Below are 57,671 nucleotides of genomic sequence, written 5' to 3'. Positions count from 1 at the left end.
AACGGGCCCCGGATCCAGATGCCTTCCACGCCGGTGCGGCGGATCTGGTCGGCGGTGACCAGCGCACCGGAATCGACGTAGCGGATGTCGGTCAGGCCGGCTTCCGGGCGCGCGCGCAGGCGGGCGCTGGCCTCGTGATGCACGTCGCGGCCATCGCTGTAGCCACGCGGGTTTTCCTGCGAGTAGGCCAGGCCCAGGTGGATCACATCGCCCGGTGCCTTCACCGGCGTCCACACCGCACGCACCGCCTGGGTGGTGCCGGGGTTGTCGCCCTGCAGGTCCTTGCCGCCATAGGCCCCGGCCTGCAGCAGGTACTGCGGGCGCTCCAGCACCCACTCCACGCCGGTGCGGCGGCCTTCGTAGAAGGCCTGCACCGGCAGCGAGGTTTCCAGGAAGCTGCCGGCACGCGAAGAGGTGTTCGCATCCAGGCCGACCGGGGTCTTCATGTAGCCGAAGCGGAAGCGGCCGACGTCACGGCCGAAGAAGGCCTTGCTCTCGAAGCGCACGAACACGTCCAGCCAGGTATCGGCCTGGAAGTCGTAGTAGACCATCGCATCGTAGACGCCCTTCTTTTTCAGCGTCGCGCCGAATTCCTTGCGGCGCACGGCATCGTCGTCCTCGAGGCCACTGGCCGAGGAGAAGTCGTTGTAGTCGTAGGCGATGTTGGCGGTGGCCGCCAGCTCGGTGCCATCACCGAAGGTGTACTTGGTCGGCCAGTTGTCGAAATCGGCGGCCGAGGCGAAGGCGGGAAGGGCGGCCAGCGACAGGGCCAGCAAGGTGGGATTCGGGCGCATGTTGGGTGCGGCTCTCTCAGATTGCGTGTGGACAGGACATCAACGGCCGGAAGGGCCGGAACTTTCGCAAAGACTCACCCAGCCGTTCAGCCCGGGCCACCAGCCTCCCCAGGATCGGGCGGTGCGGCGCCAGTGTAGGCACCTGTGCCACCTGAACCGGGAGGCTAGTACCAATAGGTTATCTGCGCTGGCGTGCCTGGCGCGTACAAAGGCGTCCATTGGTCGCACCTCCTGTGCGTGCTGCACAGGGCCTGCGATCAGTTTCCACGGTAACGGTTCCCGTGCAGCTCCGGGGCCGTACGTGCCTGAAAACGCCCCTTCCGGAGTCCGCCATGCACATCCCGACCGCAGCACCGGTGCCTGCAAAGCCGTTGCCGATCTATCGCCAGCTGTACTTCCAGGTGATCGTGGCGATCGTCCTGGGCGCCATCCTCGGCCATTACGAGCCGTTGATCGGCGAGAAGATGAAGCCGCTCGGTGATGCCTTCATCAACCTGGTGAAGATGATCATCGCGCCGGTGATCTTCCTCACCATCGTCACCGGCATCGCCAGCATGACCCACCTGCGTACGGTGGGCCGGGTCTTTGCCAAGGCGATGGCGTACTTCCTGTTCTTCTCCACGCTGGCGCTGATCGTCGGCATGATCGTGGCGCACGTGGTGCAGCCCGGCGCCGGCATGAACATCAACCCGGCCGAGCTGGACCAGACCGCGGTGCACAGCTACGTCGAGAAGTCGCACGACCTGACCCTGGTCGGCTTCCTGATGGACATCATCCCGAAGACGCTGCTCAGCGCCTTCGTCGACGGCAACATCCTGCAGGTGCTGTTCGTGGCCGTGCTGTTCGGCATCGCGCTGGCGATGGTGGGCGAGAAGGGCAAGCCGGTGCTGAACTTCCTGGAGGCGCTGGTCGCTCCGGTGTTCAAGCTGGTGCACATCCTGATGAAGGCCGCCCCGATCGGCGCCTTCGGTGCGATCGCCTTCACCATCGGCAAGTACGGCGTCGGCTCGCTGATCAACCTGGCCTGGCTGGTGGGCTCGTTCTACCTCACCGCCTTCCTGTTCGTGGCGGTGATCCTCGGCGTGGTCTGCCGCCTGTGCGGCTTCTCGGTGTTCAAGCTGGCGCGCTACCTGAAGGCCGAACTGCTGCTGGTGCTCGGCACCTCGTCGTCGGAGTCGGCGCTGCCGTCGCTGATGGAGAAGATGGAACGCGCCGGCTGCAGCAAATCGGTGGTGGGCCTGGTGGTCCCGACCGGCTACTCGTTCAACCTGGACGGCACCAACATCTACATGACCTTGGCGGCGCTGTTCATCGCCCAGGCCACCAACACCGAACTGACCCTGGGCCACCAGATCGCCCTGCTGCTGGTCGCCATGCTCAGCTCCAAGGGCGCGGCCGGCGTCACCGGCGCGGGCTTCATCACCCTGGCCGCCACCCTGGCCGTCGTGCCGGAAGTGCCGGTTGCCGGCATGGCGCTGATCCTGGGCGTGGACCGCTTCATGAGCGAATGCCGCTCGCTGACCAACTTCATCGGCAATGCCGTGGCCACCGTGGTGGTCTCGCGCTGGGAAGGCGCGCTGGACCGCAACCGCCTGAAGCTGGCGCTGGATGGCCGCGAAAGCGAACTGCCGCCGCCGGTCGATGCGCTGCCCGAGGCACTGCCGGCCAAGGGCTGATCCAGGTGTGTGGTACCGCGGGGCCGGTCACGACAGTGGTACGGCCCCGCGGCGTTTCAGGGCGTCCCATGGCTGTCATGGGCAACGCCGAAGCTGACATCGCGGTACCGTCGCATACGGCACGGAATTGTGCGGTCGCAGCATGCTTGCGACAGGATAGCGACAGGTCCAGACGCTCCAACGGGGGTATCATCCCCTGTCCCTTCTGCCCATTCATGTAACCCACATCGATGTCCAACGAAGATTTCAAACAGGCCGCCCTCGATTACCACCGGATGTCCCCGCCGGGAAAGATCAAGGTTTCCGCTACCAAGCCCATGCTGACCCAGCGCGACCTGTCGCTGGCGTATTCGCCGGGCGTGGCGTACGCCTGTGAAGCGATCAAGGCCGACCCGCAGCAGGCCAGCGAGCTGACTGCCCGCGGCAACCTGGTGGCGGTGATCTCCAACGGCACCGCGGTGCTGGGCCTGGGCAACATCGGCGCGCTGGCCGGCAAGCCGGTGATGGAAGGCAAGGGCGTGCTGTTCCAGAAGTTCGCCGGCATCGATGTGTTCGACATCGAAGTCGACGAGACCGACCCGGACAAGCTGGTCGACATCATCGCCTCGCTGGAACCGACCTTCGGCGGCATCAACCTGGAAGACATCAAGGCGCCGGAATGCTTCGTGGTCGAGCGCAAGCTGCGCGAGCGCATGAAGATCCCGGTGTTCCATGACGACCAGCACGGCACGGCGATCATCGTCGGCGCGGCGGTGCTCAACGCCATGGCGATCACCGGCAAGAAGATCGAGGACGTGAAGCTGGCCACCACGGGCATGGGCGCAGCCGGCATTTCCTGCGTGAACATGCTGGTGCAGCTGGGCCTGAAGCCGGAAAACATCCTGGCCTTCGACCGCGAGGGCGTGATCCACACCGGCCGTACCGACCTGGACCCGGAAAAGCAGCGCTATGCGCGCGACACCGACAAGCGCACCCTGGCCGAGATCGTCGACGGCGCGGACATCTTCCTGGGCCTGTCGGCGCCGGGCATCCTGACCGCCGACATGGTCAAGACCATGGCGCCGGATCCGGTGATCTTCGCACTGGCCAACCCGACCCCGGAAATCATGCCGGAACTGGCGCGCGCCGCCCGTCCGGACGCGATCATCGGCACCGGCCGTTCGGACTACCCGAACCAGGTCAACAACGTGCTGTGCTTCCCGTACCTGTTCCGTGGTGCGCTGGACGTGGGCGCCACCGCGATCAACGAGGAAATGAAGATCGCCTGCGTGCGTGCCATCGCTGCACTGGCACGCCGCGCCGCCACCGACATGGGCTCGGCCTATGGCGGTGACACCCCGAGCTTCGGCCGTGAATACCTGATCCCGCGTCCGTTCGACCGCCGCCTGCTGGTGGAGCTGTCGGCCGCCGTGGCCCAGGCCGCGATGGACTCGGGCGTGGCCTCGCGCCCGATCGACGACATGGGCGCCTACCGCGACAAGCTGGCCCAGTTCGTCTACCGCACCAGCCTGATGATGAAGCCGGTCTACGACCGCGCGCGCAGCGACAAGCAGCGCGTGGTGTACGCCGAAGGCGAAGAGGAAGTGGTGCTGCAGGCGGTGCAGAACGTGGTCGATGACGGCCTGGCGCACCCGATCCTGATCGGCCGCCCGGAAGTGATCGAATCGCGCATCGAGCGCCTCGGCCTGCGCCTGAAGATCGGCGAGAACGTTGAAGTCACCAACATCAACGATGACCCGCGCTTCAACGAATACTGGCAGTACTACCACGGCCTGACCGGCCGTCGTGGCGTGACCGTGGCCGCGGCGAAGAACCTGATGCGTTCGCGCCCGACCCTGATCGCAGCAGTGATGGTGGCGCGCGGCGAAGCCGATGCGATGCTGACCGGCATCGTCGGCCGCTTCCACAAGAAGCTGGGCTACGTGCGCAGCGTGCTGCCGCTGGAGCCGAAGGTCACCTCGACCTCGGCGATGACCGGCGTGATCAACCAGCAGGGCGTGTTCTTCTTCGTCGATACCCACGTGCAGGAAGACCCGACCGCCGAGCAGCTGTGCGAAGCGACCCTGCAGGCGGCCTACCGCATGAAGTTGTTCGGCATCGAGCCGAAGGTCGCGCTGCTGTCGCATTCCAACTTCGGCAGCCACGATTCCAAGGACGCGCTGAAGATGCGCCAGGTGCGCGAGCTGCTGCTCAAGCGCAACCCGCGCCTGAACGTGGACGGCGAAATGCAGGGCGACACCGCATGGGATGAAGCGCTGCGCCAGAAGCTGCTGCCTGGCTCGACCCTGCAGGGCCGCGCCAACCTGTTCGTGCTGCCGAACCTGGAAGCGGCCAACATCGCCTACAACCTGGTGCGCGTGTTCACCGATGGCGTGGCGATCGGCCCGATCCTGATGGGCGTGAACAAGCCGGTGCACATCCTGACCACCAGCGCCACTTCGCGCCGGATCCTGAACATGACCGCGATCGCGGCGGTCGATGCGCAGATCCGCAAGCAGCTGGAAGCGGAAAAGAAGGCATAAGCCTTCTTTCCCACTTCCGCTGCCCACGCATTCTTCCTCTACCCCCGCCTTCGGCGCGCCCCTTCAACAAGAAGGGGCTCCTGGTCGGAAGAATGATGGCGCTGGCGCGGCTGGACGTCGGCGCAAGTGAAAACACCGGGCATTGCCCGGTGTTTTCACTTGCCGCAACGGCCGCAGAACCTGCCACACGCGCTACGCCGCCCGGTCATTTCCCTGCAACGCCGTTGCAGCCCAATACGCCCACGCGGCCCGGCCGTGGGAAGGGACCGGACCGGCCTTCCCACCCTGGGCCCGACCAACTTTCATGGGCGAGGGTGTCATGCGTAATCGAGTCACGCGGCGATATTTCCAGCAGCTGTTCGCGCTGTACGCCGGTTTCGTGCAGTCGCGCTGAGGCGTAGAAAGCAGCGAGGTAGAGTCGACCGTTGGTCGACTATCGCGCGAAGCGCGGGGTTTTCGGGGGCTGTACGAAAGTCAGTCGACTAACAGTCGACTCTACCCAGTCGCCCCAATTCCCAGTTGACCAGCCAGTCAGCGCCGCTTGCCGCGGCGTGCAGGGGCCGGCGGCGGTGCATCCGAACGCGGCTTGGCGTACTGGGCCCACAGTGCGGGCAGTGCCTTGCCGGTGTGCTTCTGCCACAGCGCCGGTGCATAGCGGCCATCGCGCAGGGCCGTGTCCAGTGCCAGCACCAGGCCGGGGTGTTCGGCGTCGGCCCATTTCAGGAACGCACCGGTGACCCGGTAGCCGCTGTCGAAGTTCTGGCCCTTCTCGACCTTGCCCGGCAGCGACCAGCCCGCGGCGGCATTGTCCATGCCGTAGCGGTCGCGTGCGTAGTCGGCGATGCCCTCCACCAGCCAACCCGGCACCCGTGCGTCGCCATGGCCCGGATAGCCCTGCACGATGTGCATGGCCTCATGGGTGACCAGGTCGATGTCGTTGGGGTGCTGCGCCAGCCAACCCGGATTGATGGTGATCGTTGCCGCCTGGTCCTTGTCACCGACGAAGGCGATCCCGGTGTAGGCCGGATCGATCACGATGCGCACCATCGATGGCGCGGCCGGGTGGAAGTCCGCACGTTCGCGCAGGTAGGCGAAGTAGAACGTATCGATCACCCGCTTGCGCTGCGGCGCGGCCAGGGCGCCACGGGCGTCCTGGTAGTTCAGCGTCACGCCGTCGCGGGTCAGCTGCGCATCAAAGGCCTGGGTCTGGCCGAAGCTGGAGAAGGAAAGGGCAACAAGGGCCAGAGGCAACAGACGGTAGCGCATAGGGCTCATTGTACGGCGCTGGGCGCCAACAGTTCGATCTCCGCCAGCGGCAGCCGGCCCGGCGCGGCCAGGCGCAGCCGGTACTCGCTGTAACGACCGGGTCTGGCGATGCGGAACGGACGGGTCTGGCGGGCAGACTCGAAGGCTTCGCCGCTGCGCTGGTCGAGCACGATCCAGTGGCCGTTGCCATTGCGCGCTTCCAGCGTCCATTCGCCGCCCTGGATGCGGCCGTCACCGCTGGTCAGCGTATACATCGTCGGCGTGCCATTGCTCAGGCCGGTCAGTGCGATGGTCGCGCCGCCACCCAGGCCGACGGTGGTGGCCGCATCGTCATCGACCAGCGCCGGCAGGGCGCGGCCATCGGCCAGCGTCGCCTTCGCGCCGCTGCCGAGCAGGTCGCGCAGCAGCTGCGGGCGCTGGCCACGGGCGGTCAGCGAGCGCGGCACGTCATCCACGCCGCTGCCCCAGCGCGACGGCTGCGGGCCCATCACGAAGTCCAGCGTCGCGCCCCTGGCGATCAGCTCGTGCGGCACCCAGGTCTTCGTCCAGGGCGTGCCGTTGATCTTCAGCGACTGCACGTAGACGTTCTCTCGCGAATTGTTGGCCGCGTTCACGGTCAGCACCGCGCCGCCCTGCAGTTCCACCCGCGCGTGGCGGAAGGCCGGCGAACCGATCACATACTCCGGGGCGCCCATGCGCAGCGGGTACAGGCCCAGCGAGGCCAGCACGTACCACGCCGAGGTCTCGCCATTGTCCTCGTCGCCCGGATAGCCCTGGCCGATCTCGCTGCCGACGTACAGCCGCGACAGGATCTCGCGCACGTGCTGCTGGGTCTTCCACGGCTGCCCGGCGTACAGGTACATCCACGGGATGTGGTGCGCCGGCTGGTTGCTGTGCGCGTACATGCCCATGCGCACGTCGCGCGCCTCGGTCATCTCGTGGATGGTGCCGCCGTAGGAACCGGCCAGTGCCGGGTCTGCGGTTTCCGGCGTGGCGAAGAAGGCATCCAGTTTCGCCGCCAGCTTGTCGCGGCCACCGTACAGCGCGGCCAGGCCCTCGCCATCGTGGGCGGCGGTGAAGGCGAAGGTCCAGCCATTGGACTCGGTGTAGTCGTGGCCCCACACGCGCGGGTCGTAGTCCTTCGCGTCCACGCGCCACTGGCCATCGGCAGTGCGGCCCTGGAAGAAGCCGGCGGCCGGATCGAACATCGTCGTGTAGCTGGCGGCGCGATAGCGGAAGTAGTCGGCCTCGGTGCTGTAGCGCTCGCGTGCGGCCGGCGTGGTCGCACGCTTGGCCAGCGCGTCGGCCATGTTGGCGATGCCGAAATCATTGAGTGCGCCTTCCATCGTCCACGACATGCCTTCATGCACGTCCGCGCTGGCGTAGCCACGGAAGGTCGAACGGTCCATGCCCTTGCGGCCGACATGGCGGTCGGGCGGGACCACGGTCGCGTTCTTCAGCGCGGCGGCGTAGGCCTCGGCCGGATCGAAACCGCCGATGCCCTTCAGCCACGCATCGGCGAAGGCCACGTCCGAGCTGGTACCGACCATCAGGTCCGCATAGCCCGGCGACGACCAGCGTGCGATCCAGCCGCCGGCGCGGTACTGCTCGATGAAGCCCTGCACTAGCTGGCCGGCATCGTCGGGCGTGAACAGTGCATAGGCCGGCCAGGTGGTGCGGAAGGTGTCCCAGAAGCCGTTGTTGACGAACACCTTGCCATCGCGCACGCCGGCGTAACTGCGGGTCGCGCTGCCTTCGGTGTTGTCATCGCTGGCGCTGGCCTGGTTGGCGTAGCGCCACTCCGGTGCGGCGGCGCTGCCCACGTTCTCGTGGCCGGAATTCGGGTACAGGAACAGCCGGTACAGGCTGGAATACAGCGTGGTCTTCTGGTCGTCGCTGGCATCGCCGATGTCGAAGCGGGCCAGGCGCGCGTCCCACGCGTCCTGTGCGCGGCCGGCCACGCTCTCCAGCGTATCGGCGGCGGCGATTTCCAGCGCGAGGTTGTGCCGCGCCTGCTCCACCGAGATCAGCGAGGTGGCGATGCGCATCGTCACCCGCCGCTCGCTGCCGGCATCGAACTTGATGTAGCCGGTCGGGCGCCCGGTGTCGAGGCGGCCGCTGCTGCGCCAGGGCTTGTCGAAGCTGGCCACCACGTACATGCGGCTGGCGCCGTTGGAGAGGCCGCTGCGCGTATCGGTGTAGCCCGACAGCGTCTGTGTGGCGGCATCCAGAGTCAGGCCACCACGCGCATCGACGTTGTCGAACAGCAGGTTGGCGTCACCGCCTTCGGGGAAGTCGAAGCGGAACAACGCGGCATGATCGGTCGGCGCGATGGCGGCAGCGATGCCGTTGTCGAAGCGCACGTCGTAGCGGTAGGGGCGCGCGCTTTCATGGCGGCGATCGAACGACAGCGCGCGCTTGCGGCGGTCGGCCTCCGGCACGCCACGGCTGGCCGAGGGCATCACCTGGAAGGTCTGGCGGTCACCCATCCACGGGCTGGGCTGGTGGCTCAGCGCAAGCGCCTGCAGCTGCGGGCGGTTCTGTGCGTCGTTCTGTTCGTTCCAGCGGTACAGCCAGTTCAGTGCGCCGGCATCGGTCACCGGGGTCCAGAAGTTGAAGCCGTTCGGCACCGCCGTGGTCGGGAAATTGTTGCCGCGCGAGAAGGTGCCGTTGGCCTGGGTGCCGCGGGTGGTCAGCACCCAGTCGGAGACGCGCTGTGGCTGCTGCCGCGGCTGTGCGTCCAGGCGCACGTCATCAATCCAGCCAGAGACCGGCGCGCCCTCCGCACTGGCCACCTCCAGCTCGATCGCCACCACGCGGCGGCCCTTCAGCGTCGGTACGTCGCCCAGCCGCACTGCCTTGCGCGCCCACTGCTGCGGATACTGCGTCTTCGATTCGCCCTGCGCGCGTGCGCCGATCGCCATCCCATGCTGGTCGCGCGCCGCACCGGCCGACACGCGGCTGCCATCGTCCAGCAGCAGGTCCAGCGAGACATAGGTCGAAGCGACGGTGTCCTTGCCGACGATCTCCGGCAGCACCAGCCACGACAGCGTGGTATCGGCCTCGATGGGCAGGTCGGCCTTGAACAGTTCGCGCCGCGCGCTGCCGCCTTCGCTGCTGTAGCGCAGTGCATGCAGGCCGCTGTAGCCGGCGTTGCGCTTGGCCGCGTAAGGCGCCGCAGGGCCGTTGCCGATCGTGACCTGAAGTGCACCCGCGGCCTGCGACGGGGCAGGTTCGCCGGGCTCGAACGAGGTCTGCAGTCCCTGTGCCAGCACCGGCATCGCGGTAGTCGCACAGGCCAGGGCCAGGGCTAGCGGAAGCAGGGCGCGGCGTGGATCGGACAGGGTCATGCAAGGGTCTCCCGGAAGGGCTGGCGGCGGGCAGAACCCGCATCGGCGGACACCACGGACAGCATCGCTCCGCCCGCCAGGCTGGCAGTGGAAGAGGCGATGCCGGTCCGGTGGGGGCGGGCCATGCGATCGGGTTGGATTGGGTGGGTCGGGGTGCGACCTGGCCCGATCCTGCAACAGCCGTCGCGCGCTGGCAAGTGCCATTTAGTTCGATCCAAATGCGGGAAATATCGCTGGAGTCGATTCTGGCGAGCGAACCTGCCGGATCTGCCGCAGAATCCCCATGGGTGCCATCGCCCGGCGTGCCGCGCGCAGCTGCGTGACATTCGCGGGAGCGCGCAAAGGCCCGTTGTGGCGCAATGTCGGTGCGGCCCAGATGCTAGAATCACAGGCCTCGCAACCCGTTTACCGACATCCGCCATGAGCCATACCGCCACCGCGCCCGCCAACGCCGAGAAGCGCTACACCGTGCACCGCAGCGATCTGCCGTTGAGCTGCCCGACCCCGGAAATGGCGCTGTGGAACTCGCATCCGCGCGTGTACCTGCCGATCGAAGACGAGCCCAACGGTGAAGCGCAGTGCCCGTACTGCGGTTCCGTGTTCGTGCTGGCCGACTAAACGGCGGCCCCTTCGATGCGCCGATTGACCGTGGTGCAGTTGCTGCCGGCGCTGCACTCCGGCGGTGTCGAGCGCTCGACCCTGGAAATCGCTGCTGCCCTGGTCGCGGCTGGCCATCGTGCGCTGGTGGTGTCCGCCGGTGGCCGCCTGGTGCAGCCGCTGCTGGACAGCGGTGCCGAGCACCTCACCCTGGACATCGGCCGCAAGTCGCTGCTGACCCTACGCCATCTGCCGACCCTGCGCCGCCTGTTTGCCGAGGTCGGTGCGGACATCGTGCACGCCCGTTCGCGGCTGCCGGCCTGGCTGGGCCTGTACGCGATCCGCGCCATGCCCGCCGCACAGCGCCCGCACTGGGTGACCACCGTGCACGGGTTGAATTCGCCCAGCCGCTACAGTGCGGTGATGACCAGTGGCGAACGCGTGATCTGCGTGTCCAACACCGTGCGCGCCTTCGTGCAACGCCACTACCCGACGGTGCCGGAAGAAAAACTGCAGATCATTCCCCGCGGTGTCGATGTCGGCCAGTTCCCGCGCGTAGCACGTGCCGACCGTCGCCCGCGGCTGGCCCTGGCCGCCGATTACCCCTGGCTGGCGCAGGTTGATGGCCCGCTGCTGCTGTTGCCCGGGCGCGGCACCCGGTTGAAGGGCCACGCCCACGCGCTGCAGCTGCTGGCCGACGTGCGTGCCGCCGGCGTGCCTGCGCAGCTGTGGATGCTGGGCACCGAGGAACCCGGGCGCGAGGCCTACGTGGCCGATCTGCGCCGCCAGGCTGCGGCACTGGGCGTGGCCGAGGCCGTACAGATCAGTACGCCTACCGCACGCATCGCCCTGGCCTACGCCGCCAGCGATCTGGTGCTGCAGCTGTCGGACAAGCCGGAAGCCTTTGGCCGCACCGTGGTCGAGGCGCTGTCGGTCGGCCGCCCGGTGCTGGGCTGGGACCACGGTGGCGTCGGCGAACTGCTGCAGCAGCTGCAGCCCAGCGGCGCGGTGCCGCTCGGCGACGCGCGCGCGCTGGGTGAACGTGCGCTGGCCCTGCTGGCGCAGCCGCCATCCTTGCCGACCCGCATCCCGTTTACCCTGCAGGCCATGCAGCGCGATACCCTCCGCCTCTATGCCGATCTCGCCGGCTGACCCCGCTGCCATCGTGCGCGACGACCGCGCTGGGCGCTGGGCGCCCTGGTGGGTGCTGGCGTACGTGGCGATGTGGCCGTTGCCAGGCATCGCCGAAACCGTGCTCGGCCTTGGCGCGCTCTATGCTGCCGCGCGCATGGTCATGCGCCGGCTGCAGCGCCGCCCGCACCTGTTGAGCACGGCGGCGTGGGCCCTGACCTCGATCCTGTTCCTCGGCTACTGGCTGCCACAGGCGTTCTCGGCCATCGATGCGATCGATCCGGCGGCCTCGTGGACCAAGGCTGCCGCCGGACTGCGCTACCTGCCCTTCATGTGGCTGGTGGCGATCGCGGTAGCCACGCCGGAACGGCGGCGGCTGACCTTCGGTGGCCTGGCGCTGATCACCGGCGCGTGGACGCTGGACGCGTTGGTACAGGCGCTGGCCGGCACCAGCCCATGGTTCTGGTCGCTGGAGCACCTGAAGCTGGCCGTAAGTGGCCACGCGCTGTGCCCGGCCGACGAAGCCGCACTGGCCGACCGCCTCAGTGGCGCGCTCGGGCCCTGCAACCTGAAATTCGGCCAGGTGCTGGCCAGCCTGTCACCCTTCCTGCTGCTGCCGATGGCGCGGCGTTTCGGCAGTGCGGGGTGGTTGCTGGCCGCCGCCGCACTGGGAGGCGTGCTGCTGCTGGCCGGTTCGCGCGCCTCGTGGATCACCTTTGTGCTGGTGCTGGGCTACAGCGGCCTGCGCCAGTTCGGCTGGAAGCGGCTGCTGCTGCTGGCCCTTGTGGCAGCGCTGGGTACGGCCGCACTGACAGCGGGCGTGCCGCAGCTGCGCGAGCGTGTTGCGCGCACGGCACAGGCATGGAACGAAGACGGGCAGGGCGTTGACGAGGCGCTTTCGGGGCGCGCGCGCATCTGGACGGCGGCGGTGTGCATGATCGAGGAACATCCGGTCAACGGTGTCGGTGCGCGCGGCTTCCGCGATGCGTATCCGGCCTGCGTGTCAGACGAGGGCCCCGCCGTGTGGGGCAATCAACCGGCATTGCACGCCCACCAGATCGTGCTGGAAATCCTGGCCGAGACCGGCGTGCTGGGCCTGCTGCTGTGGCTGGCGGCGGTGGCGCAGGCCTGGCGGGCCTGGCGCTATGCACCGCCGGCGGCGCGTGACCGCGCCCGCCCGGCGATGCTGGCGCTGGCGGTTACCGTGTTCCCGCTCAATACGCACCTGGCGTTCTATTCTGCGTTCTGGGGCGGCCTGACCGTGCTGCTGGCGGCCCTGTTCGCCGGCAGTCTGCTGGCCCGCGAATCGGACGAATCTCCGCCGATGCAGTAGTTGCCAACCTTGGTGGGCTCCCCGGGACCGGCCTCGGTTCATCCGGCGCCAACCAAGGTTGGCGCCACGAGGACGCCGGCCCTTCCACCGCATCCGATTATTTGTAGAAATCACTCCGGCCGCCGGGCTGGCGCTTGAAGCGGCGGTGGATCCACAGGTACTGGTCGGGGGCTTCGCGCACCATCTCTTCGATGGCCTGGTTGACCCGCGTGGTATCGGCTTCCACGTCCTCGCTGGGGAAATTCTCCAGCGGTGCGCCGATCTTCAGCACGTACTTCCCGCCTTCCCGGCGGTGGAAGTACGGGATCACTGCACAACCGGTCATCCTTGCCAGCTGGTGGGTGGCGGTGATGGTCGAAGCGGTGTGGCCGAAGAACGGCACGAACACGGTGTCCTTGCCACGCATGTCCTGGTCCGGCGCGTACCAGAGGAAGCCGCCCTTCTTCAGGTGGCGCACGGTCGCGCGGATGTCCTCGTTGGCGAACATCGCCTTGGCATAGCGCAGGCGGCCGAACTTCACCGCCCACTCGTACACCGGGTTCTTGTGCTTGCGGTACATGCCGGACAGGTCGACGTAGTCGCACAGCAGGCGTCCGCACATTTCCAGGGTCATGAAGTGGCCGGAGACCAGCAGCACGCCGCGGCCTTCAGCCTCCATCTGCCGCAGGTGTTCCAGGCCTTCGATCCGTACCTGCGGGCGGATGCGGTCGATGCTGCCCCACCAGGCGCGGATGCACTCGAACACGCCCACGCCCAGCGCATCGAAACTGTCGCGCACCAGGCGCTGGCGCCAGGCTTCGTCCTTCTCGGGGAAGCAGAGCTGCAGGTTGACTTCGGCGGCGCGGCGGCGGCTGCCGAGCATGCGCCAGGTGATCCAGCCGACGCCCCGGCCCAGCGCGCGCTGCAGCATCCACGGCAGGCGAGCGATGGCGAAGGCGCCGAACATGGCGGCGAACATCGGCCAGTTGCGCGGATCGCGCAGCGATGGGCGGACGGCGGTGGAGGCATCTGACATGGGGCCATTCTACCAAGGCGGCCGCGTGTCTTTCCCCGGGGGCTCCCGTATCCTTGCCGCATGCGCAAAGACCCTGTCGAATGGATCCTGCGCGGCCTGTATTCGGTCGTGCTCTACATCCTGCTGCCGATCACCGTGTACCACCTGGTCTGGCGCGGTTTCCGGGTTCGTGAATACTTCCGGCGCTGGGATGAACGCTATGCCTCCTATCCGCAGCCGACCGGGCAGCCGCGGGTCTGGCTGCACGCGGTCTCGGTGGGCGAGGTCAATGCCGCCGCGCCGCTGGTCAATGCCCTGCGCCAGCAGCGCCCGGACATCCGCTGGGTGATCACCACCATCACCCCGACCGGCTCCGAGCGCGTACGCGCGCTGTGGGGCGACGCCCTGGACCATGTCTACCTGCCGTACGACGTGCCGGGCAGCGTCAACCGTTTCCTCGGCCATTTCCAGCCCAGCCTGGCGCTGATCCTGGAAACCGAGCTGTGGCCGAACATGCTGTTCGGCTGCCGTGACCGCGGCATTCCGGTGTACATCCTCAACGCCCGGTTGTCGGCGCGTTCGCTGCGCGGCTACCGGTTGCTGGCGGCACTGATCCGCCGCGCGCTGCGCACCGTCACCTGCGTGGCCGCGCAGTCGCAGGACGATGCCGAGCGCTTCGTGCAGCTGGGGGCGGATCCCGGCCAGGTGCAGGCGCTGGGCAACCTGAAATTCGACATCGCCACGCCGGATGTGCAGGGTTTCGTCGAACAGTTCCACGCGCGGGTACCGGCCGCTCGTCCGGTATGGATCGCCGCCAGTACCCATGATGGCGAGGAGCAGGCGGTGATCGATCTGCACCGGCGCCTGCGCCAGCGGCATCCGGAGCTGCTGCTGCTGTGGGCACCGCGACATCCCGAGCGTTTCCCGAAGGTGGAAGCGCTGGCGCGCGAACAGGGCTGGAGCGTGGCGACCCGCCGCGTGGACCAGTGGCCACACGCGGCCACAGACGTGTTCGTCATCGACACCCTTGGCGAGCTGATGCCGTTCTATGCCTGCGCCCAGGTCGCCTTCGTCGGCGGCAGCCTGCAGGCCATCGGTGGTCACAACCTGCTGGAGCCGGCCGCGATGGGAACGGCGGCGGTGACCGGCCCGCACCTGCACAACTTCGCGGAAATTTCCCGGCGCATGCGCGAGGCCGGAGCGCTGCTGATCGGCGAGGACGCGCAGGCGGTGGGCGATCTGCTGCAGCACCTGCTCGACGATGCCCAGGCCCGCGAAGACATGGCGCGGGCGGGATGCACGCTGGTCAGCAATGGCCGCGGCGCGCTGCAACGCACGCTTGCCCTGGTGGCGCCGCACCTGCCACCACCGCGCGAGTGATCGCGGCAGCGCGGAGTCAGCGGCGCTGACGAGCATTGTCGTGATCAACTTCATCAATTCTGCTTAGCGACGATTTTTCTGTCGTTGCTGGACCGACCCTGCCGCTGGCAGCGTGCCTGCCATCACATCGTTGCGCACATTCCACCGATTCTGATTCCGCAGGACGACGCAGGCTGCCAGCCTGCTGTCGACCGCGCTTGGGCGGATATCAAGGGAACTTGCGATGGACGGCGACAGGGGCGGGGACGGCACGGGTGGGGCCGGCACGGGTGGGGCCGGACTGGGGACGGACCATCTGGCGGTGGTGGCGTTGACACTGTTGGTGGGCGGCAGCGTGATCGCACTGGTGGGCCAGCACACGGCGGCACAGGCAGGCCCCGCCATCGTGCTCAGCCTGTTGCTGGCTGCACTGGGGGCCGGCCTGGTGCTGTGCTGCCTGCAGGATCTGGTGCTGCGGTTGCCGGCGGGCGAGGGCCTGCACGGGCTGCTGGCTGCCAGCTGGGGGCCGCGGGTGGCGGGCGTGTTGGGCATGGCCCTGCTGCTGGAGCTGGTGGCGACCACGGCGGGCGTGGCGCAGTCCATGGCCCTCCATCTGCACGCCGTGCTGGCCGCCGAAGGCCTCCAGCCCTGCGACTGGCTGCCGGAACAGGTCACGGCGGCGGTGGGCCTGCTGATGCTGGGCGCACTGGCATTGCTGCCGCCACGGCGTGTGGTGTTGGTGGCCTGCGCCCTGTTGACGGTGAAGATCGGTGCGGGGGTGTTGCTGCTGGCGCTGGCGGCACGTCATGTGCATTACGCGCACTGGATCCCCTGGCTGCCACCGGCGACCGCGCCGTATCGCTTCGGGCTGGGCGGGGTGCTGGCGGCTGCGGTGCCGCTGCTGGGGGTATTTGCCAGCGTCGGCTTGGCACTGGGCTTTCCTGCGTTGCGCCGCCAGGGCGCGATGTGGCAACCGGCAGTGCTGGCGCTGGTCTCGTTGCTGGCGATGCTGCTGCTGATCGTGCTGGCAGCACTGCAGGCAGGGCTGGTCGAGTTTTCCGCGCTTGCCAGTACCCGGCCACTGTCGGTGGCGCTGCAGATGCATCCGCAATTGGAGTGGATGCTGCCGTTGTTGCCGCTGGCGGGGGCTACGGGCCTGGCCGCCCTGCAGCTGGTGCTGCTGATGCTGGCCTTGCGGCTGGCAACATCGCTGTGGCCAGGGGCGGGTGATGCAGTGGGACGCTCCCGCGGTGTGATCGTGGCGGCGGTCGGACTGCCGGCGGTGATGCTGGTGCTGTGGCTGCCGTTGGGCACCCTGCCGGCGCTGCCGGGTCCGGCAACCCTGCTGGTGATGGCGGCGCTATGCCTGGCGGTGCTGCGGCGGCGGAATGACATGAGGCAGGGCGCAACCGGTCGCGAACTGGTGCTGCCGATGCTGGCGCCCTTGGCGGCCGCGCTGTGCGTCCTTGCGGCGTTGGAACGCCTGCGGGCATGGCCGGGCTGAGGGTTCGCGGGGCCACGCAACGGGTAGCTGCGGGCGGATGCACCGCCTGCAAAAAAGCCACCCTTGCGGGTGGCTTCTTTGTTGCCGGCAGGGCGACGGATCAGTGCGTGGTCGTTGCCGGATTGCCCGCGTCCTGGGTCAGCAGGCGGTTGACGTCCTGCAGCTCTGCCACGTCCAGCGCACCCAGCGACTGGCTCAGCAGCAGGCGGTTCTGCAGGAAGGTGTAGCGGGCCTGGGCGTAGTCCAGCTGCGCCGAGAACAGGATGCGCTGGTTCTGGATCACGTCCAGCACGGTACGGGTACCGACTTCCAGGCCGACCTGCGAGGCGTCGTACGCGCTCTGTGCCGAGACCACGGCCAGGCGACGGGCCTCCACTTCGCTGATGCCCTGTACCAGGGTCTGGTAGGCATTGCGGGTGTTGCGGTCCAGGGCGCGCTTCTGCTGCTCGTAGCCGTCCTGGGCGATGTCACGCTGGGCCAGCGCCTGGCGCACGCCGGACTGGGTGGCACCACCGGAGAAGATCGGCACGCTCAGGGTCAGGCCGATGCTGTTGGTGCGGGCGTCCGGCGACAGCGAACCGGAACCAGTGCTGTCACCCCAGGTCGCGCTCTTGCCCCAGCTGCCGCCCAGCGACAGGGTCGGGTAATGGCCGCCACGGGCGGCCTGCACGCCAGCCTCGGCGGCGCTGACCTTCAGTTCCTGCGCCTTCAGCGCCGGATTCTGGGTGGTGGCCTGCTGCACCAGCTCATCGATGTTGCCACGGTTGGCCGGCACTTCCGGGCGGAAGTCGGCCGGCAGCCCACGCAGGTTGGTCACCGGCTGGCCGGTCAGTTCGGTCAGGGCCTGGTAGTTATCGGCCAGGGTGTTCTGCGCAACGATGGTGTTGGCACGCGCCTGGTCGTACTGGGCGCGTGCTTCGTGCACGTCGGTGATAGGCGCCAGGCCCACTTCCAGGCGCTTGTCGGCGAAGTCGAACTGCTTCTTCGCGGCCGCTTCATTGGTCTGTGCGGCATTCAGCGATTCGATCGCCACCAGCACGTTGAAGTAGGCCGCCGAGGTGCGAACGATCAGGCTGTCGTTGGCCGAATCGAGGGTGAAGTCCGCCGCCTTGCTCAGCTCGCGCTGCGAACGCAGGTTGTTGATCTGGGTCCAGTTGAACAGCGTCTGGCTGCCGTCGATCGTGTAGGTGCGGCGCTTGTTGGTGAACGAGCCGGAGTTGGCGTCGGCGTTCGGCTCACTGCGCGTGCGGTTCAGCTGGGCCTGGCCGTTGATCTGCGGCAGCAGGGCGGCGCGCGCCTGCACGGCGCCTTCCTTGTCATACAGCCGGGTCGATTCGGCGGCGGACAGCTGCGGATCGCCATTGCGCGCCATTTCGTAGACCTGCAGCAGGTCGGCGGCATGGGCGGACAACGGCAGCAGGGCAGTGGCCAGCGCAACAGCGAGGGATCGGCGGATCATTGCGGCTTCCTTGGACTCAGAGGTGGAACTGGGGGGCCGGGGCGGCACCACGCAGGTAATCGATATCGGTCTCGAACAGGGACTCGCTGCTGCCGTCGGCCTTGACCAGCAGGGCCTCCATCGCCGGCGAGCGGCCGTGGATCACGAACAGGCGACCACCCGGACGCAGCCACGAAGCGAACTGTGACGGCACCACGTCGACCGCACCAGTGACACAGATCACGTCAAAGCGGCGTTCGGTCTGCCAGGACAGGGCGTCGGCCACTTCCACGCGGACGTTGGTGCCCAGGCCGGACGCGTCCAGACGGGCGCGCGCGGCGGCGGCCAGCTCCGGGTCGATTTCCAGGCTCAGCACGTCGCGCGCCAGCGCGCCGATGCAGGCCGACAGGAAGCCGCTGCCGGTGCCGATTTCCAGCACTTCGTCACCCGGCTGCAGGTCCAGCGCCTGCAGGGTACGACCCTCGATGACCGGCTTCATCATCTTCTGGCCATGGCCGATCGGCAGTTCGACATCGGCGTAGGCCAGTGCCCGGTGTGCATCGGCGACAAAAGCCTCGCGCGGCAGGCGGGCCAGGACGTCGAGCACCTTGATGTCCAGCACGTCCCAGGGACGGATCTGCTGTTCCACCATCAGTTCGCGGGCGTGGGCGTAATCAATCGTCATGAGGTTCAAATCCAGCGCAGTGGGCCGGCCATTTTACCGGTGCCGGAGGCCGGCGGCGCGCCCAGAGCATCAGCTGCCGGGTGGCCGGGGTCGCAGTGCCGGAAGTCATCGCGACCTCCGGTTCGTTCAGTTTTGGTTATTCAGCCGTCCCGACCCCTCGCGGCGCATAGGCGCGCAGGAAGAAGTCGATGCTGGCAGTCACGTGGGCAAGAGGGTCGCACTCCACCGGTGACAGTGGCATGCCGCACATCATATGCATGTGCACTTCACCCTTGACCAGGGTCAGGAACTGCTCGCCAGCCAGCGAACAGTCGGTGATTTCCAGCTCGCCGCGCTCGGCGCGTGCCCGCAGGAAGTCAGCCAGGGCCTCGCAGGTACGTTCCGGTCCTGCCTTCCAGAACAGCTCGCGCAGGCGTTCGTCGGTCTCCGGCGCCATCATCATGCGCTGGATCGAGATCGCCGCATCGGACGTGATCAGTTCGAAGAAGGCCAGACCGATCCCGATCAGCTGGTCGCGCAGCGGGCCGTCCGCGTCGGCCACGAACAGGGCATCGGGCAGCATTTCAATGCACTTCGACTGCACGGCCTCGGAGAACAGGGTCTCCTTGTCGCCGAAGTGGCTGTACACAGTCAGTTTCGAGACGCCGGCCTGAGCGGCGATGGTGTCCATGCTCACGCCGGTATAGCCCTGTTCGATGAACAGTGTCTTGGCTGCTTCAAGGATCGCCGCGCGCTTGCCGAGGTCCTTGGGGCGCCCGGGTCCGGCGGCCTTGGCAGCGGGCTTGGCCGACGGCTTGCGGGAAGTGTGAGAACTCATCACGACAATACTAGACCAAGCGGTTCGATATTTATACTATACCGGCCGGTTTATTAAATTGGGCCGGCAGTCGCGGCTCCTCCCTTAGTTGCAACCCTGCGTTTTCAGGACGTTGACCGATGAAGATCGTGCGCTGGATGGGCGGTATGGTGTGGATGGCTGCGCTGGCAGCCTGTTCGGGACAGGAACAGGCGCCCCAGGCGGCCGTTCCGGTGCTGGTGGTTCACCCTGGCGAGCAGGCCGGGCAGGCGCCGGCGGCGTTCCCGGGCACGGTGCGTGCGCGGCAGGAAAGTCCACTGTCGTTCCGCGTTGGCGGCAATCTGGTCAAGCGCCACGTCGATGCCGGGCAACGGGTGAAGAAGGGCGACGTGCTGGCCGAGCTGGACGTGGCCGACTTCGCGCTGCAGGCCCGCGCCTCGCAGGCGCAGCTTGCTGCGGCCGAAGCCGATCTGGTGCGTGCCCGTGATGACCTCAAGCGCTACCAGGTGCTGGCCGACCAGCAGCTGGTCAGCCGCTCGCAGCTGGACCAGCAGTCCGCCGCCTTCAAGGCCGCGCAGGGCCAGGCCAACGCCGCCCGCGCCAACCTCGATGTGCTGCGCAACCAGGCCGACTACGCACAGCTGCGCGCGCCGTCCGATGGCGTGATCGCCAGCCGCGAGGCCGAAGCCGGGCAGGTGGTGTCGGCCGGCCAGACCATCTTCAACCTGGCCGCCGATGGCGGGCGCGAAGTGCTGATCGACCTGCCCGAGGCCACCATCCGCGACTATGCGGTGGGCCAGCCGGTCGAGGTGGAGCTGTGGAACCGTCCTGGCCAGCGCCTGCCAGGCACGATCCGCGAGATCGCCGCTGCCGCCGATCCACAGGCACGCACCTATGCAACCCGGGTCAGCCTGCCCGCCGATGCGCTGGCCGATGTCGAACTGGGCCAAAGCGCGCGCGTCTACAGCAGCGCCGGCCGCCACGGCACCCTGCAGCTGCCGCTCGGTGCGCTGCAGCGCGGTGCCAACGGTGCCGCCAGCGTGTGGGTGGTCGATCCGGCCAACAGCACGCTGAAGGCCGCGTCGGTCACCACCGGTGCCTATGGCAGCGAATCGGTGCCGGTGCTGTCCGGCGTGAATGCGGGTGACTGGGTGGTCGCTGCCGGCGGACACCTGTTGCGTGCCGGCCAGCCGGTGATCGCCGTGGACCGCCAGAATCGCCCGGTGCTGAAGCCGGCCACGCCGACCGCTGCCGCCAAGGCCAAGGAGTAAGCCGGTGCGCCGCTTCAATCTTTCCGAGTGGGCGTTGTCCAACCGCCCGCTGGTGCTGTTCGCGATGCTTGCCTTCGCGCTGATCGGCGCATGGTCGTACAAGCATCTGGGCCAGTCCGAGGATCCACCATTCACCTTCAAGGCGATGGTGGTGCGCACGCTTTGGCCGGGCGCCACCGCCGAACAGGTCTCGCGGCAGGTGACCGAGCCGATCGAGAAGGCGCTGATGAACACCGGCGAGTACGAGTTCATCCGCTCCTATTCGCGCCCCGGCGAATCGCAGGTCATCTTCATGGCGCGCGACAGCCTGCGTTCCAGGCAGATCCCGGACCTGTGGTACCAGGTTCGCAAGCGCGTGGGCGACATCCGTGCGACGCTGCCGCGCGAGATTGTCGGCCCGTTCTTCAACGATGAGTTCGGCGACACCTACGGGAACATCTATGCGTTGACCGGCAAGGGCTTCGACTACGCGGTGATGCGCGACTACGCCGACCGCATCCAGCTGGAACTGCAGCGCGTGCCCGATGTCGGCAAGATCGACCTGGTCGGCCTGCAGGACGAGAAGGTGTGGATCGAACTGTCCAACACCCGGCTGGCAACGCTGGGTGTGTCGATGCAGCAGGTGCAGCAGGCGCTGGCCGACCAGAATGCGATCACCGGCACCAGCTTCTTCGAGACCGCCACCGATCGCGTGCAGCTGCGCGTGACGGGCCAGTTCAACGACATCGACGCCATCCGCCAGTTCCCGATCCGTGCTGGCGACCGCACCGTGCACCTGGGCGACATCGCCGAGGTCAAGCGTGGCTTCGCCGATCCGGCGTCGCCGAAGATGCGCTTCATGGGCGAAGAGGCGATCGGCCTGGCGGTGGCGATGAAGGATGGCGGTGACATCCTCAAGCTGGGCGCCAACCTCGACGCCGAGTTCGAGCGGCTGCAGAAGACCCTGCCGGCCGGCATGCAGCTGCGCAAGGTGTCCGACCAGCCGCAGTCGGTGGAGGAGTCGGTTGGCGAGTTCGTGCAGGTGCTGACCGAAGCGGTGGTGATCGTGCTGCTGGTCAGTTTCTTCTCGCTGGGCCTGCGCACCGGCCTGGTGGTGGGCGTGACCATTCCGCTGGTGCTGGCGATGACCTTCTTCGTCATGCATTACTTCGACATCGGCCTGCACAAGATTTCGTTGGGCGCACTGGTGCTGGCGCTGGGTCTGCTGGTGGACGATGCGATCATCGCGGTGGAGATGATGGCCACCAAGATGGAGCAGGGCTTCGATCGCCTGCGCGCGGCCAGCTTCGCCTGGGAATCGACCGCGTTCCCGATGCTGACCGGCACATTGATCACGGCAGCCGGCTTCCTGCCGATCGCCACGGCGGCATCGAGCACCGGTGAATACACCCGTTCGCTGTTCCAGGTGGTGACCATCGCACTGGTGGTGTCATGGATCGCAGCGGTGCTGTTCATCCCGTACCTGGGCGACAAGATGCTGCCGGACCTGTTCAATCCGCAGCCGCCGAAGCCCGGCAGCCTGTCCGCGCGTTGGCTGGCCAAGCGCCAGCAGTGGGCCGACCGCTATCCGGCGCTGGCCAACCTGATCGCACCGCCGCAGCATGGGCACGACCACGATCCCTACCAGCGCCCGTTCTACCGCAGCTTCCGGCGCTTCCTCGACGCCTGCCTGCGCCGCCGCTGGTGGGTGATCGCCGCGACCGTCGCCCTGTTCGTGTTCTCACTGATGATGTTCCGCTTCGTGCCGCAGCAGTTCTTCCCGGACTCGACCCGGCCGGAACTGATGGTGGACATCGAGCTGGCCGAGGGGGCGTCGCTGCGCTCGACCCAGGCCCAGGCCGAGAAGCTGGAGAAGCTGCTGTCCAGCCGCGAGGGCATCGCCAACTATGTGTCCTATGTGGGTACCGGTTCGCCGCGCTTCTACCTGCCGCTGGACCAGCAGCTGCCGGCGACCAACTTCGCCCAGTTCGTGGTGCTGGCCAAGGACATCAAATCGCGCGAAAGCACCCGTGACTGGCTGCTGCACGAGGTGATTCCGAAGTTCCCGGACGTGCAGATGCGCGTGACCCGCCTGGAGAACGGCCCGCCGGTCGGTTATCCGGTGCAGATGCGCATCTCCGGCGAGCACATCGAGAAGGTGCAGGCGATCGCGCGCCAGGTCGAGGCCAAGGTGCGTGAGAACCCGCACGTGATGAACGTCAACCTGGACTGGAGCGAGCCGAGCAAGGTGGTGAGGCTGGTGATCGACCAGGAGCGTGCCCGCGCGCTGGGCGTGAGCAGCGCCCAGGTCAGCCAGTTCCTGGCCAGTTCGCTGGCCGGCCAGTCGGTGAGCGTGTATCGCGAAGGCAACCGCCAGATCGAGATGCTGCTGCGCGGGCCGGCCGATGAGCGCAACCAGCTGGAGCTGCTGTCCAGCCTGTCGATGCCGACCGCCAACGGCGGCAGCATCACGCTGTCGCAGGTGGCGACGATGGAGTACGGCTTCGAGGACGGCATCATCTGGCACCGCAACCGGTTGCCGACCGTGACCGTGCGCGCCGACATCAGCGATGGCATGCAGGCGCTGGACGTGGTGCACCAGATCGTGCCCACGCTGGATGGCATCCGTGCCGAGCTGCCCAGCGGCTACCTGCTGGAAACCGGCGGCACCGTGGAGGACTCGGCGCGCGGGCAGAACTCGATCAAGGCCGGCATGCCGCTGTTCCTGGTGGTGGTGGCGACGCTGCTGATGCTGCAGCTGCGCAGCTTCTCGCGTGCGGCGATGGTGCTGGTGACCGCGCCGCTGGGCATCATCGGTGCGACCCTGTTCCTGCTGCTGTTCCGTGCGCCGTTCGGCTTCGTCGCGCTGCTGGGCACGATCGCACTGGCCGGCATGATCATGCGCAACTCGGTGATCCTGATCGACCAGATCCAGCAGGACATCGATGCCGGGCATGACCGCTGGCATTCGATCATCGATGCCACGGTGCGCCGCTTCCGCCCGATCGTGCTGACCGCGCTGGCGGCCGTGCTGGCGATGATTCCGCTGTCGCGCAGCGCGTTCTATGGCTCGATGGCGATCTCGATCATGGGTGGTCTGATCGTGGGTACGGTGCTGACGCTGGTGTTCCTGCCGGCGTTGTACGCGGCGTGGTTCCGGGTGAAGCCGGACGAATCCGGGGCGTAATGCCCCGGTTCTGCGGCTGCACCCATCCACGCATGGCGTGGATGGATCTGCTCGCGGAATCTGCCTTCTGTAGAGCCGAGCCATGCTCGGCTGCGCTTTGCGCGATGATGGGATGAGTCGAGCATGGCTCGACTCTACAGGAACATCCCCGTAGGGCGTGGATCTACCGCAGCGGGTCGTTGCCCTGGTAGGTGCCAACCTTGGTTGGCACTGACGCATGCATCCACGCATGGCGTGGATCTACTGCAGCGGGTCTTTGCCCTGGTAGGTGCCAACCTTGGTTGGCACTGGAGCATGCACCCGCGCATGACGTGGATCTACTGCAGCTGCAGGCCGATCCGCAGTACTGGCAGCAGCCACTCGACGAACACCTGTACGCGCAGTGCACGGTGTTGCCGATGCGGTTGCAGCAGGGTCACCGGCAGCGGCTGCGCCGCGTACTGCGGCATCACCTCCACCAATGCGCCTGACTGCAGCTCGGCCTGCACGTCGTAGCGCGGAATCTGCAACAGCCCCAATCCCGCCACGCAGCACGCGATCGAGGCCTCGGCGCTGTTCACGCGTACCCAGCCGGGCATCGGCAGCGTGCGCAGCTGGCCGCCATCCTGCCATTCCCACGGTTCCACCCGTGCCGTGGTCGGCGACGCATAGTTCACCGCGCGGTGCTGCGGCAGGTCGGCAGGATGCTGCGGAACACCGTGCTCGCGCAGGTAGGCCGGCGCGGCCACGTTGACGAAGTCGAGCTGGCCCAGCGTGCGCGCCACCAGGCTGGAATCGCCCAGCTGGCCGACCCGCAGCACGGCATCGCAGCCGTCTTCGATCAGGTTCACCGCGCGATCGGTCATGCCGAGGTCCACTTCCACCTGCGGATAGCGCGCGAAGAAATCCGGCAACGCCGGGGCGATGACGCGACGGCCGATGCGGCTGGGTACGTCGATCTTCAGCAAACCGGCCGGTTGCGCGTCGTCCTGCCGGAACAGCGACTCGGCGTCTTCAACCTCCGCGATCAGGCGCAGGCAGCGGGCATGGAACACGTCGCCGTCATGGGTGGTGGATACCCGTCGGGTCGAGCGCTGCAGCAGGCGGGTGCCAAGCCGCTGTTCCAGCTCGGCAATCGCCGCCGAGACGGTCGAGCGGGGCAGGCCGAGCTGGTCGGCGGCGCGGGTGAAGCTCGCGCACTCCACGACCCGGGTGAAGATGCGGAAGCGATCGATCCGGTCCATTGTTCGCTGGCTCTGGAAAGTTAAGTCAATGTGGCGGGCTTTATCCGCTTTTTCTGCACGATATCGTCGTCAGGGCAGGGTTGCCACCCCGGGCAGCCCCCTCCCGAGACCGAAGCCATGACCGAGCATTCCCTCAAGGGCAAGACCGTGTTGATCGCCGGTGGCGCCAAGAACCTGGGCGGCCTGATCGCCCGCGACTTCGCCGCACAGGGCGCCAAAGCCATCGTCATCCACTACAACAGTGCCGCTACCCAGGCCGATGCAGAAGCAACCGTTGCCGCCGTGCAGGCGGCCGGCAGCAGGGCGGTGGCCCTGCAGGGCGACCTGACGTCGGCGGCAGCGATGGAGCGCTTGTTCGCCGATGCTGTAGCCGCAGTCGGCCGTCCCGACATCGCCATCAATACGGTCGGCAAGGTGCTGAAGAAGCCGCTGCTGGAGATCAGCGAAGCGGAGTACGACGAGATGAGCGCGGTCAACGCCAAGGCGGCGTTCTTCTTCCTCAAGGAAGCAGGCCGCCACGTCAATGACGGCGGTCGCATCTGCACCCTGGTCACCTCACTGCTGGGTGCGTTCACGCCGTTCTATTCCAGCTATGCCGGCACCAAGGCGCCGGTCGAGCATTTCACCCGCGCGGCGTCAAAGGAGTTCGGTGAGCGCGGCGTCTCGGTGACTGCGATCGGGCCGGGCCCGATGGACACGCCGTTCTTCTACCCGGCCGAGAGTGCCGATGCGCAGGCGTACCACAAGACCGCGGCTGCGCTCTCGGCGTTCACCCGTACCGGCCTGACCGACATCGCCGACATCGTGCCGTGGATCCGCTTCCTGGTCACCGATGGCTGGTGGATGACCGGGCAGACCATCCTGGTCAATGGTGGGTACACCACCAAATAATGCAGCCGCGCATGGCGTGGATCTGCTGCGCGACATTCGAACGATCCACGCATGGCGTGGATCTACAGTAGAGCCACCCCATGGGTGGCTGCGCACAATGACCAAAGGCAGAGGCGCCACGCATGGAGTGGCGCCATCGGATCAGTTGAGTTTGGCCAGCACCGCATCCGTGGCGGCGGCGGTACTCACGGCCTGGCCCTTGGCGGCCAGGTCGGCAGTGAACACCCCATCATCCAGCACCGCGTGCACCGCCGCTTCCACTGCTGCGGCTTCGTCTTCCAGCCCCAGCGAATGGCGCAGCAGCATCGCCGCACTGAAGATCGTTGCGTAGGGATTGGCGATGCCCTTGCCGGCGATGTCCGGGGCCGAACCGTGGATCGGTTCGTAGATGCCGACCGCACCCGGCTCACCCAGCGAGGCCGACGGCAGCAGGCCGAGCGAACCGGCCAGCATCGAGGCTTCGTCGGTGAGGATGTCGCCGAACATGTTCTCGGTGACGATCACGTCGTACTCGCGCGGCTTGGCCAGCAGGTGCATGGCCATCGAATCGACCAGCTGGTGCTCCAGCGCCACCTCCGGGAACTCCTCGCGGCCGATGCGCGCGGCCACGTCGCGCCACAGGCGCGAGGTTTCCAGCACGTTGGCCTTGTCCACCGAGGTGACCTTGCCACGCCGCTGCCGGGCCAGGCGGAAGGCACTGCGCAGCACGCGCTCGATCTCGGCCACTGTGTAGCGGCACAGGTCGCTGGCACTGTCGGCATCGCGGGTCTTGTCGCCGAAGTAGATGCCGCCGGTCAGCTCGCGCACCACCAGGAAGTCCACACCCTGCAGCAGCTCGGCCTTGATCGGCGAGGCGTGCAGTGCGGCCTCATGGGTGCGCACCGGGCGCAGGTTGGCGTACAGGCCCAGCGCCTTGCGGATCGCCAGCAGGCCCTGTTCCGGACGCACCTTGGCGTTCGGGTCGGACCACTTCGGGCCACCGACTGCGCCCAGCAGCACCGCGCTGGCGGCCTGGCAGGCGGCCAGGGTCGACGCCGGCAGCGGTTCGCCGTGGCGGTCGATGGCGATGCCACCGATGTCGTGCTCGCTGAAGGTGAAGCTGTGGTTGAAGCGTTCGGCGACGGCCTTCAGGACGGCGACTGCCGCGGCGGCCACTTCCGGGCCGATGCCATCACCGGGCAGGACAACAATTTCAGCGTGCATGCTCACTCTCGTAACGTTCGATTTCAGGGACACGGCCCAACAGATACCCCAACTGGTCGACACCTTCCAGCAGGCAGGTCTGCGAGAAGCCGTCCAGCGGGAAGGAATAGACGCGGCCGTCCGGCGTGCGCAGTTCGCGCGCGGCCACGTCGATGGTCAGCTCATCATCCGGGCGCTGCATCAGCGCCTGCACGTCGGCCTCGTCCAGCACGATCGGCAGCAGGCCGTTCTTCAGCGAGTTGCCACGGAAGATGTCGGCGATCTCGCTGCTGACGATGGCGCGCAGGCCCAGGTCGGTCAGCGCCCACGGTGCATGTTCGCGCGACGAGCCGCAGCCGAAGTTGCGACCCGCCAGCAGGATGCTGCGGCCGGCGTTGTGCGGCTGGTTGAAGGCGAAGTCGGCCACCGGTGAACCGTCGGCCTGCCAGCGCCAGTCATTGAAGGCGTTGCGGCCCAGGCCGGCGCGTTCGGTGGTGGACAGGAACCGCGCCGGGATGATCTGGTCGGTGTCGATGTTGGTCTGGCGCAGCACCACGCTGGCCGAGATCAAGGTGCGGAAACCGGCCATCACGCCACCTCCTGTGCGAACAGCTCGCGGGTGTCGGCGACATGCCCGTTCACCGCGGCCCACGCCGCGCTCATCGGTGAGGCCAGCAGGGTGCGCGAACCGGGACCCTGGCGGCCTTCGAAATTACGGTTGCTGGTACTCACGGCCAGTTGCCCGGGCGCGACCAGATCACCATTCATGGCGATGCACATCGAGCAGCCCGGCTCGCGCCATTCGGCACCGGCCGCGCGCACGATCTCATGGATGCCTTCGGCCTCGGCCTCTCGCTTGACGATCTCCGAGCCCGGCACCACCAGCATGCGCACCCGGTCGGCGACGCGACGACCGCGCAGCACCTGCGCCACCTCACGCATGTCACTCAGGCGGCCGTTGGTGCAGGAACCGACGAACACCACGTCCACCGGTGTTCCGGCCAGCGCCTTGCCGGCCTGGAAATGCATGTAGTCCAGGCCCTTCTGTGCGGCGGCATCGTTGGCGGCTGGGATCGGCGCATCCACCGCGATGGCGGTACCCGGGTGGGTGCCCCAGGTCAGGGTCGGGCGGATATCGGCGGCGTCGATGTGCACTTCGCTGTCGAAACGCGCGCCCTCATCGCTGCGCAGCTGCTGCCAGCGCGCCACGGCGGCGTCGAAATCGGCGCCCTTCGGCCCGCGCGGCGTAGCGGCGACGAAGTTGAAGGTGACCTGGTCCGGCGCCACCATACCGGCACGCGCACCCGCTTCGATCGACATGTTGCACAGGGTCATGCGCTGTTCCATGTCCATCGCTTCGATGGTGCTGCCGCGGAACTCGATCACGTGGCCGGTGCCGCCATTGACGCCGATCACGCCGATGATGTGCAGGACCACGTCCTTGGCGCCGACACCCGGCGCCAGCGGCCCATCGACGGTGATCGCCAGCGTCTTCGCCTTGCGCTGCAGCAGGCATTGCGTGGCCAGCACGTGGCCGACCTCGCTGGTGCCAATGCCGAACGCCAGCGAACCGAAGGCACCGTGGGTGGAGGTGTGGCTGTCGCCGCAGACGATGGTCATGCCGGGCTGGGTGAAGCCCTGTTCCGGCGCGATCACGTGGACGATGCCGCGGTTGTCCGACGCCATGTCGAACAGCTCGATGCCGTGCTCGGCGCAGTTGCGCGCCAGCGTGGCGACCTGTGCCTCGGAGGCGGCGCTGGCATAGGGCAGCGTGCCGTCCGCGGCGGCCGGCAGGGTCGGCGTGGAGTGGTCCATCGTCGCCTTGGTGCGGTCCGGCCGGCGCGGCGACAAGCCGCGTTCGCGCAGTTCGGTGAAGGCCTGCGGCGAGGTCACCTCGTGGATCAGGTGCAGGTCGATGTACAGCACGGCGGGCGCGCTGTCGGATTCGGGAACCACCACGTGGGCGTCCCACAGTTTGTCGTACAGGGTGCGGGGTGCGGAAGTCATGCGTATGCCTGGCAGAAGTACGAAATAGCGAACATCAGTAAGGAAAGCGGAACGGTCAAGTCAGCGACGGCGGGCGAGCACACGCAGGCGCACGTAGTCGGCCAGTGGCTGGCCAGATGCGTCACGTGGCAGCTCGGCCAGCAGTGCGGTGGCCGCCTCGCGCACGGTGGCGCGGGCCTCGGCCGGCAGGTCGTCCAGCAGCGGTGCGGCGAATACCCGCAGCCAGCCGGCCACGCCGGTCGGCAGTGCGGTCGGGCGCGGCGTGCACTCGATCAGTTGCACCTGGAAGCCATGCTGGCGCAGGCGATCGGCGTAGGCGTCGGCCGTCGGGAAGTACCACCGGAAGGTGCTGGCGCCATGCCCGTGGGCCACGCGCGCGGCCTGCACGGCCGCGACGATCGTGGCCACGTTGCCGTGGCCGCCGAACTCGGCGACGAAGCGGCCACCGGGGCGCAGGGCGCGGCGCACGCCTTCCAGCACGCGGTCCGGAGTCGTCATCCAATGCAGTGCCGCATTGCTGAACACCGCATCGAACTCGCTGTCGAACGACAGTGCGTGGCCGTCCATCAGCTGGGCGTCGACGCCGCGCGCACGGGCGGCGATCACCAGTTCCGGCGAGGCATCCACGCCGTGGATGCGCGCACCGCTCAGGGCCAGTTCGGTGCTGAGTACGCCATCGCCACAGCCCAGGTCGAGGATGCGCTCACCGGCGCGCGGGTCGAGCAGGCGCGATACCGCACCGCCGAGCAGCGGCACGAAGCCGGCATCGATCGCATAGTCCTGGGCGTTCCACTGCTGGCCAGCGGCGCTGGCCGGGGTGGGGGTGTCGAAGGCGCTCATGGTGGGATCCTCAGGCGGTGGCGGAAGCGGGAACGTCGGTGCTGCTGTGGACGGCGGCCTGACGCTGGCGCAGCAGGCGGTTGGCCACATCCAGCCAGGCCAGCGCGGAGGCTTCGATGATGTCCTTGCTGGTGCCGGTGCCGTCGTACTCCACGCCGTCATGGCGCACACTCAGGTTGGCTTCGCCACGCGCATCGGCACCGATGCCGACGCTGTGCACGTGATAGCTGTCCAGCATCAGCTGCACGCCGGTGGCGGCCGACAGCGCGCTGAACAGCGCATCGACCGGGCCGTCGCCCTGCGCGGTCTCGGCCACGCGGTTGCCATCCGGGTCGGACAGTTCGACCAGCGCGTTGGCGCGGCTGCCGACGTCGCTGATGGTCATCGAGGCCAGGCGGTAGCCCTGCGCGCTGGAGCCGCCCTGCATCAACGTCTGCAGGTCGGCATCGGTGACCACGCGCTGCTGTTCGCACAGGCCCTTGAACTGCTCGAACACCAGCTTCAGTTCGTCTTCGTCCAGCCAGAAGCCCAACGCACGCAGGCGCGCTTCGACGGCGGCGCGGCCACTGTGGCGGCCCAGCACCATCTGCGAATCTTCCCAGCCCACGTCTTCCGGACGCATGATTTCGTAGGTGCCGCGATGGCGCAGCATGCCGTGCTGGTGGATGCCCGATTCATGGGCGAACGCGTTGGCACCGACGATGGCCTTGTTGCGCTGTACCGGCATGCCGACCAGACGCTGCAGCAGCTGCGAAGTGCCGACGATGCGTGGGGTGTTGATCGAACTGTCCTGTTCGTAGAAGGCCTGGCGGACCTTCAGCACCATCGCGATCTCTTCCAGCGAACAGTTGCCGGCGCGCTCGCCGATGCCGTTGATGGTGCACTCGACCTGGCGTGCACCGCCTTCGATGGCGGCCAGCGAGTTGGCCACCGCCAGGCCCAGGTCGTTGTGGCAGTGCGCGCTGAAGATCACGTTGGCCGCGTTCGGCACGTCGGCGACGCCGGCGATGACCTGCTGGAACATCGCGCGGATTTCTTCCGGCGTGGTGAAGCCGACGGTGTCGGGCAGGTTGATGGTGGTGGCGCCGGCGGCAATGGCCACGCGCGAAACCTCGATCAGGTAGTCCAGCTCGGTGCGGGTGGCATCCTCGGCCGAGAACTCGACGTCGTCGATGTAGGAACGGGCCAACGAGACGTGCTTGCGTACCGACTCCAGCACCTGCTCGCGGGTCATCCGCAGCTTGTGCTCGCGGTGCAGCGGGCTGGTCGACAGGAACACATGCAGGCGCGGGTTGGCTGCCGCTTCCAGTGCACGTGCGGAGGTCTCGATATCGGCCTGCAGGCAGCGCGACAGCACCGCCAGGCTCAGGCTCGGGCGGCGCAGTTCGCGGCCGATCAGCGCCATCGCCTCGCGGTCGGATTGCGAGCTGGCCGGGAAGCCGGTCTCGATGATGTCCACGCCCAGTTCGTCCAGCGCACGCGCCATCACCAGCTTCTGCGGCGGGCTCATGCTGCAGCCGGGGGACTGCTCGCCGTCACGCAGGGTGGTGTCGAAGATGCGGATGCGCGGGGTGGTAATTCGTTCGATGGTGGTCACAGGGAAATCTCCTCGACAGCGGGTGCGACGGCTTGCAGGGGGGAAGGGGAAGAGGCGGGGGAGGCGAGGGCGCTGGCCTTGGTCGGCGAGCGCGGGGTTTCGCTGCGCCGTCGCCGCGGTTTGCGTGGCGGGCGCGGACGGATGTCGGTGAGCAGGCCGGCCAGGACACCGGCATCGATGTTGCCGCCGGACACCACCGCACACTTGCGGCGGCCGGCGACGCGGCGGCCGGCCGCCAGCGCCAACGCGCCCGCGCCCTCGGCGATGATGTGTTCCTCCAGCGCAAGCCGGACCAGCGTTTCGCGCAGTTCGGCCTCGCGCACGATCACCACATCGTCCAGCAGCGAGGTGCACAGGCGGCGGGTCAGGAAGCCGGGAATCTTCACCCGCACGCCGTCGGCCAGAGAGGCAACCGGGGCGATCTCGCGCACGTCGCCGCAGATCGCACGTGCCATCGAATCGACGCCTTCCACCTGCGCGCCAATCACGCGCACGCCCTGCGATTTCAGCGCCAGTGCAACGCCGGAGGCCAGTCCACCGCCGCCGATCGGCACGATCACCACGTCCGGCGCGTGTGCGGCCAGCTCGATGCCGACCGTGCCCTGGCCCGCGATCACATCGGCGTCGTCGAACGCGGACAGGAAGCGGTAGCCGTGTCGCTGTGCCAGTTCGACCGCGAAGGCGTAGGCCTCGTCGTAGCTGGTGCCGTGCTGGCGAACGGTCGCGCCCCAGTGGGCGACGCCGGCGATCTTAGTGGCCGGTGCGCCATGCGGCATCACGGTGATGGCCGGCACGTCCAGGCGGTAGGCCGCCCATGCCACGCCCTGGGCATGGTTGCCGGCCGAGGCGCAGATCACCGGCCGGGTATCGCCGCGCTCGCGGCCGGCCAGCAGCGCGTTCAACGCGCCGCGTACCTTGTAGGACCCGGTGCGCTGCAGGTTCTCCAGCTTCAGCCAGGTGCCGAAGCGCTCGGCATGGTGCAGCGGGGTAGGCGGCAGGAAGCGGCGCAGCCGGGCCTGCGCCGCCAGTACGTCGGCGACGCTTACGTCGCCGACATCGCTTTCCTGGCTGGCATCAGCGGCCGGCATGGGCCACCAGCGCGGTGCGGGCGACCGCCGCATGCGGGCACGGGCGGCGAAGAAGACGCCTCCGTACCGGCACCGTGGTCACTACGGTACGGGTGTTCATACGGATGCTCCTTCCACGGCAGTGACCTGCACGGACACGCAGTCGTAGATCTTCTCGATCTGCCGGCACAGCGTTTCCGCCGGGCGCTGGCCATCCACCACCAGCTGCAGGTGCCAGCGGCCATCGTCGTCGGCCACCGGCGCACCGCTGATCGCGCGCGGTGCGAAGCCGCGGCGTTCGGCCATGCCGATCACGCGCAGCAGCGCGCCTTCGGCCGGGTGCAGCACCAGGTCAAGCCGGTATTGCATTGGGGGTCTCCTGGCGGGCATGGGCAGGGTTGCTTTCCAGCATCGTGCTGTTGGCGGTGTTCGGCGGCACCAGTGGCCACACGTTGGCACGTGCATCGATGGCCACGTGCAGCAGGGCCGGGCCCGGTTCGGCCAGCAGCGCGGCCAGGCCGCCTTCCACGTCATCGCGGTTGTCGATGCGGGTGGCGGCGATGCCGAACACCTGTGCCAGCGCCACGAAGTCCGGGTTGTCGGACAGGTCGATCTCGCTGTAGCGCTCGGCGAAGAACAGTTCCTGCCACTGCCGCACCATGCCCAGCGAACTGTTGTCCAGCAGCACGATCTTCACCGGCAGGCGGCAACGCGCGATGGTCGCCAGCTCCTGCACGTTCATCATGAAGCTGCCGTCGCCGGACACCAGCACCACGGTGCGCTCCGGGCATGCGAACTGCGCACCCATCGCCGCCGGCAGGCCGAAGCCCATGGTGCCCAGCGCGCCACTGGTCAGGTGGTTGCGCGGGTGGTTGAAGCGGCAGTGCTGCGCCACCCACATCTGGTGCTGGCCGACATCGCAGGCGATCACCGCATCGGCCGGGGCCAGCTCGCTCAGGCGCTTCAGCAGCGCCGGGGCGTAGATGTGCTGGCCCGGTGCGTCGTAGCGTGCCGAGAAGCGGTCGCGGTGCTGCGCGCAACGCCTGCGCCACGCGTCCTGATGGGCCTTGGGGGAGGGGAAGGCCGCACGCAGGGCACGGATGGCATGGCCGACGTTGCCAGGCACGGCGACATCGGCGCTGCGCAGCTTGGAGATCTCGTAGGCGTCGGCATCGATATGGACGACGCGGGCGAACGGTGCGAACTCGGCCAGCTTGCCGGTGGCGCGGTCGTCGAAGCGTGCACCCAGCACCAGCAGCAGGTCGCTTTCCTGCACCGCCATGTTGGCCGCGCGGGTACCGTGCATGCCCAGCATGCCCAGTGACTGCGGATGGCTGGCCGGCAGCGCGCCCAGGCCACGCAGGGTCATCACGGTGGGGATGGCGCTGGCTTCGACGAAGTCGCGCAGGTCCTGCACCGCATCGCCCAGCGCGATGCCGCCACCGGCGTAGACCACCGGCTTCTCGGCGGCTGCCAGTGCGGCGATGGCTTCGGCGATGGCCGCTTCGGCCGGCGCAGGTGGCGGCTCGACGCTGCTCGGCACGTGCGCCGGCAGGTGGCTGGCATCGGCCAGCTGCACGTCCTTGGGCAGGTCGATCAGCACCGGGCCGGGCCGGCCCTCGCGGGCGACGCGGAAGGCATCGGCGACCACGCGCGGCAGGTCGTCGACGCTGCGCACCAGCCAGCTGTGCTTGACGATCGGCATGGTCAGGCCGAACACATCCAGTTCCTGGAAAGCGTCAGTACCCAGCAGCGGCGTGGCGACCTGGCCGGTGATGCAGACCATCGGCACCGAATCCAGCATCGCATCGGCAATGCCGGTGACCAGGTTGGAGGCGCCCGGGCCGGAGGTGGCCACGCAGACGCCGACCTGGCCGCTGGCGCGGGCGAATCCATTCGCCGCCAGTGCGGCACCCTGCTCGTGGCGCACCAGGATGTGTTTCAGCGACGAATCCACCAGCGCGTCGTAGAACGGCATGATGGTGCCGCCGGGATAGCCGAACAGCGTGCGGATGCCTTCGGCTTCCAGCGCCTGGGTCAGCCAGCGCGCGCCGTTGGGCGGCGCGCTGCGGTGTGTGGAAGAGCTCATGGGGGAACCTTGCAAAGCGGGTGGGGGAGGGCCGCGCGGTTACGCGGCCTGTCCTTGCAACCAGACCATCTTGGCGCGCAGTTCCTTGCCCACCTTCTCGATCGGGTGCTCCAGGTCGGCCTGCTTGAACCGGTTGTAGTTCGGCAGGCCCGCTTCGTACTCGGCCACCCAGTTCTTGGTGAAGGTGCCGTCCTGGATGTCCTTCAGCACTTCCTTCATGCGCGCCTTGGTGCCGGCGTCGATCACCCGCGGGCCGCTGACGTAGTCCCCGTACTGCGCGGTCTCGGAGATGAATTCCAGCATGCGCGAGATACCGCCTTCATAGAACAGGTCGACGATCAGCTTCAGTTCGTGCAGCACTTCGTAGTAGGCGATCTCCGGCTGGTAGCCCGCTTCGACCAGGGTCTCGAAACCGGCCTGCACCAGTGCCGAGGCACCGCCGCACAGCACCGCCTGCTCGCCGAACAGGTCGGTCTCGGTCTCTTCCTTGAAGGTGGTCTGGATCAGGTTGGCGCGTGCACCGCCGAGGCCGGCCGCATAGGCCAGTGCGTACTCGGCCGCCTTGCCGCTCCTGTCCTGGTAGACCGCCCAGATGCAGGGCACGCCACGGCCGATCTCGTACTCGCGGCGCACCAGCGCGCCCGGACCCTTGGGCGCAACCAGCACCACGTCCAGGTCGTCGCGCGGCCTGATCATGTCGAAGTGCACGTTCAGGCCGTGCGCGAACAGCAGCACCGCACCCTGCTTCATGTTCGGCGCCAGCACGTCGTCGTAGAGCTTCTTCTGCACCATGTCCGGGGTCAGCACGGCGACCAGGTCCGCATCCTTCACCGCGTCGGCCGGTGCTTTCACGGTGAAGCCGTCGGCCTGTGCCTTGACTTCGGTCGGGCCGCCTGGACGCAGGCCTACCACCACGTCGAAGCCGGATTCGCGCAGGTTCAGTGCGTGGGCGCGGCCCTGGCTGCCGTAGCCGATGACGGCGATCTTGGTCTGGGGCAGGTCGTTGGTGCTCATGGGGGAGGTTCCTTGCGGTGGGAAGAAAAAAAGAACGGCCGGTCGTCGAGGTGACGTACCGGCCGGTCAGGGGAAAGCGGTGGAGGAGGCACCATGCGCCGCGCAGGCACAGCCACCACGAGGCGTGGCGGCGGTGTGGGTCCGGGTTTTGCGTTGGGCGTTGTGCATGGTGGTTGCGTCTGAAACCAGGTTCTGAAATGAAAAAACCCGCACCGGGGCGGGTGCGGGTTTTTGAAGAGTTCCGGTGTATTCGTTGCTTACACGCTGGCTCGTCCCGCACCTGTTGGTTGGGTAATAAGTACGAGCACAAGAATCGAACGCAGCGAGGCGGCGCCGATGTCGGCGGCTTCGTTGTGGGTTCGCGGTGGCGTGTTGTGATGCAACATGTGATCGAGAGAAACACAGCCGTTTTGGCGATGTCAACCCTCGCGACGGAATTCTTGTTGGTTTCCGTTGCATCCGGCGCAATCGCCTGTGGCACAAGGATGGTTGCCGCTGAAAGTGTTTCGGTGAACCGGAATTCACTCCTTTCAGGGCGGTTTTTGCGCGGAATCCGGCGGATCCTCGCCTTGCTGGGTGCGGACCTTGCACACCCACCCCAGGACCAACGTCCATGACCTCTGCCCGATACCCCAGGATGGCCGCAGCGGCGAAGATCGGGGGACCACCCTTCCATCGGAACCCGACCGTGTCCCGACGCCTTGCCCGTTCCCTGCTGGCCGCCGCTGTACTGGCCGCTGTGCCCGCACTGTCTTCGGCCGCCGACCGCATCACCGGCCACACCTTTGCCACCCGTTCGGAGGTGATCGCCCCGCATGCGATGGCCGCGACCTCGCAGCCGCTGGCCACCCAGATTGCACTGGACGTGATGAAGGGGGGAGGCTCGGCGGTGGACGCGGCGATCGCCGCCAACGCCGCGCTTGGCCTGATGGAGCCGACCGGCAACGGCATCGGTGGCGACCTGTTCGCCATCGTCTGGGACCCGAAGACGCAGAAGGTCTACGGCTACAACGGTTCGGGGCGCTCGCCGAAGTCGCTGACCCTGGCCGAGTTCCAGCGACGTGGCCTGAAGGACATCCCGGCTACCGGCCCGCTGCCGGTCTCCGTGCCCGGCGCGGTCGACGGCTGGTTCGCGCTGCACGACCGCTTCGGCCGCAAGCCGATGGCCGACAACCTGGCGCCGGCCATCCGCTACGCGCGCGAGGGCCATCCCGTCGCCGAGGTGATCGCCTACTACTGGGACCGCTCGGTGCCCAAGCTGTCGCAGTACCCGGGCTTCAAGGAGCAGTTCACGATCAACGGCCACGCCCCGCGCAAGGGCGAGATGTGGAAGAACCCGAACCTGGCCAGCACCCTGCAGCAGATTGCCGACGGCGGACGCGATGCCTTCTACAAGGGCGCCATTGCCCACACCATCGGCGACTACTTCAAGGCCAATGGTGGCTACCTGAGCTACCAGGACATGGCCGACCACCATGGTGAGTGGGTCGAACCGGTCAGCAGCAACTACCGTGGCTACGACGTGTGGGAGCTGCCGCCGAACAGCCAGGGCATCGCCGCCCTGCAGATCCTCAACGTGCTGGAAGGCTACGATTTCTCGAAGATCCCGTTCGGTTCACCCGAGCACGTGCACCTGTTCGTCGAAGCGAAGAAGCTGGCCTTCGCCGACCGTGCGCGCTTCTATGCCGACATGGCCTTCCAGCCGGCGCCGGTGCAGAAGCTGATCTCCAAGGAATACGCCGCGCAGCGCCGCGCACTGATCTCGATGGACAAGGCGCTGAAGGAAGTGCAGCCGGGCACGCCGAAGCAGCTGGAAGAAGGCGACACGATCTACATGACCGTGGCCGACGCCGACGGCATGATGGTGTCGTTGATCCAGTCCAACTACCGCGGCATGGGCAGCGGCATGGCGCCGCCGGGACTGGGCTTCATCCTGCAGGATCGTGGCGAGATGTTCGTGCTGCAGAAGAACCATCCCAACGGCTATGCACCGGGCAAGCGGCCGTTCCAGACGATCATCCCGGCGTTCATCACCAAGGGCGGCAAGCCGTACGCCAGCTTCGGCGTGATGGGCGGCGCGATGCAGCCGCAGGGCCACGCGCAGATCGTGATGAACCTGGTGGATTTCGGCATGAACCTGCAGGAAGCCGGTGACGCACCGCGCATCCAGCACGAGGGCTCGACCGAACCGACCGGACAGGCCACGGCGATGACCGACGGTGGTGAAGTGAATCTGGAAACCGGCTTCCCGTACGAGACGGTGCGTGCGCTGATGCGCAAGGGGCATCGCATCGTGTTCGCCGATGGGCCTTATGGCGGGTACCAGGCGATCATGCGCGACCCCGAGAGCGGGGTTTATTACGGAGCTTCGGAGAGTCGCAAGGATGGGCAGGCGGCGGGGTATTGAGGTTTCCCGGCCAACGGGCTGAGCCCCCTCTGCGGTGGGTTCAGAAGCGGAATAGCTTGTTGGGCCGGGTGGGTAGGCTGTTCGGGGGACGCCGCAAGTACGTCCTTGTAGGCTTGGCAGCCGCATCCATGCGGCTGACACCCCCGCCCAGCCCACCCACCCGGCCTCTGACAGTTTTCTGCGGCCGCCACCGCAGGAAGAAAAAAGAAGATCAAAAGCAACAGCAACAGCAACAGCAACAGCCGCGTGCTGATGGTTGGGGTCGGATCCGTTTTCCGCAGAAAAGCGGATCCGACCCCTTCTTGTTTTCCGATACACCTCATCCACGCATGGCGTGAAGAACCAACCGTCACCGGAAATCTGTCGGGGGTGGGGCGGTGTGGGTGGGCAGGACCGTTGGCGCCATGGATGGCGCCATCGAGCCCCCATGGATGGGTTCACGGCGTGTCCTGCCCACCCACACCGCCTCGCCCAGCCAGCAGTAACCCAGAGCCGCTTTGGCTTCTGCACTTGCACTTGCACTTGCTTGAAAAAAGCGGTGCAGCCGCAGGCTGCAAAACACCCTCAATCCTGATCGTGCGCGCGTGCGGCCTCGGCCTGGGTCTCCTCCTGCGCCGCCATCTCGCGCGCGATCCACGCATCGATCATGTGCCGCTGGCGCTGCGCCTGCCGCCGCTCACGCGTGTACTCCTGGTCGAGCACGCGGTACAGCGACACCATCACCAGCACCATCAGCAGCGCGAATGGCAACGCCGCAATCGTGATCATGCCCTGCAGTGCATCCAGGCCACCGGCCAGCAGCAAGGCCGCTGCGATCAACGCCACCGCGATGCCCCAGGCCAGCTTGCGCTTCAACGGAGGATCGCCTGCTTCGTCAGTGGACATGCTGGCCAGCACCAGTACCGCCGAGTCGGCCGAGGTCACGAAGAAGATCATCAGCAGTACCAGTGCGATGCAGGACAGCAGCAGCGGCAGCGGCATGCTGTCGAACAACGTGAACAACACCGTCTCGTAGCCATTGCCCAGCGCCTGCACCAGGTCGGCATGGCCGAAGATCTGTGCCCACAAGGCCGTTCCACCGAAAACGGCGAACCAGAAGAAGCCCAGCAGGGTTGGTGCCAGCACTACGCCGATCACGAACTCGCGCACGCTGCGGCCACGCGAGATGCGTGCGATGAACGACCCCACGAACGGAGCCCAGGAAATCCACCAGGCCCAGTAGAAAATCGTCCAGTCGGCCACCCATGTGCTGCCGGAGAACGGTGACATGCGCAGGCTCATCGTCACCAGTTGGTTGAGGTAGGAGCCCAGCGTGGTGGTGAACGTATCGAAGATGAATCCGGTCGGCCCCAGCACCAGCAGGATGGCGGCCAGCAGGGCAGCCAACGCCAGGTTGAAATTGGACAGCCACTTCACACCTCGCTCCACGCCACTGGCGGTGGACGCCATATACAGCACGAAGGCGATGGCGATGATGGTCATCTGCACCGGGACCGTAGCTTCCAGGCCGAACACGCGTTCCACGCCCGCGGCGATCTGGATGGTGCCGAAGCCCAGCGTAGTCGCGACACCGATCGCGGTGGCGACCACTGCAGCGATGTTGACCACCCTACCGATCCAGCCGCGATGGTGGCGGCCGATGATCGGCTGCAGCATGTCGCTGACCAGGCCGCGGCCGTTGCGGTTGAACTGGAACCAGGCCATCGCCAGGCCGATCAGTGCGTAGATGGCCCACGGGTGCAGGCCCCAATGGAAGAACGCATAGCGCATCGATGCGCGCGCCGCATCCAGGCTTTGCGGCGCCAGGCCTTCCGGCGGCTTGCTGAAATGCGAGATGGGCTCGGCCGCACCCCAGAACACCAGGCCGATGCCCATGCCGGCGGCGAACAGCATCGACATCCAGCTGGCACGCGAGAACTCGGGTTCGGCGTCCTCGCCACCGATGCGCAGATTGCCGAAGCGGCCGAACGCCAGGTACATCAGGAACACCAGCGCCAGGAACACCACCAGCAGGTACAGCCAGCCGACGCTGCGGATGACTTCTGCCAGCATCGACTGCACCACGGCATTGAAGGGGCCTGGTGCAATACCGGCAAGCAGCACCAGCAGCAGAACCAGTGCGATGGAAACGCGAAACACCATGAAGGAGCTTCTCCGATCAAGGGATTGAGGGGAGCGAGCAGAGCTTGCAGCGAAGGACCGGCGGCATGCAGCGCGAACCGGGCAGGGGCCGCGTCGGCGGCGAAGGAGGCATCGGTCGCTGGAGGGCGACGGACGTGCACGGTACTGAACGCGACGTCATGGTTCTGTTAAAGAACAGCGATCCGGGGCAACTCCCGGAGCGGGCGGTCTATGCTCTAATGCACGCCAAGAAGCGGGGGTACCGCGGCCATGTGGCCACGGTTGAGACAGTCCCTTGGAACCTGATCCGGCTCATACCGGCGTAGGGAAGCTTTGCAGTGCAGCCGTGCCCGGACACCGCCCAAGGACCGTCCGTGCGCGGTCGCAGTGCGCCGCCGCTTCGTCCCTGACCTTCCTGGACGATGCCCGATGAACGCACAGCTCTCCGCCCTGCAGCAACAGGCCCAGCAACTCTCCGAATCCGTGACCCGGCCCATTCCCGGCTCGCGCAAGATCCACGTACCCGGTTCGCGTCCGGATCTGCAGGTGCCGATGCGCGAGATCGCGTTGACCCGCACGCCGACGCTGTTCGGCGGCGAGGAGAATGCACCGGTCACGGTCTACGACACGTCGGGCCCGTACACCGATCCGGACGCGCGTATCGATCTGTCCGCGGGCCTGCCGGCGCTGCGTCGTGGCTGGGTGGAGGAGCGCGGCGATACCGAACAGCTCGATGGCCTGAGTTCGTCGTTCGGCCGCGACCGCGAGCACGATCCGAAGCTCGATGCTGTGCGCTTCCCCACACGCAGCCTGCCGCGACGTGCACGTGCAGGCGCGAACGTCACCCAGATGCACTATGCGCGCCGCGGCATCATCACGCCGGAAATGGAATTCGTCGCCATCCGCGAAAACCAGCGGCTGGACGCGATGCGCGATGCCGGCCTGCTGCAGCAGCACCCGGGCGAGGCGTTCGGCGCCTCGATCCAGAAGATCATCACGCCGGAGTTCGTGCGCGATGAAATCGCCCGTGGCCGTGCGGTGCTGCCCAACAACATCAACCACCCGGAAAGCGAGCCGATGATCATCGGCCGCAATTTCCTGACCAAGATCAACGCCAACATCGGCAACAGCGCCGTCTCTTCGGGCATTGCCGAGGAAGTGGAGAAGCTGGTGTGGGCGATCCGCTGGGGTGGTGACACCGTGATGGACCTGTCCACCGGCAAGCACATCCACGAAACCCGCGAGTGGATCATCCGCAACTCGCCGGTGGCGATCGGTACCGTGCCGATCTACCAGGCGCTGGAGAAGGTCGACGGCCGCGCCGAAGCGCTTACCTGGGAGATCTTCCGCGACACGCTGATCGAGCAGGCCGAGCAGGGCGTGGACTACTTCACCATCCACGCCGGCGTGCTGCTGCGCTACGTGCCGCTCACCGCCAAGCGCGTGACCGGCATCGTCAGCCGCGGTGGTTCGATCATGGCCAAGTGGTGCCTGGCGCACCACAGGGAGAATTTCCTCTACACGCACTTCGAAGACATCTGCGAGATCATGAAGGCCTATGACGTGACCTTCTCGCTGGGTGACGGCCTGCGCCCGGGCTGCATCGCCGATGCCAACGACGCGGCGCAGTTCGGTGAGCTGGAGACGCTGGGTGAGCTGACCAAGATCGCCTGGAAGCATGATGTGCAGACCATGATCGAAGGCCCCGGCCACGTGCCGATGCAGCTGATCAAGGAGAACATGGACAAGCAGCTGCGCGAATGCGGCGAAGCGCCGTTCTACACGCTGGGGCCGCTGACCACCGACATCGCGCCGGGCTACGACCACATCACCAGCGCGATCGGTGCGGCGATGATCGGTTGGTTCGGCACGGCGATGCTCTGCTACGTGACGCCGAAGGAACACCTCGGCTTGCCCAATCGCCAGGACGTGCGTGATGGCATCATGGCCTACCGCATCGCCGCGCATGCGGCCGACCTGGCCAAGGGCCACCCGGGCGCGCAGGTACGCGACAACGCACTGAGCAAGGCGCGCTTCGAGTTCCGCTGGGAAGACCAGTTTCACCTTGGCCTGGATCCGGAGAAGGCCAGGGAGTTCCATGACGAAACGCTGCCGAAGGATGCGCACAAGCTGTCGCACTTCTGCTCGATGTGCGGCCCGCACTTCTGTTCGATGAAGATCACCCAGGATGTGCGTGACTACGCCGAGGCCGGCATGAAGGAGAAGTCGGAGGAGTTCCGCGCCGCGGGTGCCGAGGTCTACCACCAGGGGTGATGCGCAGACGGTGGTGCCGGCCCGCGGCCGGCACTACCGCTCATCACGCCGCTCCCGGCTATCCTCCGCCCATCATCCCGCGGAAAGGACACCATGCCTGTTGCCATGACCACCCGTTGGCTGGCCATTGCCCGCCGGCATCCTTCGGCCTGGTTGCTGGGCGCGCAGCTGCTGGCGGTGCTGCTGTATCCCGCGCTGGATGACACCGCCGCCGGCCGCGCGGCACTGGGCATGTTCGGCATGGCGGTACTCGGCCTGGCGCTGTGGGTGGTCCAGCGCAGCCCGCTGGGCACCTGGCTGGCGCTGTTGCTGGCCATTCCCTCGGTGGTGTTCTCGTTGGCAGGCGCATTGCTCGAGCGCACCGCATTGCTGACCACCGCGCAGGTGCTGGAGAGCCTGCTGTACTTCTACACGGCTGGCGCCCTGATTGCCTACATGCTCCAGGACCACAAGGTCACCCGCGACGAACTGTTCGCAGCAGGCGCAACCTTCACCCTGCTGGCGTGGGCGTTCGCCTTCGCGTTCGCAGTGTGCCAGCAGTGGTATCCGGGCAGTTTCCAGGGCACCGGCGGGCAGGCGCAGCGCAGTTGGATGGAGCTGCTTTATCTCAGCTTCAGCTTGCTGTCTGGAGTCGGCTTGAGTGACGTGGTGCCGCTGCATCCACAGGCACGTGCACTGGTCATGCTGGAGCAGTTTTCCGGCGTGATGTACGTGGCTTTGGTGGTTTCGCGGCTGGTCGGATTGACCATGTTGCGGCGCATGTGAAAATGAACGCCAGATAAAAATTTCGCGCCCAAGAGGGCGCGAATGATGTCGCGAATTATGTGAATGCGTCGGCGAGAGAGAGCCTGATGTCGACCACGCGATAGGCGAGGTAACTTGCATAGGCTAGTATTCGCGCGCTCGATTGTTTTTGCGGTATGCGCCGATGCTTTGTGCGGAGTCTGGCTTTTCGCTGTTCCCAGGACGGGACCGTAACGAAGGCAAACACTGCCCGGGACCTGTCTCTACTGTGTAGCAGAAAATGAACAGCAGCGAAATACAGCCACCCGTGTCCGATCGGATACGGATAGGAGAGTGCATCGTCACTCTGTCCTCGCGCGAAGTCGAGGTCGTCGGTGCGCGTCGTCCGCGCCGGCTGACGCCGAAGGCGCTGGGCGTGCTGCGCGTGCTGCTGCGGCAGCCGGGCCGTGTGGTCACCCGCGACGAGTTGTTCGCCGAGGTGTGGCCGGACACGCTGCCGACCAACGATGTGCTGACCCAGGCCGTTACCCAGCTGCGCAAGGCGTTCAGCAACGACGACGACAGCGGCCAGGCCTACATCGAGACCATTGCCAAGACCGGCTATCGGCTTCTGGTACCGGTACAGGCGCTGGACGATGCGGAGCCGTCGGCTGCGGGCTTGCCTGACGACGAAGGTGTGGACGTGCAGCCCGCACTCGCCGCCGCTGCGGTGCTGCCCGCGCGCGCGCAGGAATCGCGCCGCCGCTGGCGCCATGTCCGCCGCCGCGTGCTGCTGGCGCTGGGCGTGTTGATGCTGGCCACGCTGCTGGTGATGACCACGCTGCTGCTGCGCCGCGCACCGGCCAGCAGTTCGCCGGTGGAGGCCGCCGTGGAGAACGGCACGCGGGTGATCGGCAGCCCCCAGCGTCCCTATCGGTTGATCACCGCAACCAGCGGCTTTGAAACCTATCCCACGCTGTCACCGGATGGTTCGCTGGTGGCCTATGAAGGCGCCAACGAAGATGGCAACGGCGGTGGTGCGATCAAGGTACAGACCTCCGGCAACGCGCCGGCGCGCCAGTTGCTGGCGCCGCCGGCCGGTGCCGTCGATCGATTCCCGAACTGGTCGCCGGATGGTCGCGAAATTGCCTTCGCACGGTTCTCTGCCGACGGTGGCTGCCAGGTGCTGATCGCCAGCGCTACTGGTGGCGCACTGCGCCAGGCCACGCGCTGCGATGGCACCGAGCTGCTCAGCTTCGACTGGACGCCCGATGGTCGCGGCCTGGTGTTCGGCAGCATGGTCGGGCGCTACGCGCACCGTGGCATCCGCGTGCTGGACCTGGCCAGTGGTCAGTGGCGCGCGCTGGCGTACAGCGTCGACCAGGACGACTTCGACTACGCACCGCGTTACTCGCCCGATGGGCAATGGCTGGTGTTCGTGCGCAACCCGCAGCTGGGCGATCTGTGGCGGGTGCCGGCCGCGGGCGGCACGCCCGAGCAGTTGACCAACGAGGCGGCAGAGCTGCGCGGATGGGCCTGGCTGGACGATGGCCGCACCATCGTGTTCGGTCGCCGCGTCGACAGCGAGGCGCGGCTCTATTATCTGGACGTCGAGCGGCACACGCTGCGCGATGCCGGCCTGGATGATGCGCAGTGGCCCGCCGTGTCGCGACGTGGCGGGATGCTGGCCTTCGTCCACCGGCGCGCGCAGTTCGGCGTGTTCAAGGTGCCGGTGCAGGGCAGCGGCGCGCCCGAACGCCTGTTTGCATCCAGTGGCCGCGATGGGCAGCCGATGGCAGCGCCCGATGGCCGCCAGCTGGTCTTCACCTCGGATCGCTCCGGCAGCTTCGCCCTGTGGTGGGCGGACATGCAGCGGCCGGATTCGCTGCGCCCCATTGAAGGGCTGCGGCCGGAAGCGCGGCAGGCACCGGACTGGTCGGCCGACAGCCGCCAGCTGCTCGTGGTCGGCCGCGACGCGCATGGGCGCACGGTGGTCTACGAGATCGCGCCACGCGATGAACGCCTGCAACCTTTGCCGGTCCCGGCCGAACAGCCGCTGCAGGCCCTGTATGGCGCGTCGCCGGATCAGTTGTTTGTGGTCGAGCGCGATGCCGACCAGCGCACCCGGTTGAGTCTGTTCGACCGCAGCACCCAGCCCTGGCGCCGGTTGGCCAGCATCGAAGGGGTGTCGCAGGCGCGCTTCGACCGCAGCAGTGGCCGCGTGTTGTTCACCCGCCTGGCCGCAGGTGGCCTGTGGTCGGCCGACGCCGCGTTGTCGTCGGGCAGCGTGCAGCAGATCAGCGATGACCGGCCCAGCCGCTGGCGATACCGGGCCTGGACCGTGGCCGGCAACACTGGCGTCGGTTACCTCGGCACTTCGAGCACGTGTGGCACCACCTTCGTGCGCATCCTGCCCGGCCGCGCGGAGCCGGAACGCTGCCTGGATGCGGAACGGCTCAGCGCCGGCAACGGACTCAGCGCCAGCGCTGACGGGCATGACCTGTTCGTGGCGATGGCGGTCAGCGATGGTGCCGACATCGGTGTGATGCGGTTGCCCGAACGCCCCCCCGCGCTGTTCCCGGCGTTCTCCAAGTTATTGTTTTTCAGTGGAAATGGGCCTTCGTAATTTCTTCGTCTGGATCTCGTCGCGAATTCGTGGCGATCTCGTCGGACTTTCCTGACGCGGTGCCGCCTGATTAGGCAAAACGGAGTCCTGTACTAGGCAAATCCGTGGTGCCCCCATGCGTCAACTCTCGCTGGCCGATCGCGGCCAAACCGTCTCCCTGGACCGGTCGCTCGACGATGTCACGCCGACCTGCCTGGGCGTGGCCCGGCTGGGCAGCCTGCAGACCGCCGGCTCCAGCTTCACTGTCTGGATGCAGGTGCGTGGCAGTTCGTGGGTGGAGGCCAAGGAAGGACGATTCCGCCTGCGCCAGGGCGAGTGGATCGCCTTCGAGAAGGAATCGCGGCCGTTGGTGCAGGCCGGTCGCAACGGGCTGTGCGTTGGCCTGAACCTGAACGTTGAAGCGCTTCGCGTGCTGACCGAGATGGCCGACTGTGGCCTGTATGCCGGTCGTGGCCGCATGAACCGCAGTGACGCCCGCGTTGCGCTGCGCTTGTGGCGCGATGCGCTGGCCAGCGGCCAGCCGGCCCCGGCCTTGCGTCCGTTGCTGCTGCACCTTGCTGGCCTGCAGCGTGGCCTGGCCGACAACGTGCAGCGCTGCCCGGGCCGCTCGCGCAGCCGCAAGCGCCAGGTGTTCGGCCGCATGCAGCGTGCGCGCCTCTATCTGGAAGGCAACAGCCACCGGGTGGTGCGCATCGGCGAACTGGCCGAACTGACCAACTTCTCCAGCTGGTACCTCTCCAAGACCTTCCAGAGCCTGTACGAGGAAAGCCCGCAGTCGCTTTCGGCACGACTGCGCCTCGAACGCGCCGCCGACCTGCTGCGCGACACCGACATGATGGTGGGCGAGGTCGCCGCCGCCAGCGGCTTCGACAACTGCTGCAGCTTCGCGCGTGCGTTCCGCGCCCGCTACGGCCAGTCCGCGTCGCGCTTCAGGGAGAACGGCGGCTTGCTCCCGCCACAATCCGCAAAGTCTCCGGTTGGTTCGCGCAAATACAGCGCTGCAACGCAATCGTAACGTGCTGGGGTGTTTTAACACGCTGCTAACACGTACCTTGGAGAGATAGATGAACGTTCGTAATCCCGCAGTGCGGTTCGGCTTGCTGCCGGCCGGCATTGCGCTGGCGCTGGCGCCGGCCTTTGCTTCGGCTCAGGAAGCAAAGGGCACCACCGACCTGGACCGCATTTCGGTCACCGGCTCGCGCATCCGCGGCGCCTCGGTGGAGACCCAGCAGCCGATCCTGACGATGACCCGCGAATCCCTGGAAAAGCAGGGCTTCTCGAGCGTCGCCGACGTGCTGAACAACCTGACCTCGGCCGGCTCCCCGGCCATCTCGCGTTCGGAGTCGCTGGCTTCGGGCGAGAACGTGGGCGGCTACTACGTCGACATCCGCAACCTGGGCGCCGAGCGCACCCTGGTGCTGATGAACGGCAAGCGCCTGGGCGCTTCGACCTCGGGTCTGCAGGACCTGAGCCAGATCCCGATGTCGGCCGTTGAGCGCATCGAGATCCTGAAGGACGGCGCCTCGTCGATCTACGGTTCCGACGCCATTGCCGGCGTGGTCAACGTGATCACCCGCAAGAACTTCGACGGCGGCGAAGCCAATGTCTACGTCGGCCAGTACGGCAAGGGCGACGGCGACAGCGAAACCTATTCGATGACCCTCGGTGCCCGCGGTGAGCGCGGCAGCCTGACCCTGTCGGCCGAGTACTCGAAGCAGGATCCGGTGTGGGCCAAGGACCGCTGGTACAGCCGTGACGGCTCGCTGGGTCCGAACTCCACCTCGGCTGATTGGAGCCCGATCAGCCAGAACGGCAGCTGGTGCAACCCGAAGCTGTACGACTGCAGCAAGTCGAGCGCGGTGTGGCAGACCCTGAACCCGGGTGGCAATCCGAAGAACCCGAACGACTACCACGCGATCACCGAAGACGAGTTCGCCAACTCGAACGAGCAGATGACCCTGCTGACCGGTGTGAAGCGCAAGTCGGTCTACATCAACGGCACCTACGACTTCACCGATTCGATCAGCCTGAACACCGACGTGCTCTACAACGAGCGCCAGACGTTCCAGCAGATCGCCGGCTACCCGTACCAGTCCGCTTCCAAGTCGATCAACACCCCGCTGTCGGCAGACAGCGCCTTCAACCCGGTTGGCCAGGACGTCAGCTTCCGCCGCCGCCTGTGGGAAGTGCCGCGTACCACTGACAGCCAGCTGAAGACCCTGCGCTTCGCTCCGACCCTGACCGGCTTCTTCGAGCTGGGTGGCAAGACCTTCGACTGGGATGTCGGCGCGCTGTGGAACCGCAACGAGTCGATCAAGAGCAACCGCGGTGACATGAGCCTGATCGGCGCGCGTCAGGCGCTGGGCCCGTCGTTCATCGATGCCGGTGGCGTTGCCCGCTGCGGCACCGCCGCCAACCCGATCCTGGGCGATTGCCGTCCGTGGAACCCGCTGCTGCCGTACGGCGTTGAGGGTCAGGGCTCGCTGGCGAACCAGGAGCTGCAGGACTTCCTGTTCCCGACCTTCACCACCCGTGGCGTCACCAAGACCACCAGCTTCACCGCCAACCTGTCGGGCGCCATCGTGACCCTGCCGGCCGGCGACCTGGGCTTCGCCCTGGGTGTCGAGCACCGCAAGGAAGAAGGCAGCTACGTGCCGGACGCCTTCGCACAGTCGGGCCAGTCCACCGGCCTGGGCCAGAAGCCGACCCGCGGCCAGTACGATCTGAACGAGGTCTACCTCGAACTGAACGTGCCGCTGCTGGCCGACATGGCCTTCGCCAAGGAACTGACCCTGAACGTTGCCAGCCGTTATTCGGACTACAGCAACTTCGGTGGCACCACCAACAGCAAGTTCGGCCTGACCTGGCGTCCGCTGGATGAACTGCTGGTCCGCGGCACCTACGCCGAGGGCTTCCGCGCTCCGACCATCAGCGACCTGTACGGTGGCCTGAGCTCGAGCTTCGAGTCCTACATCGATCCGTGCGGCGTGAAGGCTCCGGGCAGCGTTGCAGGCAATGCCGCGTGCTCCGGCGCAGGCGTGCCGGCCAACTACGTGCAGCTGGGCCAGGCAGGCAAGGAATGTTCGACCCTGCCGTGCCAGTCGGGTGACCAGTTCATCTCGGGTGCCAATCCGAACCTGAAGCCGGAAACCTCCAAGAGCACCACCTTCGGCCTGGTGTGGAGCCCGCGTTGGGTGCAGGGCCTGGACGTGTCGCTGGATTGGTACAAGTACGAAATCAGCGACATGATCATCGCTGACAGCGTCGACCGCATCCTGCGTGACTGCTACGTGCTGGGTAACGCTTCGCGCTGCTCGAGCGTGACCCGTGCGGCTGACGGCCACGTCAGTGCGATCACCTACGGCACCGCCAACCTCGGCAAGATGGAAACCCAGGGCTACGATCTGGGCATCAAGTACCGCCTGCCGGAACTGGCCATTGGCCAGTTCAGCATCGACTGGCAGACCAGCTACACCGCCAAGTACGACGAGCAGCGCCAGAACAGCGCGGGCGACAACATCATGGTCGGCCGCGTCAGCGAGCCGGGCCTGTTCCGCGTGCGTTCGAACCTGGGCGTCAACTGGCAGTACGGCGATTTCGGTGTGAACTACACCGCGCGCTACTACTCGGGCATGAAGGAAAGCTGCATCTCGCTGGCTGACGGCTGGTGCGATGCTCCGAACCACATGGCCAACGGTGAGACCGATCCGCTGCGTCACACCGGTTCCAACACCTTCCACGACCTGCAGGTCAGCTGGAAGGCGCCGTGGGATGCGACCATCGCCCTGGGCGCGAACAATGTGTTCGACCACAAGGGTGCCCTGCAGTACTCGGCTCCGAACTCGGCGTTCGCCTACTACGGCGGCTTCGACGTGGGTCGCTTCCTGTACATGAAGTACACCCAGCGCTTCTGATCCATCGAAGTGCGGTAGCAACAGAAGGAGGGCGGACCGCAAGGTCCGCCCTTTTTCTTGTAGGGGAATTCCGGAAATTGTTGGAAGGTGAGCGCAGTCACGGTCCCGTCGTGTCGTAATCAACACAGTCAGGAGGTCCACTACCGGACGCTTGCATGTGGAGAGGGATATGAAGAACACGTTGCTGCGGCAGGCATCGGCCGCTGCATTGATCTACGCAACGCTGGTGGGCGCAGTGTTCGCGCAGGGCCTCGGGGTCTGCGGCGGTGGGCTCTACTGCGAGGAGTTCCGCCAGCAGTGCCTGGCCAGTGGCAAGTCACCGGTCATCTGCGAGTCGCAGTACCGTCGCTGCGTGCAGGACGCCTGCGGTATCCGCTGACATGGAAAGGGCGCACCTTGTGGGTGCGCCCTCTGTCATCCGGACATCATGCAACGCGCTCAGGCGTCGCTGGGCACCAGTCCCATCAGCGCATTGGCGTGTTCGCGCCATTGCGGCAGTTTGTTCAGCACGCCTGCGCGCTGCAGGTAGTCCTCGTCCACCGGGTCGCCATTGACCAGCGCCAGGGCCACGTGCACCGCACCGGTCACCCAGAAGCTGCGGGTGTTGGCGCGCTGCGGCTGCAGGTGGAAGGCCACCGCTTCGATGATCGGCATCGGCAGGCCCCACAGGCCCAGCAGGTAGGCGCCGGCCTCGGCATGGCCGGGGCGGGTGTCGCCGGCCAGCGAGGGCTCGCTGCGCTCGTTGCGCACACCTGGCAGCAGCAGGCCGATGTCGGCCAGCAGCGCGGCAGTCGCTCCCAGTTCGGCACTGGATTCGGGCAGCAGGCGTGCGGCGAGCCGCGAGGCCAGCAGTGCGCGCTGTTGCAGCGAGTTGCGCTCGGCGGCCGACAGCGTCGGTGCGGAGAACACTTCGCTGGCCAGCACCAGGTCACGCAGCGTGGCCAGGCCCAGCCGGGTCACGGCGGTGCGCAGGTCGGCAATGGTGCGGCCCTGGCTGAAGAAGGCCGAGTTCGACAGTTGCAGCACCTTGGCGGCGATCGCCGGATCGGCGGCGACCAGCTTGGCGACATCGGCACTGTCGGCGTCGTCGTCATGTTCCAGGGCCTGGGTCAGGCTCAGGTACAGGTGCGGCGGCGAGGGCAGTTTCTCGATACGGCCGATGGCATCGCGCAGGCGCGGGCTGTCCAGCACTTCGCGTAGTTCTTCCAGGCTGGTCAGTGCCTCCAGCAGCACTTCCGGCGCCAGCGGCAGCGGCAGGAAGCGGTGGGCGACACCAATGAGGCGCGCCGGCGGCGGCCGGTTGCCATGCTGCGCATCGACCAGCGCGATGCGGATGGTCTCCGGGCGCAAGGTCCGGATCTGCCCCAGCAGCGTGGTGGCATTGAGATCCGGCAATTGCGGGCAGACGATCACCGCGTCCACGCCCTGCGTGGCCACCGCGGTCATCGCGGCCTGGCCATCGGTGGCGGTCAACGGCTGCCAGTCTTCCCCAAGATCGGCAATGAATTCGGTCAGCTCGGCCGGCAGGCTGGCTGCATCCCCAACAAGCAGAATACGCACGACACATTCCCCTGGCTGTCTCGACGATGGATGTCGATGACGTGTGAAGTGACGCAATTTACCTAATACGGCAGCAAGAGTGATGTGCCGTCGTCATGAAACGTGACCCGCATCGCTCCGGCAGGGTACCGCCGGAGCGATCCGGTTCAGGCTCAGGCCTTGCTGTCGAGATGGCGCTGGTGCGCCTCGATCAGGATCTGCTTGGCCTCAGCGGCGCCGCCCCAACCGTCCAGCTTGACCCACTTGCCCTTCTCCAGGTCCTTGTAGTGCTCGAAGAAGTGGCCGATGCGCTCCAGCCAGTGGCTCGAGACCTGGGCGATGTCTTCGACGTGGGCGTAGCCGCTGAAGATCTTCGAGACCGGCACGGCCAGGATCTTCTCGTCGCTGCCCGCCTCGTCGCTCATCTTCAGCACGCCGACCGGACGGCAGCGCACGACCGAGCCCGGCACCAGTGGCAGCGGCAGCACCACCAGCACGTCGGCCGGATCGCCGTCGCCGCACAGCGTGCTCGGCACGTAGCCGTAGTTGCACGGGTAGCGCATCGGGGTGGAGAGGATGCGGTCGACGAAGATCGCGCCGGTTTCCTTGTCCACTTCGTACTTCACCGGCTCCGAGTCCTTCGGGATCTCGATGATGACGTTGATTTCTTCCGGCGGGTTCTTGCCGGGCGAGACGAGTTCCAGACCCATGGTGTGCTCCAGGTGGGGGGATATAGACGGATAGCTCACCATTTTATGCCTTTGCCGGGCGCTGTGCAGCGGGCGGGTCGCCGACCTGCCGAGGCGGCAAGGCCTGACGGGGCGCGCTGCCCTTGGCCGATGGGGCAGGAGGGCAGGCCGGCGCAGGCTGGACGCTCATTCCCGAGGAGTTCCGCCGATGTCCTGGTATGCCCGATGCATGGGGGTCGTGCTGTTGCTGGCGTCCCTGCCTGTCTCCGCCCGCGGTCTGCACGTGGACCTGATCGATTACCCCCGGCCCGAGGCCAACTGGGAGCGCGCCTACGGGCTGCAGGCCGCCCTGGCAAGGGAGTTCGACCGGCTCTGTGCCGATACCTGGTGCGAAGGTGAGTACAGCAACTACCGGGTGATGGAGGTCCGCTGCGCGGTGCTGGCCCATCGCGGAACGGTGCAGCGCTGTGCCTGGGTGGTGGTGGCCAGCGAGCTGGCCGTGCACGCCGATACCGGGGAGGTGCAGGTCGACAATGGCCGCTGGGTCTGTCCGTTGGAGTTGGGGCCAGGGGTACCTGTTGACGCCTTCCATGCTTCACTGGAAGCACCAGATGGCCTGACGGCGAACCTGCCTGGACTTGACCATGGCCTGTTCGACGCGCTGCCGGACTGCCTCCGGAAGACCGGGAGGGTGGGGTGATGCGCGTCTTCCCGGCACGATGGCTGGTCTGCGCGCTGCTGATGGCAGCCAACGCCCAGGCGACCCCTCAATTTGTCGATGCCCGTGACTACCCGAATCCGGCAACCGGGCGCGAGCGCTTCCTGGCGGCCGAACGTCTGTTGGTGCGCGGCTTTGACGATATCTGTGGGGATACCTTCTGCGAAGGGCAGTATTACAACCTGCGGGCGATGCGCTTGCGCTGCTCAGTGCAGCGGGCCACCGGTGTCGTGGCCCGTTGTGTCTGGACGTTCGCCGGGAGCTACACCTGGGTCCAGAAGACCGGGCAGATCGATGTTGACCAGGGACGCTATGCCTGCATGCTGCCACTGGCGGCGGGAACCCGCCTGGACGAGCTGCTGGCAGCGTGGGAGCGCGCCGGGCATGAAGCTCTGAATGCCACCCTGCCCGGAACCAGCACCCACGTTTACGATGGGCTGACTGATTGCCTGTGACCATTTCGACAATGCAAACGTGACTGATTCGCATTTGCGGAGTAGCATGCGCGGCGCCTCCCGTCTGTCGTCCCGGCTCCGCGCATGTCCTCCAATGCTGCCTCCCTCACCGAACTGCTGATCCGCGAGCGGCCAGCGCTGCTGCGCCGGGTGCAACGTATTCTGGGGGGCGACAACGGCGCCGAGGACGTGATCCAGGCGGTGTGGTTCAAGGCCCGTGGGGTCGATGACAGCCAGGCCATCGACAATCCGCGCGCCTATCTGTACCGGCTGGCCGCCAACCTGGCCACCGACCACGGCCGCGAGTCGACCCGGCGCAACCGCCTGTTGGCTGATCACTACCTGTGGGGGCCGGACGAGGTGATCTCCACCGAAGAGCAGGCCATGGCGCAGGACGAGCTGCAGCGGGTACTCGACGCGGCCGGCCATCTGCCGGAGCCGACCCGCACCATCTTCCGGCTCAACCGCCTTCAGGGCCTGACCCAGGCCGAGATCGCACGCCGCCTTGGGGTATCGGTGACCACGGTGGAGAATCACGTACGCACCGCGCTGCAGCGCCTGGCCTGGGCCCGCAGCGGCCGATGATCGCGCCGCCTTGGGGCTGGCCTTCGCGCAAACGTCTTGATCATTGGACCGTGGATGCGGTCCAGTTTCTCCGCCCCGCGCTTGAATGCGCCTGTCCGCCAGCCGATGAGCCCGCCGAACATGCTGCCTGCCGCCAATGACGATGCCCTGGCCGAGCAGGCCCGGGACTGGATCGCGTGGCTGGCCTCGGGCGATATCAGCGACGCGCGCATGCAGGCGTTCGAACACTGGCTGCAACAGCCGGGGCACCGCAGGGCCTTCGAACACGAGCGCGCGCTGTGGCGCAGCGTCGGGCCGCGAGCGCAGCCGGCCCGCGTGGCTGGTCGACGCCCGCGCCGACGGCGTTGGGCCATGGCTGCGGCGGCAATGCTGGCGATGCTGGTGGCATGGCCGGAGGCGTGGCTGCGCCTGCAGTCCGATCACCGCAGCACGCACCAGGTGCAGAACGTGCTGCTGCCTGATGGCAGCCGTGCGGTGCTGGACGCCGACAGTGCGATTGCCGTGCACTTTGATGCGAACGCCCGCCAGGTCGAGCTGTTGCGCGGGCGTGCCTGGTTCGAGGTCAGTCCGGATGCGCAGCGACGTTTCAGCGTGCGCGCCGGCAATGGCGTGGTCGAGGACATCTCGACCGCCTTCACCGTGGCGCGGGGCCACGACCAGGTGGAAACCCAGGTCGGGCAGGGCAGGGTACGGATGGCCAGCCCGGTTGACGGTGGCTGGACCTACCTGCAGCAGGGCCAGCGCGCGGCCTACGGTGAACACAGTGGGGTGAGGCGATTGGGGGACGTTGCGGCCGACAGCGTCGGCGCCTGGCGTCAGGGCGAGCTGCTGTTGGAACAGGCCCGCGTCGCTGACGCGGTGCAATGGGTGGGGCGCTATCGCGCTGGCCCAACCTTCGTGCGTGGTGATCTATCGCAGCTGCCGGCGGTAAGCGCGGCGTTGCGTATCGACCGCCCGGAACAGGCGCTGGATGCGCTGGCCGCGACGGCTGGATTGCAGGTGACCCGGCTGCCGCTCGGCGTCGCCATCGTCCATCGGTAGATCCACGCCATTGCCCCGGTGCCGACCAACGGTCGGCACCCACCACTGCAACCAGCCGCGCAACCGTCGGCACCTGCTTCGACTGCAAATCCCCTTGGGGTTGCCACCCTTTCATCCGTCTTACTCCGCGAACGTACCCGCCGCCGCCACGTACGTCGCCGTGTCCGCCCGTGTTGCGGATGACGCCGCGTTCGCGGCACCGATTACCTGACAGGTTCCCCCATGTTCGACTTCCATCGCCCGGGCCGCGTGCTGCGCCCGTCCCGCCTGTGCATCGCGTTGCTCGCCGCCGGCCTGGCCAGTGCCGCGCCGTCCGTACTGGCGCAGAGCGCCAGCAGCGACCACGCGGCCGTGCTGCGCTTCGATATTCCGGCGCAACCGCTGGATGACGCGCTGCGCAGCTACATGCGCCAGTCCGGTGTGCAGGTGGTCTATCCCGCATCGCTGGCACGTGGCGTAACCTCTCGCGCGGTCGGCGGCAGCCTGTCGGCCAACGAGGCGCTGCAGCAGCTGCTGCAGGGCAGTGGCCTGGCAGTGCGCCGGGTCAGCGCCGATGCGGTCACCCTGGAAGCGGCAACGCCGTTGCAGGCCGACAGTGGTGTGATCGTCACCGACACGCTGAGTGTGGCCGGCGACCGCGTCGGGAGCGGCGCGACCAGTGATGAAGCACGCCTGCTCGACAGCTATCGCAGCGTGGGTTCGACCACCACGCTCAATCGCACGCACCTGGAGCGTTTCCGCGGCACCTCCAACGGCGACATCGTCAAGGGTGTGGCCGGTGTCACCGCCGGTGATCCGCGCGTGGGCAACGGCTTCGACGTCAACATCCGCGGTATCCAGGGCCAGGGCCGCGTGCCGGTGATCATCGACGGTGGCCAGTCCAGCATGGATACCTACCGTGGCTACGCCGGCCAGTCGCAGCGCACCTACCTCGACCCGGACCTGATCTCCAGCCTGACCATCACCAAGGGGCCGAGCCTGCAGGCCAACGCGTCCGGTGGCATCGGCGGCGTGGTCGAGATGGAGACGTTGAAGATCGGTGACGTGCTGCGCGAGGGCCGCGACGTCGGCGTGCGCGTGCGCGGCGGCCTGGCCAATGGCAGTGCCAACAGCCTGCCGTCCTACAGTGCGGCACCGCGCACCGATCGCAGCGCCACCGGCAGCCAGTTCTTCAACGTGGCCGCCGCAGGGCACTGGGACCGCTTCGATCTGGTCGCCGCCTACGCCTACCGTGACAACGGCAACTACTTCTCCGGCCGCCATGGCTACGACGACTTCCCGCAGGATCGGCGCACGCTGGCACCGCTGAATCCGCCGCGCACCGAGGTTTTCAATACCTCTTCGCGCTCGAAGTCGGCGCTGCTCAAGGGCACCTGGCGCATCGACGACACGCAGACGCTGGAAGCCGGCTATCGCCGCTATGAAGGCACTGCCGGCGAGATCATGGCCTCGCAGATCATCCGCGTGGATCGTGACCGCATTCCACAGTGGGATCCGGGCCACGTCGACATGGACAGCTACAGCCTGCGCTACCGCTTCAATCCGGACAGCGAGCTGATCGACCTGCGCGTCAACGCCGCGTACACCGACACCGACAGCGTGATGTACAACAGCCTGACCGGCATCACCCCGTGGTACTTCGACCGACGCACCGAGTGGTATGACGCGCCCAGCTTCAGCGGTGACCCCGGCTACAAGGATGCCTACCGCAATCCGCTGCGGCACAAGCGCTTCGGCCTGGATGCCAGTAATACCTCCAGGTTCGACACCCGCGCCGGTGCGTTCACGCTCGACTACGGACTGTCCTACAGCGACGAAGACATCGCGCCGGGCAGTTCGGGCCCGATCAAGCACGACGACCTGGTCAACAACCGCTTCCTGCGCAACGCCGAGCGCAGGGAATACAGCGCCGTGGCCTCGCTGAAGTGGCAGCCCGATGAACATTGGGAACTGCTGGCCGGCGGCCGCTGGAACCGCGTGGAGGTGCACGACCGCAACCGCTTGGCCACGCCCGAGGCCTACGCGGTGCAGGGCCAGTACCGCTACACCGAGCTGCTCAACGGCAACCCGGCACTGCCGTCGTGGCGCGCCAAGCGCATCGCGCTGCTGAACTGGTACCCGGATGCCAACGGCAACTTCACCCGGGAATCGCTGCTGGCCTCGCCGTACAAGAAGGGCACGGTGGCCGACATCGGTGGCTGGAACTTCTACGACGCTGGCAAGGCGCAGGATCTGGAAGTGCCGGTCAGCTGGAGCTGGTCGCAGCCGATCCGCCGTCGCGACAGCGCGTTCTCGCCGACCGCCAGCGTGGCCTATCGCTTCAGCGAAGACACCATGGTCTACGTGAAGTACGCCGAAGGCACCAAGCTGCCGAGCCTGTTCGAGACCACGCTGGGCCTGTTCACCGCCGCCAAACCGGTGGGCGAGCTTAAGCCGGAGCGCGCGCGCAGCTGGGAAATCGGCGCCAGCACCCTCCGCTACGACCTGTTCACTGCCGGCGACCGCCTGGCGCTGAAGCTGGCGTATTTCGATACCCGTATCGACGACCTGATCACCCGTGACTACCGCACGCTGTCGGCGGGCCTGATCCGCAACGTCGACCAGTTCAAGGTCTCGGGCATGGAGTTCCAGTCCAGCTATGACAGCGGCAAGGTATTTGCCGATCTGTCCGCGCACTACTACTTCAAGGCCAAGACCTGCGCGCCGGACATCGCCGCCGAGCGCCGTGCCTATGGGGCGCAGCGCAGGAACGGCGAGCTGGCCAACACGCCCGACTGCGTGGACGGC

Annotated in this window: 42 protein-coding genes and 1 riboswitch (2 of these 43 running past the window's edge); of the genes, 22 read left to right on the top strand and 20 right to left on the bottom strand. The window is 67.1% G+C overall.

Annotation, left to right across the window (positions count from 1 at the left end):
• A protein-coding gene (locus AC5QAB_RS04045) for an OprO/OprP family phosphate-selective porin (RefSeq protein WP_197561210.1) crosses the window boundary here: on the bottom strand, window positions 1–794 show its 5' portion. Its footprint begins 376 nt before the window's first position; only the first 794 of its 1,170 coding nucleotides appear in the window; the start codon lies at window positions 792–794; the stop codon falls past the left edge of the window.
• Window positions 795–1,126: 332 nt separating this feature from the next.
• Between AC5QAB_RS04045 and AC5QAB_RS04040 the strand changes: the two genes are divergently transcribed.
• Both AC5QAB_RS04040 and AC5QAB_RS04035 read left to right on the top strand, forming a co-directional pair.
• Window positions 1,127–2,470, top strand: a complete 1,344-nt coding sequence (locus AC5QAB_RS04040) for a dicarboxylate/amino acid:cation symporter (RefSeq protein WP_014648357.1) — start codon at window positions 1,127–1,129, stop codon at window positions 2,468–2,470.
• A gap of 230 nt (window positions 2,471–2,700) precedes the next feature.
• Window positions 2,701–4,992, top strand: coding sequence for an NADP-dependent malic enzyme (locus tag AC5QAB_RS04035; RefSeq protein ID WP_014648356.1), 2,292 nt, complete (start codon window positions 2,701–2,703; stop codon window positions 4,990–4,992).
• Window positions 4,993–5,523: 531 nt separating this feature from the next.
• On the opposite strand, the gene AC5QAB_RS04030 is transcribed toward AC5QAB_RS04035, so the two are convergent.
• Both AC5QAB_RS04030 and AC5QAB_RS04025 read right to left on the bottom strand, forming a co-directional pair.
• Complete coding sequence (locus AC5QAB_RS04030) at window positions 5,524–6,267, bottom strand: basic secretory protein-like protein (protein ID WP_032959489.1); 744 nt, start codon at window positions 6,265–6,267, stop codon at window positions 5,524–5,526.
• Complete coding sequence (locus tag AC5QAB_RS04025) at window positions 6,264–9,608, bottom strand: GH92 family glycosyl hydrolase (RefSeq protein ID WP_197561211.1); 3,345 nt, start codon at window positions 9,606–9,608, stop codon at window positions 6,264–6,266. The genes AC5QAB_RS04030 and AC5QAB_RS04025 overlap by 4 nt, the downstream gene beginning before the upstream one ends.
• Window positions 9,609–10,028: 420 nt before the next feature.
• Here AC5QAB_RS04025 and AC5QAB_RS04020 point away from each other — a divergent pair, with 420 nt between their 5' ends.
• The 3 genes from AC5QAB_RS04020 to AC5QAB_RS04010 are packed head-to-tail and all read left to right on the top strand — an operon-like array spanning window position 10,029 to window position 12,669.
• Entirely contained in the window at window positions 10,029–10,226 is a 198-nt protein-coding gene (locus AC5QAB_RS04020; protein ID WP_005410967.1) for a zinc-finger domain-containing protein, read from the top strand.
• Between the two features lie 15 nt (window positions 10,227–10,241).
• Complete coding sequence (locus AC5QAB_RS04015; protein ID WP_134965960.1) at window positions 10,242–11,357, top strand: glycosyltransferase; 1,116 nt, start codon at window positions 10,242–10,244, stop codon at window positions 11,355–11,357.
• Entirely contained in the window at window positions 11,338–12,669 is a 1,332-nt protein-coding gene (locus AC5QAB_RS04010; protein WP_032960139.1) for an O-antigen ligase family protein, read from the top strand. Before AC5QAB_RS04015 ends, AC5QAB_RS04010 begins: the two co-directional genes overlap by 20 nt.
• Before the next feature lie 97 nt (window positions 12,670–12,766).
• Here AC5QAB_RS04010 and AC5QAB_RS04005 read toward each other — a convergent pair whose 3' ends face one another.
• A complete protein-coding gene (locus AC5QAB_RS04005) occupies window positions 12,767–13,684 on the bottom strand; it encodes an LpxL/LpxP family Kdo(2)-lipid IV(A) lauroyl/palmitoleoyl acyltransferase (RefSeq protein WP_032960142.1) in 918 nt (305 codons plus the stop codon).
• Between the two features lie 60 nt (window positions 13,685–13,744).
• On the opposite strand from AC5QAB_RS04005, the gene waaA reads away from it, so the two are divergent.
• Together waaA and AC5QAB_RS03995 are read left to right on the top strand one after the other, a co-directional pair.
• Window positions 13,745–15,043 (top strand): lipid IV(A) 3-deoxy-D-manno-octulosonic acid transferase, encoded by a 1,299-nt coding sequence (gene waaA / locus AC5QAB_RS04000; protein ID WP_014648349.1) that lies wholly within the window; start codon window positions 13,745–13,747, stop codon window positions 15,041–15,043.
• A gap of 223 nt (window positions 15,044–15,266) precedes the next feature.
• Window positions 15,267–16,526: an amino acid transporter gene (locus AC5QAB_RS03995; RefSeq protein ID WP_100450583.1), complete on the top strand. Its 1,260-nt coding sequence runs from the start codon at window positions 15,267–15,269 to the stop codon at window positions 16,524–16,526.
• Between the two features lie 100 nt (window positions 16,527–16,626).
• Here AC5QAB_RS03995 and AC5QAB_RS03990 read toward each other — a convergent pair whose 3' ends face one another.
• The 3 genes from AC5QAB_RS03990 to AC5QAB_RS03980 form a co-directional block, all read right to left on the bottom strand.
• Window positions 16,627–17,985, bottom strand: a complete 1,359-nt coding sequence (locus AC5QAB_RS03990) for a TolC family outer membrane protein (protein ID WP_014648347.1) — start codon at window positions 17,983–17,985, stop codon at window positions 16,627–16,629.
• 16 nt (window positions 17,986–18,001) lie between these two features.
• Entirely contained in the window at window positions 18,002–18,649 is a 648-nt protein-coding gene (locus tag AC5QAB_RS03985; RefSeq protein ID WP_014648346.1) for a protein-L-isoaspartate O-methyltransferase family protein, read from the bottom strand.
• A 136-nt stretch (window positions 18,650–18,785) separates the two neighbouring features.
• Window positions 18,786–19,466 carry a TetR/AcrR family transcriptional regulator gene (locus AC5QAB_RS03980; RefSeq protein WP_197561212.1) on the bottom strand — a complete coding sequence of 227 codons (681 nt, stop codon included), beginning with the start codon at window positions 19,464–19,466 and terminating at the stop codon, window positions 18,786–18,788.
• 119 nt (window positions 19,467–19,585) lie between these two features.
• Here AC5QAB_RS03980 and AC5QAB_RS03975 point away from each other — a divergent pair, with 119 nt between their 5' ends.
• A complete protein-coding gene (locus AC5QAB_RS03975; RefSeq protein ID WP_164111205.1) occupies window positions 19,586–20,716 on the top strand; it encodes an efflux RND transporter periplasmic adaptor subunit in 1,131 nt (376 codons plus the stop codon).
• Window positions 20,717–20,720: 4 nt separating this feature from the next.
• Window positions 20,721–23,882, top strand: coding sequence for an efflux RND transporter permease subunit (locus AC5QAB_RS03970; RefSeq protein WP_053496227.1), 3,162 nt, complete (start codon window positions 20,721–20,723; stop codon window positions 23,880–23,882).
• A gap of 317 nt (window positions 23,883–24,199) precedes the next feature.
• On the opposite strand, the gene AC5QAB_RS03965 is transcribed toward AC5QAB_RS03970, so the two are convergent.
• Window positions 24,200–25,105: a LysR family transcriptional regulator gene (locus AC5QAB_RS03965; protein WP_032958179.1), complete on the bottom strand. Its 906-nt coding sequence runs from the start codon at window positions 25,103–25,105 to the stop codon at window positions 24,200–24,202.
• 117 nt (window positions 25,106–25,222) lie between these two features.
• Between AC5QAB_RS03965 and AC5QAB_RS03960 the strand changes: the two genes are divergently transcribed.
• Window positions 25,223–25,996 carry an SDR family oxidoreductase gene (locus tag AC5QAB_RS03960; protein ID WP_164111207.1) on the top strand — a complete coding sequence of 258 codons (774 nt, stop codon included), beginning with the start codon at window positions 25,223–25,225 and terminating at the stop codon, window positions 25,994–25,996.
• Between the two features lie 141 nt (window positions 25,997–26,137).
• Here AC5QAB_RS03960 and leuB read toward each other — a convergent pair whose 3' ends face one another.
• The 9 genes from leuB to ilvC form a co-directional block, all read right to left on the bottom strand.
• A complete protein-coding gene (gene leuB, locus AC5QAB_RS03955; RefSeq protein WP_164111209.1) occupies window positions 26,138–27,199 on the bottom strand; it encodes a 3-isopropylmalate dehydrogenase in 1,062 nt (353 codons plus the stop codon).
• Window positions 27,189–27,767: a 3-isopropylmalate dehydratase small subunit gene (leuD, locus tag AC5QAB_RS03950; RefSeq protein WP_164111211.1), complete on the bottom strand. Its 579-nt coding sequence runs from the start codon at window positions 27,765–27,767 to the stop codon at window positions 27,189–27,191. Before leuD ends, leuB begins: the two co-directional genes overlap by 11 nt.
• Window positions 27,767–29,185 carry a 3-isopropylmalate dehydratase large subunit gene (gene leuC / locus AC5QAB_RS03945; RefSeq protein ID WP_014648339.1) on the bottom strand — a complete coding sequence of 473 codons (1,419 nt, stop codon included), beginning with the start codon at window positions 29,183–29,185 and terminating at the stop codon, window positions 27,767–27,769. Before leuC ends, leuD begins: the two co-directional genes overlap by 1 nt.
• A gap of 60 nt (window positions 29,186–29,245) precedes the next feature.
• The gene (locus AC5QAB_RS03940; protein WP_032958187.1) at window positions 29,246–30,025 is read right to left on the bottom strand and encodes a class I SAM-dependent methyltransferase; all 780 of its coding nucleotides are present in this window, start codon (window positions 30,023–30,025) and stop codon (window positions 29,246–29,248) included.
• 10 nt (window positions 30,026–30,035) lie between these two features.
• Window positions 30,036–31,622, bottom strand: a complete 1,587-nt coding sequence (locus tag AC5QAB_RS03935) for a 2-isopropylmalate synthase (protein WP_197561213.1) — start codon at window positions 31,620–31,622, stop codon at window positions 30,036–30,038.
• Window positions 31,619–32,710, bottom strand: a complete 1,092-nt coding sequence (locus tag AC5QAB_RS03930) for a threonine dehydratase (protein WP_197561214.1) — start codon at window positions 32,708–32,710, stop codon at window positions 31,619–31,621. The genes AC5QAB_RS03935 and AC5QAB_RS03930 overlap by 4 nt, the downstream gene beginning before the upstream one ends.
• Window positions 32,711–32,806: 96 nt before the next feature.
• The gene (locus tag AC5QAB_RS03925; protein ID WP_014648335.1) at window positions 32,807–33,058 is read right to left on the bottom strand and encodes an ACT domain-containing protein; all 252 of its coding nucleotides are present in this window, start codon (window positions 33,056–33,058) and stop codon (window positions 32,807–32,809) included.
• Window positions 33,042–34,778, bottom strand: coding sequence for an acetolactate synthase 2 catalytic subunit (ilvG, locus tag AC5QAB_RS03920; protein WP_197561215.1), 1,737 nt, complete (start codon window positions 34,776–34,778; stop codon window positions 33,042–33,044). Before ilvG ends, AC5QAB_RS03925 begins: the two co-directional genes overlap by 17 nt.
• 39 nt (window positions 34,779–34,817) lie before the next feature.
• On the bottom strand, window positions 34,818–35,792 hold the full coding sequence (ilvC, locus tag AC5QAB_RS03915) for a ketol-acid reductoisomerase (protein ID WP_197561216.1): 975 nt from the start codon (window positions 35,790–35,792) through the stop codon (window positions 34,818–34,820).
• A 688-nt stretch (window positions 35,793–36,480) separates the two neighbouring features.
• Here ilvC and ggt point away from each other — a divergent pair.
• Window positions 36,481–38,199: a gamma-glutamyltransferase gene (gene ggt, locus AC5QAB_RS03910; RefSeq protein WP_032958019.1), complete on the top strand. Its 1,719-nt coding sequence runs from the start codon at window positions 36,481–36,483 to the stop codon at window positions 38,197–38,199.
• A 564-nt stretch (window positions 38,200–38,763) separates the two neighbouring features.
• Here the strand turns inward: ggt and AC5QAB_RS03905 are convergent.
• The gene (locus tag AC5QAB_RS03905) at window positions 38,764–40,341 is read right to left on the bottom strand and encodes a BCCT family transporter (protein ID WP_049408706.1); all 1,578 of its coding nucleotides are present in this window, start codon (window positions 40,339–40,341) and stop codon (window positions 38,764–38,766) included.
• A gap of 224 nt (window positions 40,342–40,565) precedes the next feature.
• A riboswitch (TPP riboswitch) is annotated at window positions 40,566–40,667 on the top strand.
• 82 nt (window positions 40,668–40,749) lie between these two features.
• Between AC5QAB_RS03905 and thiC the strand changes: the two genes are divergently transcribed.
• From thiC to AC5QAB_RS03875, 6 genes are all read left to right on the top strand, one after another.
• A complete protein-coding gene (thiC, locus tag AC5QAB_RS03900; protein ID WP_164166186.1) occupies window positions 40,750–42,594 on the top strand; it encodes a phosphomethylpyrimidine synthase ThiC in 1,845 nt (614 codons plus the stop codon).
• A gap of 93 nt (window positions 42,595–42,687) precedes the next feature.
• Window positions 42,688–43,359: an ion channel gene (locus tag AC5QAB_RS03895; RefSeq protein WP_014648329.1), complete on the top strand. Its 672-nt coding sequence runs from the start codon at window positions 42,688–42,690 to the stop codon at window positions 43,357–43,359.
• Between the two features lie 259 nt (window positions 43,360–43,618).
• Window positions 43,619–45,943 (top strand): winged helix-turn-helix domain-containing protein, encoded by a 2,325-nt coding sequence (locus tag AC5QAB_RS03890; RefSeq protein ID WP_495233165.1) that lies wholly within the window; start codon window positions 43,619–43,621, stop codon window positions 45,941–45,943.
• Between the two features lie 115 nt (window positions 45,944–46,058).
• Complete coding sequence (locus AC5QAB_RS03885) at window positions 46,059–46,958, top strand: helix-turn-helix domain-containing protein (protein WP_197561904.1); 900 nt, start codon at window positions 46,059–46,061, stop codon at window positions 46,956–46,958.
• 49 nt (window positions 46,959–47,007) lie between these two features.
• A complete protein-coding gene (locus AC5QAB_RS03880) occupies window positions 47,008–49,857 on the top strand; it encodes a TonB-dependent receptor plug domain-containing protein (protein WP_014648326.1) in 2,850 nt (949 codons plus the stop codon).
• 169 nt (window positions 49,858–50,026) lie between these two features.
• Window positions 50,027–50,236 (top strand): hypothetical protein, encoded by a 210-nt coding sequence (locus tag AC5QAB_RS03875; protein ID WP_032955995.1) that lies wholly within the window; start codon window positions 50,027–50,029, stop codon window positions 50,234–50,236.
• Between the two features lie 59 nt (window positions 50,237–50,295).
• On the opposite strand, the gene AC5QAB_RS03870 is transcribed toward AC5QAB_RS03875, so the two are convergent.
• Both AC5QAB_RS03870 and ppa read right to left on the bottom strand, forming a co-directional pair.
• Window positions 50,296–51,417 carry an HDOD domain-containing protein gene (locus tag AC5QAB_RS03870; protein WP_014038392.1) on the bottom strand — a complete coding sequence of 374 codons (1,122 nt, stop codon included), beginning with the start codon at window positions 51,415–51,417 and terminating at the stop codon, window positions 50,296–50,298.
• A 152-nt stretch (window positions 51,418–51,569) separates the two neighbouring features.
• A complete protein-coding gene (gene ppa / locus AC5QAB_RS03865; RefSeq protein ID WP_005410935.1) occupies window positions 51,570–52,106 on the bottom strand; it encodes an inorganic diphosphatase in 537 nt (178 codons plus the stop codon).
• 187 nt (window positions 52,107–52,293) lie between these two features.
• On the opposite strand from ppa, the gene AC5QAB_RS03860 reads away from it, so the two are divergent.
• The 5 genes from AC5QAB_RS03860 to AC5QAB_RS03840 form a co-directional block, all read left to right on the top strand.
• Window positions 52,294–52,785 carry a hypothetical protein gene (locus AC5QAB_RS03860; RefSeq protein WP_053495208.1) on the top strand — a complete coding sequence of 164 codons (492 nt, stop codon included), beginning with the start codon at window positions 52,294–52,296 and terminating at the stop codon, window positions 52,783–52,785.
• Window positions 52,785–53,258 carry a hypothetical protein gene (locus AC5QAB_RS03855; protein ID WP_197561903.1) on the top strand — a complete coding sequence of 158 codons (474 nt, stop codon included), beginning with the start codon at window positions 52,785–52,787 and terminating at the stop codon, window positions 53,256–53,258. The genes AC5QAB_RS03860 and AC5QAB_RS03855 overlap by 1 nt, the downstream gene beginning before the upstream one ends.
• Before the next feature lie 84 nt (window positions 53,259–53,342).
• Entirely contained in the window at window positions 53,343–53,843 is a 501-nt protein-coding gene (locus AC5QAB_RS03850; RefSeq protein WP_014038389.1) for an RNA polymerase sigma factor, read from the top strand.
• A 105-nt stretch (window positions 53,844–53,948) separates the two neighbouring features.
• Complete coding sequence (locus tag AC5QAB_RS03845) at window positions 53,949–54,884, top strand: FecR family protein (protein WP_049408701.1); 936 nt, start codon at window positions 53,949–53,951, stop codon at window positions 54,882–54,884.
• A 222-nt stretch (window positions 54,885–55,106) separates the two neighbouring features.
• Window positions 55,107–57,671 carry the 5' portion of a TonB-dependent receptor domain-containing protein gene (locus AC5QAB_RS03840; RefSeq protein ID WP_197561634.1) on the top strand. 354 nt of this gene lie beyond the right edge of the window, so 2,565 of the gene's 2,919 nt are visible here — the first part of the coding sequence; it begins with the start codon at window positions 55,107–55,109; the stop codon falls past the right edge of the window.

Source organism: Stenotrophomonas sp. YJH_SMC_127 (genome assembly GCF_059372445.1).
This window is presented reverse-complemented; position numbering and strand designations above follow the sequence as displayed.

Coding starts and splice junctions, on each gene's coding strand:
- AC5QAB_RS03940 (WP_032958187.1), bottom strand. CDS start 30,025: ATGAGCGCCTTCGACACCCCCACCCCGGCCAGCGCCGCTGGCCAGCAG.
- ilvC (WP_197561216.1), bottom strand. CDS start 35,792: ATGAGCACCAACGACCTGCCCCAGACCAAGATCGCCGTCATCGGCTAC.
- AC5QAB_RS03850 (WP_014038389.1), top strand. CDS start 53,343: ATGTCCTCCAATGCTGCCTCCCTCACCGAACTGCTGATCCGCGAGCGG.
- leuB (WP_164111209.1), bottom strand. CDS start 27,199: ATGCACGCTGAAATTGTTGTCCTGCCCGGTGATGGCATCGGCCCGGAA.
- AC5QAB_RS03895 (WP_014648329.1), top strand. CDS start 42,688: ATGCCTGTTGCCATGACCACCCGTTGGCTGGCCATTGCCCGCCGGCAT.
- AC5QAB_RS03905 (WP_049408706.1), bottom strand. CDS start 40,341: ATGGTGTTTCGCGTTTCCATCGCACTGGTTCTGCTGCTGGTGCTGCTT.
- AC5QAB_RS04040 (WP_014648357.1), top strand. CDS start 1,127: ATGCACATCCCGACCGCAGCACCGGTGCCTGCAAAGCCGTTGCCGATC.
- AC5QAB_RS03875 (WP_032955995.1), top strand. CDS start 50,027: ATGAAGAACACGTTGCTGCGGCAGGCATCGGCCGCTGCATTGATCTAC.
- AC5QAB_RS03860 (WP_053495208.1), top strand. CDS start 52,294: ATGTCCTGGTATGCCCGATGCATGGGGGTCGTGCTGTTGCTGGCGTCC.
- AC5QAB_RS04030 (WP_032959489.1), bottom strand. CDS start 6,267: ATGAGCCCTATGCGCTACCGTCTGTTGCCTCTGGCCCTTGTTGCCCTT.
- thiC (WP_164166186.1), top strand. CDS start 40,750: ATGAACGCACAGCTCTCCGCCCTGCAGCAACAGGCCCAGCAACTCTCC.
- ilvG (WP_197561215.1), bottom strand. CDS start 34,778: ATGAGCTCTTCCACACACCGCAGCGCGCCGCCCAACGGCGCGCGCTGG.
- AC5QAB_RS03845 (WP_049408701.1), top strand. CDS start 53,949: ATGAGCCCGCCGAACATGCTGCCTGCCGCCAATGACGATGCCCTGGCC.
- AC5QAB_RS03965 (WP_032958179.1), bottom strand. CDS start 25,105: ATGGACCGGATCGATCGCTTCCGCATCTTCACCCGGGTCGTGGAGTGC.
- AC5QAB_RS03995 (WP_100450583.1), top strand. CDS start 15,267: ATGGACGGCGACAGGGGCGGGGACGGCACGGGTGGGGCCGGCACGGGT.
- AC5QAB_RS03960 (WP_164111207.1), top strand. CDS start 25,223: ATGACCGAGCATTCCCTCAAGGGCAAGACCGTGTTGATCGCCGGTGGC.
- AC5QAB_RS03885 (WP_197561904.1), top strand. CDS start 46,059: ATGCGTCAACTCTCGCTGGCCGATCGCGGCCAAACCGTCTCCCTGGAC.
- AC5QAB_RS04035 (WP_014648356.1), top strand. CDS start 2,701: ATGTCCAACGAAGATTTCAAACAGGCCGCCCTCGATTACCACCGGATG.
- AC5QAB_RS03855 (WP_197561903.1), top strand. CDS start 52,785: ATGCGCGTCTTCCCGGCACGATGGCTGGTCTGCGCGCTGCTGATGGCA.
- ppa (WP_005410935.1), bottom strand. CDS start 52,106: ATGGGTCTGGAACTCGTCTCGCCCGGCAAGAACCCGCCGGAAGAAATC.
- AC5QAB_RS04025 (WP_197561211.1), bottom strand. CDS start 9,608: ATGACCCTGTCCGATCCACGCCGCGCCCTGCTTCCGCTAGCCCTGGCC.
- waaA (WP_014648349.1), top strand. CDS start 13,745: ATGCGCAAAGACCCTGTCGAATGGATCCTGCGCGGCCTGTATTCGGTC.
- AC5QAB_RS03930 (WP_197561214.1), bottom strand. CDS start 32,710: ATGCCGGCCGCTGATGCCAGCCAGGAAAGCGATGTCGGCGACGTAAGC.
- AC5QAB_RS04010 (WP_032960139.1), top strand. CDS start 11,338: ATGCCGATCTCGCCGGCTGACCCCGCTGCCATCGTGCGCGACGACCGC.
- AC5QAB_RS03985 (WP_014648346.1), bottom strand. CDS start 18,649: ATGACGATTGATTACGCCCACGCCCGCGAACTGATGGTGGAACAGCAG.
- AC5QAB_RS03980 (WP_197561212.1), bottom strand. CDS start 19,466: ATGAGTTCTCACACTTCCCGCAAGCCGTCGGCCAAGCCCGCTGCCAAG.
- leuD (WP_164111211.1), bottom strand. CDS start 27,767: ATGGCCGGTTTCCGCACCTTGATCTCGGCCAGCGTGGTGCTGCGCCAG.
- leuC (WP_014648339.1), bottom strand. CDS start 29,185: ATGACTTCCGCACCCCGCACCCTGTACGACAAACTGTGGGACGCCCAC.
- AC5QAB_RS04020 (WP_005410967.1), top strand. CDS start 10,029: ATGAGCCATACCGCCACCGCGCCCGCCAACGCCGAGAAGCGCTACACC.
- AC5QAB_RS03890 (WP_495233165.1), top strand. CDS start 43,619: ATGAACAGCAGCGAAATACAGCCACCCGTGTCCGATCGGATACGGATA.
- AC5QAB_RS03990 (WP_014648347.1), bottom strand. CDS start 17,985: ATGATCCGCCGATCCCTCGCTGTTGCGCTGGCCACTGCCCTGCTGCCG.
- AC5QAB_RS03975 (WP_164111205.1), top strand. CDS start 19,586: ATGAAGATCGTGCGCTGGATGGGCGGTATGGTGTGGATGGCTGCGCTG.
- AC5QAB_RS04005 (WP_032960142.1), bottom strand. CDS start 13,684: ATGTCAGATGCCTCCACCGCCGTCCGCCCATCGCTGCGCGATCCGCGC.
- AC5QAB_RS04015 (WP_134965960.1), top strand. CDS start 10,242: ATGCGCCGATTGACCGTGGTGCAGTTGCTGCCGGCGCTGCACTCCGGC.
- AC5QAB_RS03925 (WP_014648335.1), bottom strand. CDS start 33,058: ATGCAATACCGGCTTGACCTGGTGCTGCACCCGGCCGAAGGCGCGCTG.
- AC5QAB_RS03880 (WP_014648326.1), top strand. CDS start 47,008: ATGAACGTTCGTAATCCCGCAGTGCGGTTCGGCTTGCTGCCGGCCGGC.